Raw genomic sequence first — 57,671 nt, forward strand, 5'->3', positions numbered from 1 at the left:
GCTAAGTTGACAGGCGCAAAATTATTGTCGTTATTTCTTGTGAATTGCTGACTTCTACCGTCATTAAAAACACAAGAACACATGTTTTTTGCTGAAAATCCACTGATAATATTCAGTTTTGGATAGTTAAAGTAAACAACCGAAATAAATAATAAACATATAAGAATGATTGTAAAGAGTGCGAAGCGTTTAAAATTTCTCACAGATTAGGTGTTGTAGTTAATGTAGAATAAAGATAATATAAAAAGATTTAAGAGCTGAAGATAGAGCGCATGGTTTTCGATGTTTATTGATGTATTAGATTGGGATATACAAAGAATAAATAGATTATTAAATACTCATTTTTAACGTTTATAGTCAATTAAAAACAGATAAAGTATATCGAAATAATGGACTATTAAAACTTTCAACTTTATAACCTTTATACTTTACAAACTGTTGCCTACTTTTGTACAAAGATTAGTTATGATTGATATACAGAAAATACGTGAAGATTTCCCAATTTTAAAAAGGGAAATAAATGGATATCCTTTGGTTTATTTTGATAATGCTGCGACTTCGCAAACGCCAAAGCAGGTGATGGACTGTATTGTAGATTACTATTCTAATTACAATGCCAATATCCACCGTGGTGTACATACATTATCTCAAGAAGCTACAGATTTATATGAGGCTTCTCGTAAAAAGATCCAAGCACATTTTAATGCTAAAAAGGATTATGAGATTATCTTCACTTCTGGGACTACACATAGTATAAACTTGGTTGCAAATGGGTTTTCAGCGCTTTTAAAGGAAGGCGATGAGCTTATAGTTTCTGCTTTAGAACATCACTCTAATATTGTGCCTTGGCAAATGCTTTGTGAGCGCACAGGAGCTGTCTTAAAAGTTATTCCGATGGACGAAAACGGAGAACTTAAGATGGATGTGTATTCAGAATTGTTATCGGATAAGACAAAGCTTGTTTTCTGTAATCATATTTCTAATGCTCTTGGAGTTATAAATCCTATCGAAGAAATTATTACTAAAGCCCACGCTGTTGGCGCTGCGGTTTTAATAGATGGCGCGCAAGCTTGTCCGCATCTAAAGCCAGATGTACAGGCATTAGACGTTGATTTCTATGTGGCTTCTGCTCATAAAATGTGTGGGCCTACAGGTGTAGGAATGCTTTATGGAAAAGAGGAGTGGTTAAAAAAATTGCCGCCATACCAAGGAGGGGGAGAAATGATTGCGGAGGTTACTTTTGAAAAAACTACCTATGCAGATCTTCCTCATAAATTTGAAGCTGGAACTCCCAATATTTGTGGAGGAATTGCCTTTGGTGCCGCCATAGATTACATGAATAATATTGGTTTTGATGCTATTCTTGCTTATGAAAATGAGCTTTTAAAATACGGAACAGAAAAGCTTAGCGAAATTGAAGGATTAAAGATTTATGGGGTTTCTGATAAGAAGGCTTCTGTAATCTCTTTTAATATTGAAGGCATCCATCCTTATGATATCGGAACTATTGTAGATAAGCTTGGAGTAGCTGTAAGGACGGGGCATCATTGTGCACAACCGATAATGGATTTCTTTAAAATTCCGGGAACAGTGAGAGCTAGTTTTGCCTTTTATAATACCAAGGAAGAGATTGATGTTTTGGTAGCAGCTGTAAAGAAAGCTTCAATGATGCTTTCGTAGTTTTTTATTGAAAAAGTATATCAATTTTATTGCTGAAATATTTATTGTTTCAATCATAAACGAGTTGTTTTTTTAAATGAGCTAACGGCTGATGCATTTATTTGAAATCTTAATTCTATTGTTATTGCATTAGGGATTGAGTGGTCTGTTTGAGCTCTTATGGCAAGAGATTGCCATAAAGCGAGTAACGAAAGCCCGGACGCGAGTTTTCTTCGCGGAATGCCCAAAAAGAAGCCTACATGATAGGTTTTATATCTTTTTAATGTCTTTAGATGCTTTCTACTATCATTTTCCTTTATAATAACATATAGTAAAACAGTTGAATAGCATTTATTCTTGTTGTATTTTTGTTGAAAATTAAACCTATGACAATTCAAGAGATTCAAAATGATATTGTAGATGAATTTTCTATGTTCGACGACTGGTTGCAGCGTTATGAGTATATGATCGAGCTAGGGAAGTCATTGCCACTTATTGATGAAGATTATAAAACGGAAGATAATATAATTAAAGGATGCCAGAGTAAAGTATGGGTTCATGCGGAGCTTGAAGGTGATAAGTTGGTTTTTACTGCGGATAGTGATGCTATTATTACTAAAGGAATTATTGCTATTTTAGTAAGAGCTTTCTCTAATCAAAGTCCAAAGGATATTATAGAAGCGAATACAGATTTTATAGATGAAATTGGCTTAAAAGAGCATTTGTCACCAAATAGAGCTAATGGATTGGTGAGTATGATAAAACAATTAAAGTTATATGCAGTTGCATATCAGACACAATTAAATTAAAAGAATATGAGTGAAACAATAGATACAGCGGCATTAGGAGAAAAGATTGTAGTGGTTTTAAAAACTATTTATGATCCTGAGATTCCTGTAGACATCTATGAATTAGGACTTATTTATGATGTTTTTGTAAATGAAGATTATGAAGTTAAAGTTTTAATGACACTTACAACTCCAAACTGCCCAGTAGCAGAAACATTACCAGTGGAAGTAGAAGAAAGAATTAAAACTCTTGATGAGGTAAAAGATGCAGAGGTAGAAATTACTTTTGACCCGCCTTGGAGTCAAGAATTAATGAGTGAAGAAGCTAAATTGGAGTTAGGTTTATTGTAGGAATACCTAAATAGCGATACGTTAAAGTTGTAAGGCTTGATGTAAGAAGTAAAAGTGCTTATATATTAAACTTTAACGCTATTAAATACTCCAAAATCATAAATGCATGCAGGAAGAAATAATTAATAGAGTAGCGCAAAGTAAACTGGAGACTTTTAATCTTGAAGATTATTATCCAGCTGGTGAGCGTGTGCTTTTTGATATTAAAGATTGGCTTTTGGAAGGATTTTTGTTGAAAGAAAAAGATTTCCGAGAGCTAGCTAAAAATTATAATTGGGAGCAATATGAAGGTAGTTATGTAGCGTTAACATGCTCTACAGAAGCAATTATCCCTGCTTGGGCATTTATGTTGCTTACTACGTATTTAGCTCCTTACGCAAAAAAAGTTGTAGTTGGTTCTTTAGAGCAATTGGAGACATCTATATACCAAGATGTCATACCAAATATTGATCTTTTGGAGTATACAGATAAACCTGTTATTGTGAAAGGATGCTCTAGAAAACCAGTACCACAGAATGCTTATATAATGATTACGGAACGCCTTATCCCTGTAGCAAAAAGTGTTATGTACGGAGAAGCTTGTTCCGCTGTTCCTTTATATAAGAGAAAATAATTCATAATTTCCCTCAACATATCTACTTATTGTAGTAATATTGCACAAATTTTTTAAAAGGATAACTTAAAATTTAAATCAATGAGAAAATTATTAGTAATAGGGGCTCTTTTATTAGGGGTTACTTTTTCTTATGCTCAGGATGCGGATGCAGAAGATGCACCAAAACAAGGATGGACTAAAGGTGGAACATTTACCTTTTTATTAAATCAATCTGCTTTTAGTAATTGGGTTGCTGGGGGACAAAATAATATTTCTGGAACATTAGGAGTAAATTATGACTTTAATTATTTAAAAGAAGATTGGTCTTGGGATAATAAAGTGATTGCTTCTTATGGTCTTACAAATAACGAAGATCAAGGAACGCGTAAAACAGACGACCGTTTTGAATACAACTCTTTAGTTGGTAAAAAAGCTTTTGGAAATTGGAACTATTCATTCTTCTTAAACTTTAGAACTCAATTTACAGATGGTTATGATTATGATAACGATGAAGATGGTGATTTCCGTACTTCAGGATTATTTAAACCAGCTTATTTAACTTTTGGTCCAGGTATGGAATGGAAGAAAAATGAGAATCTTAAATTGAACTTAGCTCCAGCTACTTCTAAAATGACTTTTATTAGCGATGATCTTTACATTTATGATGATGATATAAGTGACTTCGTAGAACATTCAGGCCCTTCGAATATTAATGACTTGCAGGCTTATGGAATTGATCCAGGAGATAAGTTTCGTTATGAGTTAGGTTTCTATGCTTCAGGTTACTATAAATTTAGCTTGATGGAGAATGTAACTTTTGAAAACACATTAAACCTTTATTCTAACTATTTAGAAGATCCACAGAATGTAGATATCGACTATACGTTGAATGTTGTAATGAAAATAAACAACTACCTTTCTACAAATTTCACAGTACAAACTGTATATGATGATAATGCTGTTAATGCATTGCAATTGCGTGAAGTATTTGGTCTTGGAGTTAATTTCGGATTCTAAGAACACCTAAATAATATTTATTAAAAAATCCTCTTGTTATTTCAAGGGGATTTTTTAATTTAGACTATATTCTACAGTATAATTGTATAGTCTATGATTGATGAGGTTTTATTAGATGGTTCTCAAATTGAAAATTTAGAGGTAAGTAAAGTTTCTTCTAAAACCATAACTCGTCTTAAAAATCAAACAGAACTTACTACTTTTAATCCTGATTTTAGTTTAAAGCTTGTTTCTGTTCTAGGTGATATAAAAGCTCAAACAGTTGCTGTTTCTTTTCTTATTACTCATATATTAGGGAATCAATTATTATGTTTTTATCACAGAGACGTGCATACTTATGTGAAAGATGTTGCTGATAATAAATATTTTTCAGAACAGGCTTCTGTAGGTAATATGTCTGTAGGTTATTATTCCGTTTGTAACAGAATTTTAGCGAATATACCTATTGAAACAAAAGTAATTTTTAAGAATATTAATCCAGAGGTTGATGTGTTTAGCAACATTACTATAAAAGTAAGTAATGAAGATTTGTATGCCGACTATTCTGAATTTGGTTTTATTAAAGGAAAGAATTTAGTTATAGATTGGAAATAAAAAAAGCAAGCCTAAGGATTTAAATCCTTGGGCTTGCTTTTTAAACCTGAATATAAATATTCTAATTTACTCTTCAGTTTCTTCTGTATAATCCTCATAAAGGAAATTATTATAAGGGAAACGTTGTACATGGAGTTCTCTCACTGCATCGTACACTTTCTTTCTAAATTCCTCTAGGTTTTCTTTGTTAAGGGCAGATATAAATAGCACTTCGTTATCTCCAACTCTTCCCATCCATGTTTGTTTCCATTCATCGAGGGTAAAGTGTTTAGTAGTTTTTTCAGTTACTAAATCATCTTCTTCAATCGTTTCATGCTCGTAATTATCGATTTTATTAAAAACCATAATTGCAGGCTTATCAGAAGCTTTTATTTCATCTAATATCTGATTTACAGAAGCAATATGCTCCTCAAAATTAGGATGTGAGATGTCTACAACATGCAGTAGTAAATCGGCTTCTCTCACCTCGTCTAAAGTACTTTTAAAAGATTCTACTAATTGTGTAGGGAGCTTTCTTATGAATCCTACAGTATCAGTTAATAAAAAAGGAAGGTTTCCTATAACTACTTTTCTAACTGTTGTATCTAGCGTTGCAAATAGTTTATTCTCAGCAAAAACTTCACTTTTACTAATAACATTCATCAGCGTAGATTTACCAACATTGGTATATCCAATAAGGGCTACACGAATTAATGCGCCACGATTTCCACGTTGCGTTTCCATCTGGCGATCTATCTTCTCCAGTTTTTTCTTAAGAAGAGCAATACGATCTCTTACGATACGCCTATCTGTTTCAATCTCTGTTTCCCCAGGACCACGCATTCCAATTCCCCCACGTTGACGTTCCAAGTGAGTCCATAAACCTGTAAGTCTCGGTAATAAGTATTGGTATTGTGCCAATTCTACTTGTGTTCTAGCATTACTAGTTTGTGCACGTTGGGCAAAAATATCAAGAATAAGACTCGTTCTATCAAGAATTTTAGCCTTCAGAATTTTCTCTATATTACGTTGCTGACCAGGGGTTAGCTCATCATCAAAAATAACAGTCCCTATATCGTTCTCAGTAACAAATTGTTGAATTTCTTCCATTTTCCCAGTTCCAATAAAGGTTTTGGGATTCGGAATATCCACTTTCTGGGTGAACCTAGCAGCAACTTCACCACCGGCAGTATATGCCAAGAACTCTAATTCATCTAAATATTCTTTAGATGTTTCCTCATCTTGCTCTTGGTTAATAATTCCAACGAGCACTGTTTTCTCATATTCTAATGTTTTCTTTTCCAGCATAAAATAAAATGTAAAGTACAAAGGTACACAATTGATTTTTCTATTTTTACAGCATGAACGATAACAATTTGTACACCGTAGCTTTTTACAATTTAGAAAACTTATTTGACACTATTAACGATCCTAATATTTTAGATGATGATTTTACTGAAGATGGTCGTCTTGAGTGGGATGATGATCGTTATGAAAATAAAATATTCAAGCTAGGAAAAGCCATTTCTCATATAGGAACAAACGAATCTAATTTTCCACCCGTGATTTTAGGGGTTGCTGAAGTAGAGAATAAAGCCGTTTTAAATGATTTAATTGCTACTGAATCATTATCAGAAGCTAATTATAAATACATTCATTACAATTCTCCTGATGAAAGAGGAATAGATACAGCTCTTTTATATCAAGAAAAGCATTTTAAAATAATTCATAGTAAGGCAATTCCTTTATTAGTTTATAGTGAAGATGGAGTTCGTGATTTTACTAGAGATATTCTACATGTATATGGAGAGCTTCATGGGGAGCCAATTCATGTTTTTGTAAATCATTGGCCTTCTCGCCGTCAGGGAGATGGGGAAACCGCTTATAAACGTATAGCCGCCGCAAAATCACTTCACACCGTTATGGATCAGATTAAAGTACAAGAAAATGATCCTAAGTTTATTATTATGGGAGATTTTAATGACGATCCTAGTTCTCCAAGTGTAAAAGATAATTTGGTTACTAACGATCTGTATAATCCAATGGAAAAATTGCATATTCCTTCAGAAAGAGGAACACTAAATTTTAAATCTAATTGGAATATTTTTGACCAGATTATTATCTCCAATAATTTCTTTAATATTTCTGAAAGTAAACTACGTTTTATCAAAGCTGATATTCTTGATGATAAATTTCTCGCAGAATGGAAAGAAAGGTATAAAGGTTTTCCTTTTAGAACTTATGTAGGTAAAAAGTACTTAGGTGGTTATAGTGATCACTTTCCTGTGTTTATTCAATTAAAAGAGTCTTAACTATTCTTTTTTATAAGGTAATGTTATAAGATTATCTTAATATCCAGAGGCTATTATTCTATTCAATCTTATATCATTATCCTATTTATATATCCTGATCCCTCGCAACTTATTTCGAGGGATTTAGTTTTTTATAAATGAAAATGTTTCTTCTAATCTTGTTTTCATCATTTATCACCTAAAAAATCTATTAAAGGTAAATATCGTCGATGAAATGCATAATTAACTACAGAAAAATATTACAACAAAAGTAGTCCTAAGTTTATGTTTATTATGTTTTTATGTAGTTCGTCGAAAACACTAGTGCATTTCATCGAATAAATCGAGCATTTCATCGGATTGATTTTACTTAACTCCTACATTAGTTAAGCCAAATCACAATAATTATGAAATCAATCCTACAAAAAGCAATTTTGTCTATTACCGTTATGGTAGTTTTACTTCTTAATGTTCAAAAAGTAACTGCGCAGCATAAATTTCAAAAGGATACTCAAGTAGAACAATCACAAAGTACCAATCTTAAATCGATTTCAAAAAAATTTAGAAACAATACTTTATTGCAAAAAGAGCAAGCAAAACGTATGGCTGTTTCTAAAGGATGGAAGCTTACGGAAGAACTTCCAAATGGAGGTTTAATGGAGTTGGAAAGAATAGGGCCAGATGGCGCTCCTATTTATTATACAACTTTTAATGATAATGTGGTGCACGCTTCTAGATCAAATTCTTTGTATAACACAGGCGATTTACATTTAGATGTAGATGGAATTGGTATGCATGTAGGAGTTTGGGATAGCGGAAATGCATTGATGACTCATCAAGAATTTACTGGTCGTGTTCAATCTGGTGATAACTCTAGCAGAACAAGTGGGCATGCAACACATGTTTTAGGAACGATTATGGCAGCAGGAGTGGATCAAAAGGCAAAAGGCGTTGCATATAATGCGGAAGGAGTAACTTTCGATTGGTCGAATGATGAGGCAGAAGTTGCTGAAGCAGCTGCAAATGGATTGCTACTTTCTAATCATTCTTACGGAATTAGTGGTAAAACTATTCCAGATTGGTACTTCGGTGCTTATATCTATCAGGCGCAAGAATGGGATGAAATTATGTACAATGCTCCATATTATCTAATGGTTACTGCTGCTGGAAACACACAACAATATCAATATAATGAAGCTCCAAATGTTGGTACACCTGCAGATGCAAATGATCTTTTACTAGGATATGCAGTTTCAAAAAACGGATTGACAGTTGCTGCTGCAGACAATGTGGTTTTGGATGAAAATAATAATTTATTAAGTTCAGAGATTGCGTCTTTTAGTAATTTCGGACCTACAGATGATGGGAGAATCAAGCCGGATATTACTGGAGAAGGAGTGGATGTGTATTCTGCTTATGATAATAATGATACAAGTTATGTGAGTCAATCAGGAACTTCTATGGCAGCTCCAGGAGTAACAGGTGCTTTATTATTGTTGCAACAATATTATAGAGAAACACATGGGACTTTTATGAGAGCGGCAACTTTAAAAGGATTAACGCTACACACCGCTGATGAAGCAGGGAATTTTCCAGGTCCAGACTATAAGTTTGGATGGGGAATTATAAATACCCGTAAAGCAGCTCAAACAATTTCTAAAGCTGGGTTTGAATCTGAAATAATTGAAGAGTCATTAAATGATGGTCAAACATATAGTTTTACCGTTGATGCTGAAGAAGGACAAACATTAATGGCTTCTATATCATGGACAGATCTTCCAAATCCAGTTAAAAATGAAGGTGATTTAAATGATGATAGCGCCGTTTTGGTAAACGATCTTGATGTTGTAATTACAAAAGATGGTGAAGATGCTGTATATTATCCATGGAAATTATCTGTAGCTACTGCAAATGCTGGAGCACAACAAGGAATTAATAATGTAGACCCTTTTGAAAAGATTGAAATTCCAAATGCATCAGGAACTTATACAATTACAATTACCCATAAAGGTAAGCTAGCCAATAATAAGCAAGATTTTTCAGTTGTTTTAACTGGAATTAAAAGTAGTGCTTGTACGTTAGATACTCCTCAAAAACTTACATCAACAGAAATTACGGAGACATCGGCAAATTTAGAATGGGAAATGGTGGAAGATGCTATTTATGAAGTTGCTTATAGACCGCAAGCAAATAATAAAAGTTCGGAAACAACTTGGGAAACTATTTTAGTTACCGAAAATAATAATAAAGTAGAGTCTTTATCGCAAAATACCGTTTATGAGTGGAAAGTAAGAACTTTATGTTCTGAGCTAGCAGAATCTGATTATAGTACTGTAAAAGACTTTAAAACGAAGTTTATAGATACCGAAGCACCAAGCGTAGTTAAGAATTTATCAGCTTCTAGTATTTCTCAATCAAGTTTAAATCTTAATTGGGGGCAAGCAGCAGATAATGTAGCTACTGTTGCTTATGAGGTTTATATGGATGGAATTATGATTGATGTAGTTACTGAAAATAAGGTTACTGTAAATGGATTGCAAGCAGATACTAATTATATTTTTACAGTAATTGCTAAAGATGAAGCTAATAATATTTCTGAAAATAGCGATGAATATAATGTAAAAACATTGTCTGAAGAGCGTTTAACTGCCATAATAGCTTCTAATGATTTTGAAAAAGGAATAGGGCAGTGGACTGCAGCTGGTGTTTGGGGAGCTAGTAAAGGGAAGTATAGCCTAGATAATTCTATCGCAGCAAGTAGCAGAGAAACTGGACTGGCTTCGATTTATACTCCAAAAATGAATGTGCTGCCTTATGAGAAATTAACTTTTGACTTTTTTATTCTTGCAACTGCTATTAAAAATAATGACAAAGTAGTTGTGTCTATAAATAATGGTAATGGATGGAATGTATTAGATGAGTATTCAGTAAATGATGAATTGGAGAATGGATATTTTTATCAAGCTACTCTTTCCGTAACGAATAGTGAGTTTAAGTTTTCTGAAAACACACAGTTTAAAATTGAAACACAGATTTATAACGAAACAACAAGCGTATATATAGATAATGTTACGGTAAAAGGATATACAAATAGTGCAAGTAAAGAAAGTGTGCTAGATAGATTGGCAGCAATGGATGCGAGTGAATTATTAGAGACTGCTGAAGATATTACAAGAATAAGTGTATATCCGAATCCTACCGTAGATAATATTATGATTAACGGACTTTCTGAAACGAATGATGCATATCAGATTTATAATGCAACTGGTAACATTGTAGCAAGTGGAAATGGTTATAACAAAAGAATTAATGTTTCTAATTTCCCAACTGGATTATATGTAGTTAGAGTTCAAGAAAATGGTAAAATGACGGGAGCTAAATTTTTAAAAAATTAAGCTGATAGGTTTTGATATTTATATGACTAGAAAAAATTATACATGCATAATTTCAGAATCATCTAATATCTCGTTACCTCTAAGGCGTAGGAAGACTTGTGCAACAGCAATGACATCTTTCTCGCAATAAGTAACAATCTTATCAATGTCATTTTCCTTGTAAAAAACATGGCAAACCATACTTCCATCAATATCGTCTTTAGGCGATGGGATATTAAGTATGTTGGTTAATAGCTTTAAAGAAGTGTAGTGTTTGTAATCTCCAAACTTCCATAATTCCATAGTGTCAAGATGAGGTATTTCCCATGGTTTTTTCCCGAATAAATTTAATTTACTCGGAAGAGAGATACCGTGGATAATCATTCTTCGAGCTATGTAAGGGAAATCAAACTCCTTAGCATTATGGCCACAAAGTAATTTGTATGGGGATTCATAATGAGTTTCTAGAAGAATTTTGAACTCTTTAAGGATTTCTTTTTCCTCCCCATGAATGGAAGTTACTCTAAAAGTCCTATTATTTCCCTTAAAAGTAAAATAGCCAACAGATATACAGACTATAATTCCAAACTCAGCCCATATTCCTGCACGTTCATAAAATTCTTCAGGAGTATGTTCATCTTTTCTCTGATATTGCGTTTTATGAGCCCATAACTCTTTTTTGTCATCAGATAACTCGTTGTAGTCTGGAAATTCTGGCACCGTTTCTATATCTAGAAATAAGATATTTTCTAAAGTTACTTTATGAAGCATCTTTTAATGTTAATGGGTTATACTAAATATAAGACTTTTAAACTAACCTTTGGTTGGTTAGAACAGCGATTGCTGTATTGGTGGAGTTTCGTGCTCTAAAAGCCACTTTTTACGCCATAAACCTCCTGCGTAGCCAGTAAGAGAACCATCGCTGCCTATAACGCGGTGACAAGGAACAACAATCCAAAGCGGATTTTTTCCATTTGCTGCTGCTACCGCACGAATTGCTTTTACATCTCCAAGAGTTTTAGAAAGCTCTAAATAAGAAGTAGTTTTTCCATATGGAATTTCAAGTAATGCCTTCCATACTCTTTTTTGAAAATCGGTGCCTTTAGGGTTAGTTTTAAAATTAAACTGTTCTAAATCCCCTTTAAAATAAGCATTTAATTGTTCAACTGCTTCTGTGAGTTCAGTAGGAATTTCATCTGACGGTTTTACCTCATCATCTAAAACAGTAATTGCGGCAATTCCATTTTCGTCACCAATAATTTTTGTGCTTCCAAGTGGAGTTTTAATTATTGTCTGTTTCATCTTCATTTTCTATAGGCTTCTCGTAGATCCCCATTCGCTCTGCGCGCATCTGCCAATTCCTTCTGGCAAGTAATTGTAAATCTTCAACATTATCACTTTCGTCTACAATTTCTAAACCAAGCATCGTTTCTATAATATCTTCCATTGTTACCAATCCGCTGATGGAACCATACTCATCAACAACTAATGCGATATGATCTTGATTTCGGATGAATCTTTCAAATAATTCTGGAAGTGGAATATTACGTTTAGCAATAAGGATATCTCTACTCAAAGAACTTAGTTTCTCATTACCTTCTCCGTTAATAATAGCCTCCAATACTTGGTCTTTTAAAACAAAACCAGTAATGTTATCAGCATTATTTTTATAAACGGGAATCCTTGAAAAACGCAATTTTGGATTGCTTTTAAAGAAATCTTCAATTGTTATGTCTTCAGAGGCTGATTTCATAACCGTTCTTGGGGTCATAATATCTTTAGCTAGAATTTTATCAAAACGAACAAGGTTTTTAATCATAGTAGATTCCGATTCTTGGAAAACACCTTCTTCTTGTGCAATATCTGCCATAGCCGAAAAATCCTCTCTACTGAAAACAGATCCATGAGCACTTTTACCTCCTATTAATTTAGTAGTTAGTTTTAATAACCAAATAATACCTGTCCATTTTAATGGAAAAATCATAATAGTTAGTGCTTTGGCAGTAAAATTACCTAAGCGCCTCCAGTAAGTAGCTCCAATAGTTTTTGGGATAATTTCTGAAACAACAAGAATTAATATGGTCATAATAGCAGATACAACTCCCACAATATTAAAGCCTAAAATATCAACTTTATATGGTAATTTTTCAGCTTGAACACCAACTAAAATGGCACCAACAGTATGCGCAACAGTATTAATAGTTAAAATAGCAATAAGTGGAGCGTCCACGTTTTGCTTTAACTTCTCAAGTGTAAAAGCATAAGCTTTACCTTCTTGTTTTTTTACATTTATAAATGTTGGAGTAACGCTCAAAAAAACAGCTTCTAAAACCGAACATAAAAATGAAAAGAAAATAGAAACAAGGGCAAATAATATTAATAATCCCATATATATATGATTTATAGCGAATTTAAGTATATATCTAGTAAGAACCAAGATAGTTTTTTGTAATGCCTATGGATTACAAAAAACTGTTTAATAAGTTAAGTATAAATTGGGTTATTCCCCTAGACTTAATTAACTTATTAAACAGTTAGATTTTTATTTCTAATCACATGGTAGACATTACCAACCTACATATTTAGGAGGTTTAATATTGTTTAGGTTTAAGTAAACAATAAGTTGCCCACGGTGATGGGTAACATGGTCTTGGAGTAGATTTAGAATTTGAAGTTTTGATTTTTCACCTTTAAAGAAATCTACTTTTTCTTCTAGCTTATCATCTGGAACTTCTATTACTGCTATTTTAACAGCATCAAACGATTCTGTAATTGCTTTTATAAGCTCTTCTTTGTTGATACTCTCCGTTTCTACCTTTGTGATATCAGCATCAAAATAAGTTTTTCCTAGCCAGTCCATATTTTGTCTTATGTGGATTAATTGCTCTTTAAAACTCATTTCTCGTTCTGTAGGCTTGTAACTATAATTATCCTCAGGCATACTTTGGGCAATTTCTAATAAATAGTTTTTAGAATTTTCCCATTTTTCATTGAATGCTGCCACAGAACCCTGTTGAGCATTAATCGAATATGTAACAAAAGCGAAAACTATAAAAAAAATATTTTTCATCTTTTAGGAAATCAGTTTCACTACATCTTTTGCAAAATAACTAGCGATCATATCTGCACCGGCTCTTTTTATAGCAAGTGTTTGCTCTAAAACAACCGCATCGTGGTCTAGCCATCCTTTTTCGGAAGCCGCTTTAATCATAGCATATTCTCCACTCACTTGATATACTGCAACGGGAACTTCAAAAGTATTCTTTAAATCTCTAACGATATCTAAATAGCAAAGTCCTGGTTTCACCATTACAATATCTGCACCTTCATCAATATCCATTTGAGTTTCTTTTATCGCTTCTGTGCGATTTGCAGGATCCATTTGGTAGCTTCTTTTATCTTTTGGAATGTCTTTAGCATCAACAGGAGCAGAATCTAAAGCATCGCGAAACGGTCCGTAAAATGCAGATGCATATTTTGCGCTGTAACTCATAATTCCAGTGTTTGTAAAACCTTCATTTTCTAACGTTTCACGCATTTTTAAAATTCTTCCATCCATCATATCACTTGGTGCTACAAAATCAGCTCCAGCTTGTGCATGTGAAAGTGACATTTTTGCTAATACTTCCGTAGAAGCATCGTTTAAAATTTGTCCGTTTTCAACAATGCCATCATGTCCATACGCAGAATATGGATCCAATGCAACATCCGTCATGATTAACATTTCTGGAACTGCATTTTTTACTGTTTTAACGGCACGCTGCATTAATCCTTCTGGGTTTAAAGCTTCAGTCCCTCTATTGTCTTTTAAATTTTCAGGAACTTTTACAAATAGTAATACTGATTTTAACCCCATTTGCCACAATTCTTTTACTTCTTTCTCCAGTAAATCTAAACTGTAACGAAAGTAATTCGGCATAGAAGCAATTTCTTCTTTTATGTTTTTACCTTCCACCACAAATAAGGGCACTAAAAAATCGTTTGGGGTAATGATTGTTTCTTGAACGAGGCTTCTTATGGCTTCGTTAGATCTTAAACGTCTATTTCTTCTTAAAGGGAACATATAATTATTTTTAATTTCTATTAATCATTAAGCTCTTCTATTTTGAGCTTGTCATTTATTTTGTCTGTTGTTGTGGTTAAAATTTTTGGTGGTTTAAATCGATATCCAATATAGAAATCTACATAGGTGATATTATCGTCTAATTCGACATGATTTTTCCCGCTGTACCTCAATTTTGATAAGTCTGCATGAATACCACCGAAATAGCGATCTAAGGTGAAGCCAAATACTCCATTTGCAGAAATACTAAATAAAGATGTTACTATAGAATTGCCACCAAAATTATTATAATTTAATCCTACACCAACCGAAGCACCAGCAGATAAGAACATATGGTCGTTTATAACATAGCTGTATTGATATGCTGGAACTACAGAGATATTAAAAGAATTCGCATTATGGTCAAAACCGCTAGACTCCATTACAAAATTTGTGTAGTCGTATGCTATTTTAGGAATAAGACTTCCAGCGCTTTTTGCTTGCCATTCCCGCTGACCAATGGTTGCTCGATAAGAAAAGTTATCGTTTAAAGAGATGGCTGTAGAACCTTGAAATTTATTAGTCTCGAAATAAGGGGCGTTATAATTTTCAGCACTACTTTCAATGGTAAATCCACGTTGGTGGTAAAAACTAAGGGTTTGGATGACGCCTTTATAGAAAAATCTAAAATTCATATTATAGATTTCTGCATCTTCATTATCGTCAGTATCATTTCCTGGGAGGAAGTAAGGGGAAACTCCTAGTCCAAACTCTATAAACCGATATTGAAACCCTAATGAAAGGCGTTGTTTTAAGTTAGGAATTATATCATAAGTTGTTTTATTACCACTTTCATAGTAATTAAAACTATTGGAAACGTCAATAAAAGATAATTTTAATCCAACAAGGCTATTGAACTTTTTTATATAACCATCATCCGTTAAGCTATCTTCTTGAGCAAAGCAGCTTAAGGTGATAAAAAATATAATGCAACAAGCCTTTATTTTATCCATTCTTTAGGGTTTTCCAATACTTGGATTAGTTTTTCTTCATCACTTCCTTTTTCAGGGTGATGATCGTAAACCCATTGCACATGTGGAGGTAAACTCATTAAAATACTTTCAATACGACCATTGGTTTTTAATCCAAAGAGTGTTCCTTTATCATGTACAAGGTTAAATTCTACGTAACGTCCACGGCGAATTTCTTGCCAATTTCTGTTCGCTTTAGAATGGGGGATAGTTTTTCTTTTTTCAACAATAGGTACATAAGCTTCTAAAAAGTTATTACCTACTTCTGATACAAAGTTAAACCAATTTTCGATATCCATATCTTCTGAAGCTTTGCAGTAATCAAAAAATAAACCTCCAATTCCGCGGGCTTCATTTCTGTGTGCATTCCAGAAATACTCATCGCATTTCTTTTTATATTCTGGGTAGAATTTTTTGTTGTGCTTATCGCAGGCTGTTTTGCATGTTTGATGAAAATGAATCGCATCTTCATCAAATAAATAATAAGGAGTTAGGTCTTGGCCGCCACCAAACCAACTATCTATAATATTTCCTTGCTTGTCATACATTTCAAAATAGCGCCAATTGGCATGAACCGTAGGAACCATCGGACTTTTTGGATGTAATACTAAGCTTAATCCACAGGCAAAAAAGTCGCAATCTTCTACTTTAAAATATGCTTGCATTGCTTTTGGTAGCGGCCCATGAACAGCAGATATATTAACACCTCCTTTTTCAAAAACAGCTCCATTTTCAATTACTCGTGTATGACCGCCACCGCCTTCTGGGCGTTTCCATAAATCTTCTTGAAATTTAGCTTTACCATCTACTTCTTCTAATTTATTGGTGATTGTATCTTGAAGTTCTTGTATATATTGATAGAATTTTTCTTTCATGATTTATGCTTTATAAGATTCCGCTTTCTGTATTTTCTGAATTAATTCAAATGAAAAAATTTTGCTTTCCACTTGGGCATATTCGTAAATGGCAATTGCTTTGTCTGCTAGGTTGCGTTGGTTTTTATCTGCCTCAACTTCAATAATTTTCAGTAATAAATCTCCCAATTCCTCATAGTTCTCGAATGATAAATTCTGAGTATGAAGCTTTTCTAGCAGTATGTCAACATTTGTTTCTATAATAAACTTTAAAGATAGTAAGTATGCCTTCTCTAACTGTTCGTCTACTTTTGGTCTTTGTTCTTTTTCCCATAAACTAGGAACGAATTCTATCTTTAATAAGCTCTCCAAAATGCGACTTAAGCGCTCATTTTCTTCATCTTTTAATCCTTTACTAAGCATGATCTCTAAAGGTTATATTTTACTATTTATCAATAAAAACAAGTCTATTTGGCATTGATTTTATCTCTTCTAGGCTTGTTATGTGTATTGCTTTATCAACATTATTTAAAAGATATGAGACTATGGTGTCTCGACTTTTTAGAGGCTTACCTTCTTCATGTAAGTATATAAACCAATTTCTTCCGACTTGATTGTTATGTAAATCCATAGCCCTTTCTAAAGGGCTATTTTTAAATGCATCTTCATGCCAATCGGTTATATATTTAGCCCAATCAATAGACCTTTCAATAGATTTCCCAGCTTCTATGCTATATAATGTAATAAGCATATTCCATAATGCATGGCGGAAAGCATTGCCAACATTGTTTTTATGATGGTCGTTTCCAAAATGCTCTGTTGTTATCCTAATACAATCTTTAGTAGCCTTCATAAAGCAAAAGAAAAAGGTGAATTTCGTAATGGCAATACCGAAAAGCTTTATAAGTTGACTTATAGAAAGTGATCTTACAATGCCACGGAAATCCATTTACTTTTGCTCGTATTCTTTTACAGCTTCAATAAATGCCTTTGCATGATCTACAGGGATATGTGGTAAAATACCATGTCCTAAATTTACTACATATTTATCTTTTCCAAACTCGTCTATCATCTCATGAACCATTTTTTTGATGGTTGGGATAGGAGATAATAACCTTGTAGGGTCAAAATTACCTTGTAAAGTAATATTTCCGCCAGAAAGATAACGCGCATTTTTAGGAGAACATGTCCAATCTACACCAAGTGCCGAAGCTTTACTTTTTGCCATATCACCTAAAGCAAACCAACAACCTTTTCCAAAAACAATAACTTCTGTTTCGTCTGCAAGAGCTTCCACAATTTGATTCATATATTTCCAAGAAAATTCTTGGTAATCTACAGGAGAAAGCATTCCTCCCCAAGAGTCGAATATCTGTACAGCATTTACTCCATTTTTCACCTTTTCTTTAAGATAAAGAATGGTAGTGTCTGTAATTTTTTGAAGTAATGCATGTGCTGCTTCTGGTTGAGAGAAACAAAATCCTTTTGCGAGGTCAAAGTTTTTAGAACCTTGCCCTTGCACGGCATAACATAGAATAGTCCACGGAGAACCAGCAAAACCGATTAACGGAACTTCATCATTAAGCATTTCTTTGGTAAGCTTAATAGCATCCATTACATAACCTAATTCTTCATTAATATCTGGAACAATAACTTGCTCCACATCTTTAGCAGAACGAATAGGGTTTGGAAGCCACGGACCAACACCAGGTTTCATTTCTACGTCTATATTCATAGCTTGTGGAATTACTAGAATATCAGAAAATAGAATTGCAGCATCTGGCTTTACAATTCGGATTGGTTGCACTGTAATTTCTGCAGCCAATTCTGGAGTTCTACAACGTGTAAAGAAGTCGTATTTTTCTTTTAATGCCATAAATTCTGGCAAATATCTACCTGCTTGGCGCATCATCCATACTGGTGGTCTGCTTACAGTTTCTCCTTTTAATGCTTTTAAAAATAAATCGTTTTTTATCATGGTTTCAATGCTAAAGATGCTATTCTGTTACTTAAAATGTTTTATTACTTGTACAAGTACGTTTTCTACGGTTGTTCTATTGGCAGTAATAATATTATTGGTATGTTTTCTCGCTGCTGCTTCTGTTGTTTTTCCTAAGCAGAAAACAGTAGTGTCTTCAAATAAATTTCGCTGAGAATAACTTTCTACAGCGCTTGGACTAAAAAAGAGGACACCATCATAGGTGCGAAACATATTTTTAGAGGTTAATTGCGTTTCATAAACCTGAATTTCTTCTAGTTTAATATTGTTTTCTTTTAATAGTTTAGGTAATTCTTCTTTACGGATATTTCCGCAGAATAATGTAAAATCTTTTTCAGAATGATAAGCTACAATCCTTTCTGCTAATAGTTGTGCTTGATAGGCTTTTTCTACAACCGTAAACCCATGATGCTTAAGCAGGGCTTCCGTTTTATCGCCAACACAAAAACAGTTTTTAATAGTAATGTTATGATCTGCAACAGACTTTACTGCGTTCTGACTAGTGAAAATAGCATTTTCTATTACTTGGGGACATTTAAAATCTTGTGATTCGATTTTAATAAAGTCCTCCTCAATGCAATTTATTTCAGCTTCCTCTAAAATATTTCTTTGGGTTGTGGTAAGCTTTTTAGTGCTTAATATCTCTATCATATATCAAACTCATTTAGTCATTTCTTCTCCAAAACTAGAAATATCTTCGTTCCTACCAAAGACAATAAGGAGGTCGTCTTTCTGAATTTTGGTATTGTTATCTGGCAATCCGATTACTTCTTTTTTCTTCAACTGATTTCCTAAAAAATTCTTTTTATTGCAAGGTCTTATGATTGTAACAATCGTTAAATTATATTTTTTTCTGAACTCTAACTCTTGCAGTGTTTTATTTTGAAATGAATCGTTAACTTTTACTTCAGAAATAGAATATTCATCATCTAAATTGAAATTATCGAGTACATTTTTCAGGTTGATTTTTCCTGTGAGATTTGCTGCTGCTTCTTGCTCCGGATGAATTATATTTTCAATTCCCATTGCTTTTAAAACAGTATCGTGCACAGGAGATAGCGATCTACTGATAATTTTAGCTGATGTCTTATCTTTTAAAATTGCAGTAGTAATAATTGCTGCACCTTCATGTTCTCCGATGGCAACAATAGCTATATGGGCATCTTTAAGCGGAAGAGCGTCGTAAGCAAGCTCGTTGGTAGCATCCAAACAGATGGCGTGGGCAATTTTATCTTTTAAGATATTTACCTTTTCCATTTTTAAGTCCACTCCAATAACTTCGTTACCAGACTCTGTGAGCTTTAAAGCTAGCGAGCTTCCAAAGTTTCCTAAACCAAAGATGATGATTTTCATATTAACATAAATTAGTTAATTAGTATATTTTCTTTTGGATATTCGTAGAACTGATTATTCATTTGCCTCAATACGCCGATAAGAATATTTAACATTCCTATTCTTCCAATAAACATCACTACTATTATAACAATTTTACTGGGCACACTTAGTGTAGGCGTTAAGTTTAAACTTAATCCTACCGTACTGTATGCAGAAAAAGACTCAAAAGCTATTGAAATAAGATCTCTCTCTGGCTCAAAGAACAGCAAAAGTAAAATAGCAGTTCCAATGGTAATTAGAGATATGGAAAGAATAGCAAATGCACGGTTTAATGTAGCATTATCTATGCTTCGGGTGCCAATCTCAATTTGTCTTTTGTTTGTTGCAACTGCAAATATATTTAGTGTTGCCAATGCAAAAGTTGTTGTTTTTATACCTCCAGCAGTAGAAGCTGGCGATCCTCCAATCCACATCAATAAAATTACAAAAAGTATAGAAGGCAGCGTTAAGTCGGCATAATTAATAGTATTAAATCCTGCTGTTCTAGGTGTAACCGATTGAAATGCCGTAGCAGTTATTTTACCAAATGTTGTATTGTGTTCAGCTAAAGTATTGGAGTTTTCATTAAAATAGAAAAACACAAACCCTGCGAGTAGCAATATAAGGGTAGTGCTGATTACAATTTTTGAATTTAATGTAATTACCCGTACTAAATTTGCTTTATTATTCCTGCTGATTAAATTTTTAAAATATGTTTTTATATAATTATAAATGTTGAAAACTATATTGTACCCCAATCCTCCGAAGATTATTAATAGCATAATTACCCATTGAAAAGGATAATCGAAACGCAGGGTTTCATTAAATAATCCATCTGAAGCGTTTGAAAAACCAGCATTACAAAATGCTGAAATAGAATGGAAAATACTAAAGAATATAGGGTGGTCTATATTCGTAAAATCTTCAATAGAGGTGTAAATAAAAATAGCTCCTAAACCCTCTAAAGCGAAAGTAAAGAGCACGATATTCATTGCAAACTTTAAGGTATCTTTTAATGTTTCCGAAGCAACAAAATCTTTAACATAAAGGGTTTCCTTAAAAGAAGAACCTCCTTTAAAGAAATATGCAAAAAATGAGGTAAAAGTTAAAATACCCAAACCTCCTAATTGGATTAAAAACAAAATAACACCCTGCCCAAACACGGTAAAATCTGTTGAGGTATCCATAACTGCCAAGCCTGTAACGCAGACTGCACTCGTGGAAGTAAAGAAAGCATCTATAAAGTTTAATTCGCCTACGGTAGTTGCCTTTGGGAGCATTAATAGGAACGCTCCTATTAGGTCAAATATAAAAAAGCTACCTACAAATAAGATAGCTGGATTAAAATATAAGCTGTATAAATACCGTATTAATATGGTCAACCTCAAAGTGAGGTAGAGTAATAGGGCGCCTTCCAGAAATGGCTTTATTTTAAAAAGATATTGCTCCAAAACGTGTTCTGAAGCTACCACATAAACGCCTATACTTAAAAGCACTACAGAAGCAAAAATAGCAACGTATGTAAGGCTAATAAGTTTACGGGTTTTATCTTTCTGACTAAAATAGCGGTATAAATTGGTTGCTAGCAGCGTTAAAATTAGTACGCTAACAATAATTAGCTTGTGAGTTCTAAATTTCTCGTACACGAAAAAGCCAAAATCAAATATGAGAAAACTAATGACGATAAAGTCAATAATTAAAAAAAATAGCCTTTGTGGACTTACTTTTTTCACAAGCTCAATTCTTTTTTAAGTTTTTTCATTATTTCTTCCCCTCCTTTACTTAAAATCTCCTTAGCGCAAATAACGCCAAGATCATCGCAGTGTTCAATTAGGATTCTTTTTTCAATAGTAACTTTTTGTTTACCATCCAAAGAAAACAATCCACCAGTAAAGGTAAGGTAATCAATATCTATTTCTGCAATTGCTCCAATTGGAGCTGTACAGCCACCCTCTAAAGTACTTAAAAATTCTCTTTCAATTGTGGTGCAGATGTCCGTTTCATAATGATTGAGCCTTTTTAAGGCTTCACGACAGAAGTTGTCTTTCTTTAAGGCAACAACCAACATCGCTCCTTGTGCAGGAGCAGGAATCATCCAATCTAAAACCGTGTGATTTTTAGGCTTGAGATTTATTCTCTCTAAGCCAGCAGCAGCAAATACTGCTCCATCCCAATCGTTATTTTTTAATTTCTCTAAGCGCGTGTTTACATTCCCACGAAGATCAACAACGTTATGTTTTGGGTATTTATTAAGCCATTGGGCTTTTCTGCGTAAACTCCCAGTTGCAATGGTTGCATTTTTATCTAGTTCTTTTGGAGTGTCTTTGTGTAATAATAAATCACGATTATTAGCACGCTCCAAAACAGCAGCTTTTACAATGCCTTGAGGTAATTTTGTAGGCACATCTTTCATGCTGTGTACAGCAATATCTACAGTACCGTTAAGCATAGCAACATCTAGCGTTTTTGTGAAAACACCAGTAATTCCTAATTCATGTAGTGGCTTGTCTAGGATAAGGTCGCCATCAGATTTTACAGGAATAATAATTGCTTCGAAACCATTTTTTTCTAAAAGGTCTTTTACGTGGTTAGCCTGCCATAGTGCCAATTCACTATCGCGAGTTCCAATTCTAATTACGTTGTTCATTTTGAAGTTTCTAATTGAAACACTTTTTTAATTAGTTCTATACTTTCGTCTGAGGTGTTCGAACTATCTTTTAAATGATTGGCGAAGTGTGTTGTTATCTTTTGAATGATACGATTACTGATGATTTCTGCCTGCTCGTCATTAAAATCATTAATTTTCTTACGTTGAAAATCAATTTCAGCATCTTTCATCGTTCTTAACTTCTTCTTCAAAGCTTTAATTGTGGGGGCAAATTTCCTTGTTTCTAACCAATGTTTAAAATCAGTCTCGACCTCTTTGATGATTACTTCAGCCTTAGGGATATATAATTCTCTCTTTTTAAGCGTATCATCAGTCATTTTTGATAACTGATCTAAATGTACTAAAGTTACATTTTTGTGGTCTTGCACATTAGAATCTACATTTTTGGGGATTGATAAGTCCAAAATTAGTAAATCTTTTGATGTATGGATAAGATCTTTTGTAATAGTTGGATTTTGTGCTCCAGTTCCTACAATTAGAATATCACTTTTTCGAATCTCTTCCTGTAAATCGCTATAATCTTTAACGATAAGGTTGAACTTTCCAGCGATCTTCTCTGCTTTATTTTTTGTTCTGTTGATTAAAACAATATGTTCATTTTTGGTGTGCTTCACTAAATTCTCACAAGTATTCCTTCCAATTTTACCTGTTCCAAATAATAAAATATTCTTATTTGATACATTCGGCACTTTGGCTAGAATATATTGAACAGAAGCAAAAGCTACAGAAGTAGCACCAGAAGAAATTTCAGTTTCATTTTTAATTCGTTTACTAGCCTGAATTACACAGTTACATAAACGCTCTAAAAAATGATTGGTAATTCCTTTTGCCTTCGAAGCAGCAAAACTTTGTTTAATCTGACTTATTATTTCGAAATCTCCGAGAATCTGACTGTCAAGACCTGTTCCTACTCTAAATAAATGCGAAATAGCATCGTTGTTTTTATAAACGTATCCTATTTTTTGAAACTCTTCAACGGTACCGTTAGAGTTTCCACAAAGTAATTGTATGAGTTGAAATGGGTGTTGAGCAAATCCGTAAATTTCTGTTCTATTACATGTAGAAGTTACGAGGATGCCGTCGATACCTGCTGATTTCGCCTGATCTAACAGTGCGTTCTTTGCAGTTTCATCTAAGCTAAATTTACCTCTTAATGCAGCATCAGCCTTTTTATAGCTAATACCAATGATGTAAAATGAACTATGTTTTGAAATGTTATAAGCTTCCATTCAGTTTTTTCTGATGTCGGGACAAATTTATATTTATTACTTTTATAAAAATAACGCTAGAAGAACTTTTTATGTCGCTTTAGGAAAAATACTCTGTTTTGATGAAACATCTCACAAAATGTCTTATTTTCGCAGTGTATTAGGGTGTTGTGAAGATGTCTGTTTAGAACTGTTCTAAATAAAGAACGTAAATATGAGTTTCATTTAACGTTGAAAAAATAACGCTATAAGTGCTATGGAAGAAATAATTATTGAAGAAGGATTTACAGTATTGAAAATTCAAAATGAAGGAAATGACATTCAGCATATTACAAAAAATATTGACAGTAGTTTTCTTCAATTTCATTTTTGCTTGAAGGGAAGTTCTATTTTTAATTTTAATGAAGGGAGTTATGCTTTAGACTTAAAAGAGGAAGAAGCTTTAATACTTTATAATCCACAGCGAGATCTGCCGATTAACTTAGAATTAAACTCCAAAACGTGGCTTATTTCTATATTGATCCCTATTAAAAAGTTTCATTCTCTATTTTCTACGGAAGCAAATTACATTCACTTTTTAGATGAAGATAATATAGATAAGAAGTATTATAATACGACACAAATCACACCGATTATGTCTGTTGTACTTAGTCAGATAATGAATTATAACCTTCATAAGTCCATAAAAAAATTATATCTCAAAGGAAAAGTATATGAGTTACTTGGACTTTATTTTAACAGGCCTGAAGATGCAGATACAGAGCAATGTCCTTTTTTAGTTGATGAAGATAATGTAAGACGCATCAGAAGAGCAAAAGATATTGTAATTGCAAGAATGGCAGAGCCACCATCTTTACAAGAGCTTTCTGATGAAATTGGATTAAATTTAAAGCGTTTAAAAGAAGGCTTTAAACAAGTATATGGAGATTCTGTGTATAGTTTTTTATTCGATTATAAGATGGAGTGTTCAAGAAAAATGCTTGAAACAGGCGAGCTAAACGTTAATGAAGTCGGATTAAAAGTTGGGTACAGCACCGCAAGTCATTTTATTGCTGCTTTTAAAAAGAAGTATGGCACTACTCCAAAAAAATATATAATGGCATTAAATCAATAAACCTTAAAAACCAATAACCAACAATGAAAAACCTATTATTTACAGTTGTTTTAATTTCCCTTTTTGGATGTAAAGAGAATAATTCAGAAAAAGAAACAGTTACATTATCAGAATCATCACAAAGTGAAGAAGTTGTAGCTCAAGATCAAGTATTAGTATTTACAAAAACTGCTGGATTTCGTCATAAATCTATTGAGACAGGAGTAGCTTTAATTGAAAAATTAGGAGCTGAAAATGATTTTGAAGTAACACATACAGAAGATTCATTACAGTTTAATCTTGATAATTTAAAGAAATATAAGATGGTGATGTTTCTTTCCACTACAGAAGATGTTTTGGGGGAGGAACAACAAGAAGCTTTTAAAAAATATATCCAAGGAGGAGGAAACTTTATGGGGATTCATGCTGCCACAGATACTGAATTTGAATGGCCTTGGTATGGAAAACTAGTAGGAGCTTATTTTGTAAATCACCCAAGTGGAACTAGAGATGCAGCTATCAATGTTATAGATAGAAATCATATTTCTACAAAAGGATTGCCAGCGGTATGGAATAGAAAAGACGAATGGTATAATTTTAAAAATATAAATCCTGAGATGAATGTGCTGATGAAGCTCGACGAGTCTTCTTATGAAGGAGGAACAAATGGAGACAACCATCCAATAGCATGGTATCATGAGTTTGATGGTGGACGTGCTTTTTACACTGGTGGCGGGCACTCAATCGAGTCGTTCTCTGAGCCGCTATTCGTGGAGCATATTTTAGGAGGGATTTTTTATTGCCTAGAAAGAGAGTAGCATTAGATTTCTTTATACTACTATTGAAAGGTTAACGTTCAAAATGAAAAAGATTAGTAATCAAAATAGTAATTTTGCTAAATAATTTATTAAAGAATAATTAATGAAGGGAGTTTTATTGGTGAATTTAGGTTCTCCAGATTCTACAGATCCTAAGGATGTAAAGCGATATTTAGGTGAGTTCTTAATGGACGAGCGCGTTATAGATATGCCATTATGGTTGCGTACTTTTATCGTAAAAGGTATCATATTAAATACACGACCTAAGAAATCGGCTGCAGCATACGAGAAAATTTGGTGGGAAGAAGGTTCTCCATTAATAGTACTTTCTGAACGTTTACAAGATAAAGTAGATGCACTTACCAGTGTGCCGGTTGCATTAGCTATGCGTTATGGAAATCCTTCTATAAAAAGCGGATTAGAAGCTTTAAAAAATGAAGGTGTAGATGAGGTTTTGTTAATTCCATTATATCCGCAATTTGCAATGGCAACTACAGAAACTATTTTGGTTTTAGCGGAGGAGATTCGTAAGAAACATTTCCCAGAAATGCAGTTTACAAATGTACCTGCCTTTTATAACCACCCAGATTATATTCGAGTTTTAGCGGAGTCTATTCAAGATGAATTAAAAGATAAAGATTGGGAGCATGTATTGTTTTCATATCATGGAGTTCCAGAAAGACATATCAAAAAATCGGACATCACGAAGTCACATTGTAAAATAGACGGACAATGTTGTAAAACTGCGTCTCCGGCTCATCAATTTTGTTACCGTCATCAATGTTATGAAACCACAAGGCAGGTAGCAGAATATTTAGATTTAAAAGAAGGTACATTTACAACTTCCTTTCAGTCGCGTTTAGGGATAGATCCTTGGTTAAAGCCATCTACGGATGCTACTATTAACAGTTTTCCTGAACAGGGAATTAAGAAATTAGCTGTTATTACTCCTGCTTTTGTTTCTGATTGCTTAGAAACATTAGAGGAGATAGGAATGGAAGCTCGCCATGAGTTTAAAGAAAATGGAGGAGAACAGTTTCATTTAGTTCCTTGCTTAAATGATGATGAGGCGTGGGTAAAAGTGCTAGCGAGATGGGTTGATGAATGGGCAAAAAGTCCTGTACTGAAATAAACATATGTCGAAAGCATCTTCTAAAGAATTAGGAACAGATCCTATTGGGAAGCTTCTGGTAAAACAAGCAGTTCCTGCATCTATCGGAATTTTAGTAATGTCGCTGAATATTCTGGTAGATACTATTTTTGTGGGGAATTGGATTGGTTCTATAGCAATCGCCGCAATAAATGTGGTATTGCCTGTTTCCTTTTTTATTGCCGCTTTAGGGATGGCAATAGGGATAGGAGGATCTTCGATTATCTCAAGAGCTTTAGGTGCCGAAAACAGACCAAAAGCTTTAAAAGTTTTTGGGAATCAAATAACGCTTACATTATTACTAACCTCCATTTTTGTAATTGGAGGTTTGTATTTTATAGACACTATTATTCCTAGTTTTGGAGGGAAAGGGGAGATTTTTGAGCCTGCAAAAATCTATTATAAAATAGTATTGTATGGAGTCCCTTTTCTGGCACTTTCTATGCTTGGTAATAATGTAATTAGAGCAGAAGGGAAACCCAAGTTTGCAATGGTAGCAATGATTATCCCTTCCCTTGGGAATCTAATTTTCGATTACCTTTTTATCAATGTTTTGGACTATGGGATGGAAGGTGCTGCATGGGCAACATCTGGGTCTTATATCTGTTGTTTTGTTTATATTGTTTGGTTTTTCTTATCTAAAAACTCCGAGTTGAAGATTAATTTTTCTCACTTCGGTTTAAATAAAAGTATTGTCAGTGAAATAGCTTCTTTAGGAGGGGTTACTTTGGCTAGACAAGCGGTGGTTAGTGTTACTTATTTATTTCTGAATAATATTTTGTTCGATCTTGGAGGAGCGTCATCGGTTACGGTTTATGCTATCATTGGGCGAATGTTAATGTTTGCATTGTTTCCTGTATTAGGAATTACCCAAGGTTTCTTACCGATTGCAGGTTATAATTATGGAGCAAAGAAATACCAACGTGTTCGAGAATCTATTAATACTGCTATCAAGTATGCTATGATTTTGGGTTTCATGATCTTTATATTAATCATGATTTTCCCAGAAGAGATTGCTAGTATTTTTACAAAAGATGGTGATGAAGCCCTCTCAAAAGCTCCAGGTGCCATGCGTTGGGTTTTTGCGGCAACACCAATTGTAGTAATTCAATTAATAGGCTCTGCTTACTTTCAAGCGATAGGGAATGCAATACCAGCATTATTATTAACTTTAACACGACAGGGGTTTTTCTTTATTCCACTGATATTAATCCTTCCTAAATTTTATGGTGAATTGGGGGTTTGGATTTCATTTCCTATTGCAGATGTGTTATCAACCATTGTAACAGGGTATTTTTTAAACAGAGAAATAAAAGCGACTATAAAGAAGCCCGAAATAGCGAAAGTATAAGGGTATATTTAAATAAGATCTAAAATGGAATACTATAATTTTATAAAGGCATTACATCTAATCTTTGTAATCACTTGGTTTGCGGGGTTGTTTTATATACCGCGTTTGTTTGTATATCAAATTGAAGCTTCTGCTAAGCCTTCACCAGAAAAAGAAATTCTAGGGAAACAGTTAGGGTTAATGGCAAAGCGATTATGGTATATTATTACATGGCCATCGGCAATATTGGCTACTATTTTTGCAGTTTGGTTGCTAGTTTTATCTCCAGCTTGGTTACAGCAAGGTTGGATGCATGTAAAATTATTGTTTGTATTCTTACTTATTCTATATCATTTAAAAACGCATAAAATCTTCAAGCAATTACAAAATGGGGAGGTAAATTATACCTCCAAATTTATGCGTATTTGGAATGAAGGAGCTACAATCATTTTATTCTCTGTAGTCTTTTTGGTAATTCTTAAAGATAGCGTTAATTGGATTTATGGCTTGGTAGGAATCTTTGCCCTTGGAATCTTATTAATGCTAGGAATTAAACTTTATAAACGAATTCAAGATAAAAACCCTGACGCTTAGTTGTTTTCTTCTTCTGTAGTGATAGCTTCTATTTGATTCTCTTTAGCATCTTCTTCCACATCATCAATATGGATTAAAGCTTGTAGCATTAAATCGCTATCTTTTAATATCTGCTGATGTGCATTCTCGCCATATAATTGATCGGCTAGGGTGGCTTTTATGTATAGCTTTAGATTCTCTCTGTATGGGTTAAGGTCTATATTCAATCCATTATCATCAGCATAATACATAAATTCATCTACCATTTCTTCATCAATAACAACAGTATTAATAAAGTCGTCTTCAGAGATGTTTTTATACTTATTTCTGTGAGTATCTAAGTATTCAAAAGTATAAAAAGACATAAATCCAGAATCGAGCATTGTATTTACCCAAGCTTCCTCTTGCGTCCCTTCTATAGGAACAAAAACATCAGGAATAATTCCTCCGCCGCCATAAACAATCTTACCTTTTGGAGTTTTAAAAACTAAAGAATCGGCTACTTTTATGCTGTCTGCAGAGCGTAACTCTCCATTTTCAAACCTTTTATAAAACTGTTGGTAGTAATCTTTAGTTCCATTTTCATAAGAACGCTGTATAGATCTTCCGGTTGGAGTGTAGTAACGAGAAACGGTAAGTCTTACTGAAGACCCATCTCCAAGGCTCATTTCACGTTGTACAAGTCCTTTTCCAAACGATCTCCTTCCAACTATTGTTCCGCGATCATTATCTTGAATTGCTCCTGCTACAATTTCGCTGGCAGAAGCAGACTTTTCATTAATTAAGATATAGATTTCACCATCTTCAAAGTCTCCTTTTCTAGAAGCGAATGCCTTTTGAATAGCACCACTTTTATTTTTGGTGAAAAGTATCAGTTTGTCGTCTTCCAAAAATTCATCAGCAATTTCTTCAGCAATACTTAGATATCCTCCAGGGTTGTTTCTTAAATCTAAAGCCAATTTGGTGATTCCTTTTTCCTGAAGTTCATCTAAAGCACTTTTAAATTCACGATAAGTACTTTCAGCAAAACGATTTACTTTTATATATCCAAAGTCGTCCTCTATCATATAATAAGCATCCACACTTTTAAGAGGTACTTCTGCTCTTTTAATATTAAATGAAAGGATTTTATCTTCTGAAGGTCTGTAAACGGTAAGCTTTACATTTGTTTTATTATCTCCTTTTAAGGTGTTTACCACCTGCTCACTGCTAATATTCTTACCGTATAAAGTATCATTATCAGCCATAAGAATTCTATCTCCAGCAAGTATTCCAGCCTTTATGCTTGGACCTCCGGCAACGGGTCTTATAACGGCAAGGCTATCTTTATACATATAAAAGTTAACTCCAATCCCTACAAAATCACCCTTCATTGTTTCTGCAACCTTTGCAACTTGCTCTTTTGGAATGTATACAGAGTGTGGATCTAATTTATCTAAGATATTATTTACGGTAACGTCTACAATGCTATCGGTATTTACATCGTCTACATATTCGTAATCTATATAATCTATGAGCCTATTAAGTTTGTCTTTTTTAGAATTAGTAGAGAAAAGTAATTCCGGACTGTCATTAAAATTTAATTTTCCACCAATAAAAATACCAACAGCAAGAACTGAGGCAATAATTATAGGCCATAAATAATTTTTATTTTTGAGCATTTATTGTTCTTCTAAATTTTCAAGATGTAGCAATTCTACGCCTGCTTTTTGTAAAAACTCCAATCCTTCGCAATCTTTATAAGCACGACTGTAAACAACTCTTGTGATTCCTGCTTGGTGCACTAATTTGCTACACTCTTTACAGGGGGATAAGGTAATGTATAAGGTAGCGCCTTTACAGGATTGAGTAGAAGAAGCCACTTTTAAAATAGCATTTGCTTCAGCATGTAAAACATACCATTTTGTAAAATGCTCTTCATTTTCACATTCATTTTCAAATCCTGTTGGAGTACCATTATACCCATCAGAGATAATCATTCTATCTTTTACAATAATAGCACCTACTTGTTTTCTTTTGCAATGAGATAATTTACCCCATTCTTGTGCCATTCTTAAATATGCCCTATCGTATCTTGCTTGCTTTTTTCCAGCCATAATATTATTGGAGTACAATGCCTTTTAGATACCTCCAAAAGGTATTTTTATTTGAAACAATTACCATAACCGATTCCTTAATTTGATTCAGAAAACTGATAATTGAGTAAAAAAATAAACCCTTATGTACTATTTAAGGGTGTTATATTATAAAAACGAAGATAACGGCTTTACTGCGTAATTACAACATGCAAGAAGTTAATTTTAATCTAATTAAATACGCATGAGCTCTTTAGCATTGGGATTACAAATCCTACAACAATAGAGGAGATGACCATTACCCAATCTCGTTTGTTAAATCTAAATACCGATTGGCAGATAAATCCTAAAATTAAAAAAATAAGGACTACAATAATCTGTGAGGCTTCTATTCCTAATGCAAATTCTAGTAACGGGAGTATCTTGTTGGAAGAACTGGCTACTACCTGCTTAAAGTATGTTGAGAATCCTAATCCGTGAATCAGTCCGAAAAATAAAGTAGTAAAAAATGTTAAACCGAATGTTTCTTTTTTCGCTCCCTTTCCAGCGGTGAAAATATTAAATACAGCAGTCACAAAAATAGTTACAGGAATTAAGCATTCTATAATACTCGAACTTATAGACACTACGCCATAGGTAGCTAGAATTAGCGATAGCGTATGTCCAACTGTAAACATGGTTACTAGCCACAGTATTTTTTTCCAGTTAGAAAAAGTATAAGGCACTGTTAGCGCTATAAAAAATAGGATATGATCGTATGCATTAATATCTAATACATGCTCAAGTCCCAACTTAAAGTAGAACCAAAATTGATCCATTGCGATTGGTTTAAGGGTTTTTTCAAATTTACAACTATTTTAAAAAGAGGAATCCTTTTTATAAAATCCTTACCTAATTTAAATGATAAAATTCAGCAATTATAAGATCAAATTATTGCTTTTCAGCTAAATAAGTTAATTTATTTAAAATTAGTCTAAATTAATTTTGAAGTTTATATTCGATAAAATATATTTGACTTTTCAAACAAACAGGCTATTACTAAGTATTTACGCTAAAATAGCACAAGATTTTATGATTCAACTAGCAAACATATGACCAAAAAGAAGAAGAAATACGGAATTAGGAAGTTTATAAACGATATTCACCTATGGTTAGGAATAGGAAGTGGGATCATATTATTTTTAGTTTGTTTGAGTGGAACTTTTCTGACATTTGAGCATGAGATAAAAGATATTTTTACTGAAAAAATGGTTGTTACTCCTAGCGGAGAGGCAAAATCTGTTTCAGAACTTACTGCTTTGATAAATGAAAGTGTAGAAGGAGAACTTACTCGTGTTACGTTGCCTGCTGAAGCAAATCAACCTTATGAGTTTACGGTAAAAACTAACCCGAAAGATCGAAGAGGGAGTGCTTTTTATGTGAATCCATATACCGCAGAAATTCTAAAAGCGCCAAAATCGAGTGCAGATGGGTTTATGATGTTTATGTTTCGTATGCATCGTTGGATTATGTTAGAAGTTCCTGTGGGAAGACCTATTGTTGGTATTGCTACTATTATATTTTTAATTCTTTCCGTTTCTGGTATTGTACTTTGGTTCCCTAAAAAGGTGAAATGGAAGAATATGAAGAGCGGTTTTAAAATTAAAACCAATGCTAACTGGAAACGTGTTAATCACGATTTACATAATACATTAGGTTTCTATGCTTGTATTTTTATTGTCATTATGGGACTTACAGGGCTTTGCTGGTCTTTTGAAGGTTATAGAGACGGACTTAGCGCTGTAATAGGAACTAAGGTTTTTGGAAACCGTGGCGGAGGTCCTGCTATAGAAGTAAAAGCACAAGATTCTAAAACAATTACTTTAGAGGAAGCTGTAGCTATTACCAATAAGGAGTTTGATTTTGAAGGAGATACTAGAGTTTCTTTTCCAAGTAAAAAGAATAAATTTTATAGCATTAGTAAATACAATAAAAGCTCATTTTCTCCTGTAACAGCAGATGCTTTAACACTAGATATTTACGGGAATGTACTTAAAAAAGAATACTTTAACGACAAGCCTCTTAATGTTAGAATTGCAAGTCTTATAAAACCAATTCATACAGGACAGATTTTTGGTTTGTTCTCACAGATACTATACTTTTTGGCTTGTTTAATTGCTACTAGTCTGCCAATAACAGGAACACTTATTTGGCTTAATAAAATGAAGAAAAAGAAAAAATAAACCACTTATATACAGTACCAGCCAGTGTATGGCATTTAATTGAAAGTGAAAAAGCGTGAGGAATTTCCTCACGCTTTTTGTATATATAAGGTTTGTTTTTGAAGTTGAATAAACACCAATCACCTCTATTAGAAATACAAAGAGGGTATAATGTATCTTTGCTGAAAATATTTTCAAAATGGATAAACCAACACGAATATTAAATGCTGCCTTAAATGTTATAATAGAAGAGGGTTTGGAGCGTACTCCAATATCTAAAATTGCAGATAAGGCTGAAGTAGGAATAGGAACCATTTATAAGTATTTTAAAAACAAAGATGATATTATAAACGGAATTTATGTGAGGATTAAAGAGGAGGAGGCCGAAATGATATTTGTTAATAATGGTCATAACCCATCCGTAAAGGAAACGTTTTATGATTATTATGGTAGGATGATCGATTACTTCTTGCAGCACCCTATGAAGTTTAATTTTATTAGTCAATATGCTTTCTCTCCAATTGTAAATTCTGACACTCAGAAAAAGGCAATGTCAAGGTTCCATTATTTCGATGCGCTCTATGAAAAAGGACATGCAGAAGGCTTGTTTAAAGAAATAGAAGCATCGCATCTTACTTTTTTTGTTTTTACATCCATTGCATATTGGTTAAAAGCAGCTAAAGAAATGAAGATTATTATCGATGATAAATACAAAAATGTATTGCTTCAAATGGCGTGGGATTCTATAAAAAAATAATTATTTTTTATTTAACAATTACTGAATGAATATTCAGTCCTATAAGGGTAGTTTTGTTTAAAATATAAACAAACAGATAGTTATGGGTAAGATTGAATTAAATAACAAAGTAGTTGTTGTTGCTGGTGGAGCTAAAAATCTTGGCGGATTAATAAGTCGAGAAATGGCAAAGGAGGGAGCGAAAATAGTCGTTCATTATCATAGTAATAAATCAAAATCTGATGCTGAAAATACTGTTAAAGATATAGTAGATAATGGGGGAGAGGCTTTTAGTATTCAAAGTGACCTAACAAAGGTTGAAAATGTAAAGCAGCTTTTTAAAGCGGCAAAAGATAAGTATGGTGGGGTAGATGTAGCTGTAAATACAGCGGGAATGGTATTAAAGAAACCATTTGTAGATACTACCGAAAGCGAATATGATACCATGTTCGATGTAAATTCCAAAGCAGCTTATTTCTTTATTCAAGAGGCAGGAAAAAGCGTTGAAGACAACGGTAAGATTATCACAATTCTAACATCATTATTAGGAGCATATACAGGCTTGTACTCTACTTATGCTGGAGCAAAAGCACCAGTGGAGCACTTTACAAGAGCAGCTTCCAAAGAGTTTGGAGGGCGTGGAATCTCTGTATCGGCAGTAGCACCTGGACCAATGGATACTCCTTTTTTCTACGGACAAGAAGGCGAAGATGCTGTAGCATATCATAAGTCTGCATCTGCACTGGGAGGATTAACACAGATAGAAGACATCGTTCCTATAGTTACATTTTTAGCTACTGATGGGTGGTGGATTACCGGACAAACCATTTTGGCAAACGGTGGTTATACAACAAAATAGTCATTAATATATTTTTAATTTATTAAAGGGGCAGCGATTTAATCCTGCCTCTTTTTGCGTTATAGTAATTATTAAGGAGTGTGATGCTTTATACCGATAAATACAAAAGGCTTTAAGCTTTAGGCATTATGCTGGAAAATTAGCAGTAAGGGAATAGATATTAGCAGTTTCACTAATTAGTAAATTAAAGCTAGAATGTATCTCGATACGTTCCAAATAGCTACTGATACATGGTTTGACGTATCCAGATACGTCTTTAATCTATATTTATACGTAGCATAACGTATCCCGATACGTTCCGAACCTCAAACTATACGTAGTACTACCTCTCCTGATACGTTCAGGACGTATAATTATACGTGGTATAACGTATCTAGATAGGTCCCATACCCCTCCGTATCCGTTGCTATACGTATCCAAATACATTCGGAAGCCCTATAAATAGGTGTATTGACGTGTTCGGAGGTGTTTTTCACCCCTACAGATGGGTTTTATACGTATGGAAGGGGGTCTAGAACGTATATTTTGGGGTTGTTTGGTGCTTTTATGGGGAGAAATATCTAAAAATGGTGACATACTCAGGGTGATTGTGATGAAAATATGCATAGAGAAACTGGACAAGTGTTTTTGTAGGATGTTGGGCTTTTAATCTTTTCCATACTTTCTAAATGCAGAAATAGTTTGATAAACTCCATAACTTACAAACACTCTAGATAGCCATATTACTAAACTAACATTCCAAAGTTTATTCAATTCACTATATTTCTCTAGTTGCAATTTTGGAAATGAACTTATGAACGATATGTAATCTTTATAATGTTCATTGATATTAATTGGCACTCCTAAATTATTTAAGTATAGGAGAAAGAATAAAAAAGCAACAATTAAAGTAAATAATACTCCACGAAACCAACTTTGTCCATTATTATTAGAAACCCAGTTTAACAGTAGCAGGATTGAATCAAAACTTATTCTCTTCGTTTTGTTTAGTTTCCTAAGTTCAAGTGATTTATACTTATTCATTGGGTCAATATCTCCATTAGATTTTGCAATTTGCTTTAACTGATTATAGACATTCTTTAAGTTTTGATTGTTTTTTGACTTATTCTTTATTCCATATCCAATTTTTGGATTAGAGCTAAATGAACGGATTTTTTTAGGATATATACTTATTTCTATTCCTTTTAGATTACTATTAGCAATTATAAGTTCATTAAACATGTTCAAATCCTCATTTAGTAGATTAAAATTACCCATGATTGAGTCTTGGATTACAAGATAAATGCCTGAATGTATATTAGTAAAAGAGATATTTCCTTTATTGTGAAATTGATTAATATATAAAGTATGTAAATCAATATTTTTAAAATAAATATTACCAAAATTAAAATCTGATATTGTTATATCAGCAAATATGTTTTCAATAATAATATTGCCCAGATTTGAACCAGTTAAACTAATTATTTTTGCATGCGAATATTGTAGGTTGTTGTCATTACTATTATGATTGTTAATATTAAGTATTTGCTTGAAATTATTATTTGAAAGGTTAAGAGAATTAATTTTTAAAACTGAAACTCTTACATCTTTTTCAAAATATGAGGAATGTATTGTTAAGTTTTTGATAGAAATATCTTTTTCTAAATTATCTAAGTAGTTAAACCCATTGAACATTACTAATCCGTGAAAACTACTTCTGTAGAGATTTATATATTTAAATTTCCCTTCATTAAAATCAATTCTACTTTTAAAAATCGCAGACTCAAAAAATAAATATTCATTTTTAATTTTTTTGTCAAAGCTAATACTGTTATTAAAAGTACCATAGAAGTATATAGATTCATATTCTCCACCTTTAAAAATGATATTTGAAAAATTAGAATGAGATTTGATCTCTAATTCTTTTAATTTATTCCCAACCAAAAATTCTATTTTTGAATTTCTTTCAGAATATTCACTATTCACATGTATTAACCTCAATCTTTCAATTTTAGAAGTTACTACTTGAAAATTTTGATAGCTGCCACTTATTTCTAATTTTCCTCCAATCAAACTTCGAAAAATAGCATATGAGCTACAAATATTAGATTTGAAACTCGAATCTTCCATAAGTTTACAGTTAGAAAATCCAAAGGTAAAAAATGAAGATTTTGATATGCTTAAGACGTTTTCAAATGTACATTCTATGAAACTTACCTCTCTTGCATTAATATTTTCAAATGAAGCTATTCCTTTAAATATACAATTGATAAATGATATATCATTATCAGTTTCAAAATCAATTTCAAAAATATTCTTTTCAAAAGTTTGATTCTTGAAAGCTTGTTTTTCACTTAATAAATTTGTGTATTTTGGTTTACTCATTAAACTATTAATGATTTATGAAAGTTTCTTTGCCTTTTGTTTGCAACGGTTGCCTGTAATCGTAAGTTATGAGTTAAAGTAGTAAATATTTTAAGATTAAACACTAGTCTTAGCAATTTCGAGTGAATTAGGACGTAGCCGAATCCACCTTAATCGAGGTTATACATTGTCAGGTATATGTATTTTTTCTATAATCTTATCGTATTGTTTAACAAGTTTTAATTTATACTTTTCATTTAAAAAACAAATTTGACAAGTTCCAAAAGTTATTATAGGAAGAGCTAGCTGATTTAATTTCAACAAAGTCATTTCAACATTACTATTTTTAAATACCAATATTCCAAAAGAAATAGTAGATAAGACAAATAATCCCCCCCATAAAGACATTCTTTTTTTATAGTCTCTTATTACCTTTTTGCTCCCTATCAGTGAAGGCGATTCAAATTCTGTAATATGTTTAGATATTTTTCTAAAATCCCTCCAACTTATTTCATTTTCAAGTTTTTTGTAATGAAGAATTAATTTTTCATTTTTTTTGGTATACGTAAGTCCTGTTGCATTGCTAAAATTTATTTTTTGAATTTCATTATCTAAGAATTCATCTAGATTCTTAGACCTCTGGTTAGATACTTCTTTAGATTTCAGAAGTTTTTCAAGTAATTTTTCATTATTAGGAAGAAGAAAAGATAATTTTTCTTTATTCATTATAATTAGAATAACTAATAATATAAAAAAGAGTGTTGGGAAATTTATTAAGTATTCAAAGTATTTCATTAGTTTTTCTTTTTCAACTTGTGTCTAACCATCATAACAAACGCAATTGCGTTTATTTTTCATAAATATAGTCATTCAAATAATAAACCGTTTACGGTAATCCACATTAAGAAGAATTAAAGTTTTTTAAGCATAAAGCATAAAGCATAAAGCATACGGCATAAAGCTTAAGGCCTTAGGCTTTATGCAATAGGCCAAAACCTACATCCCGCGTTCCTTCTGGATCTGTTCGTAGGCGCGTTGTACTTCTTTAAACTTTTCTTCGGCTCCTTTTTTAATAGCCTCATCGTTGGTACGGACTTTATCGGGGTGGTATTTTTTTACCATTTGTCGGTATGCAGCTTTTACATCGGCATTACTTGCCTCTTTCCTTACCTCAAGAATTTTATAAGCATTATCGGCAGACTCAATAAACATAGCCATAATACTTTCAAAATCTCTGTAATGCACTTTTAGGTATCCTGCAATTTCTCGGATCTTTAAAGTCTCCGATTCTGTAACAGCACCATCTGCTTTTGCTATTCCGAAGAGAAAATGTAGCAATTGTACACGTACTTCATAACGGGTACGCTGGTTTAAATAGGTGCAAATCCGCTCTGTAGAAATCTCTCTCTTTTTAATAACTTCATTAAAAGTTCTAAAAATAGCATTTGCCTTTTCTTTACCATAAGTAGACACAAAATAGGCACGTACATATTGGAGCTCGTTATCGTTTACCTTTCCATCTGCTTTAATAACAATAGAACATAGCGAGAGTAAATTAAGTTCGAAATCTGCAGGAGATACTTCTCTGCGGTCATTAAAAACGGTATCTACACTAATTCCGCCTCTTCTAAAGCTATCAATTACATTTCCTACTATAAAACCAATAATAGCCCCTGGGAACCTTAAAAAAAAGTATCCGGCAAAGGCAAGAATCCATTTAAACATAGTTTATTTTTTTCCCAATAGGGGTTGTTTATAACGCAGTGCGTTTAAAAAAGTTTATTTATCTGTTTGTATACTTTTTGGGTTTTATATCCGCACAAGTATTTAAAATAGAGTTCAAATATAAGTTTAATTTGTTTTTGAGTAAAGGAGATGCGCTTCATTGTTTATATTTAAAAGGAATCTTATTATTTTAGAGGATTGCTTTTTAATGAGATAGTCTAAAAAGTGTATGTTTTTCTTTACCTTTGCGACTTAGTATTATAACTGAAATAAAAACCTTAAAATATAGCGATATGTATCCAGCAGAATTAGTAAAGCCAATGAAAGAAGACCTTGTTGTTGCAGGTTTTCAAGAGTTACATACAATTGAAGATGTAGATGCTGCCATGAAAAAAGGAGGAACTACTCTTGTAGTAGTAAACTCTGTTTGTGGTTGTGCAGCTGCAAATGCAAGACCAGGAGCTAAAATGAGCTTAAAAAATGCAAAGACACCAGATAATTTATTTACTGTTTTTGCAGGTTTCGATAAAGAGGCTACAGATAAAGCAAGAGAGTATATGCTTCCATTTCCTCCATCTTCACCATGTATGGCGTTGTTTAAAGATGGTGAATTAGTGCATATGTTAGAAAGACACCATATTGAAGGTCGTCCTGCAGAGATTATAGCAGACAATCTTACAGAAGCTTATAACGAGAATTGCTAAGAATTAATAATTGTTTGATGCAATTTAAGAGTAAAAAGACCACGTTTATACGTGGTTTTTTTATTTTTGCTGAAGACTATTAAATCATAATTTTGGAAGAACGAATATTATTTATTTGTACTGGAAATTATTACCGAAGTAGATTTGCAGAAATACTATTTGATCACTTAGTAGAAAAGGAAGGCTTGCCGTATAATTCATATTCTAAGGGATTGCGATTATCAAAACGGAATAAAGGACCGCTTTCTGTGTATACAACAGCGTATTTAAAAGATCATAATATAGATTCTTCTTATTTACTTAGAATGCCGATTCCAGTGTCTAGGCAAGACTTTGATTATTATGATCGTATCATTGCAATGGATGAAAAGGAGCATCGCCAATTGATGAAACAGTTTTTTCCGGAGCAAGAAAATAATATAGAATACTGGTCTTTTGCAGATGATTATATTGAGGATCCTAAACTTGTATTACCAAAACTAGAAACCAAGGTTCGTGATTTTGTAAACCAATTAAAAAAATAATTTATTTCTATAACTTAAGATGAGAAAGATTCTTGCATACCCACTTACGGTAATATATTTACTCGTTTTCGGACTTTTCTTAGTGATTTTTCACCCTATTCAATGGATTTGCTTTAATGTATTTGGGTATCAAGCCCATAAAAAGAGTGTGGATGCGCTCAACTTCTTTTTAACATACTCTCTTTTATTATTGGGAGATAATGTAATCTTTAGAAATCCTCATAAAATAGCTACAGATAGACCTTGTATTATCGTTGCGAATCATCAAAGTATGTATGATATCTCTCCGATTATTTGGCATATGCGTAAACACCACCCTAAGTTTATTAGTAAAAAAGAATTAGGAAAGGGGATTCCAAGTATTTCATATAATTTGAGACATGGAGGTTCTGCTTTAATAGATAGAAAAGATAGAGAGCAGGCTTTAAAAGCAATTATAAATCTTGCTAATTATGCTAAAGATAATAACCGATCGGTAGTTATTTTTCCTGAAGGTACTCGTAGTAGAGACGGAAAACCAAAGCCTTTTCAAACGGGAGGATTAAAGATTCTACTTAAGAAAATGCCAGATGCGCAAGTAGTTCCTATCTCTATTAATAACTCGTGGAAAACACTACGCTATGGTAAATTTCCAATGGGAATCGGTTCTAATATTACTTTTGATGTGCATGAGCCATTGGGAGCTAGAGATCTTCCTGCTGAAGAACTGATTGCCAAAATTGAAACTACCATAAGTAGCAGCATAAAATACTAAGTATGAATAATCCAGCTATTATTGAGCAGACTATTGCTTTTGTAAAGGAAACGCTAACAGATGCTGAAGGCGGTCACGATTGGTTTCATATCCAACGGGTTTTTAAGAATTCTCTTTTAATAGCCAAAGATGAGCCTAAATCGGATCCTCTGGTGGTAGCATTGGGAGCTTTATTGCATGATATTGCCGATGCTAAGTTTTATGACGGCGATGAAACTGTAGGCCCTAAAATGGCACAGGCTTTTTTGGAAAGTATAGATGTAGAGTCTTCCGTTATAGAGCATGTTGTAAATATTATTGAAAACATCTCTTTTAAAGGAGGTAATTTTAATCAGAAGTTTAAATCTTTAGAGCTCGATATTGTTCAAGATGCCGACCGATTAGATGCTATTGGTGCCATTGGTATCGCTAGATGCTTTAATTATGGAGGTTTTAAAAACAGAAAGTTATGCGATCCTGAGATTGCTCCTAAAATGAATATGACTAAGGAGGAATATAAAAAAAGCAATTCTCCAACGATTAATCATTTTTATGAAAAACTTTTATTGCTGAAGGATAAAATGAATACCAAATCTGGAAAGGCAATTGCCAAAAAGAGACACGCATACATGGAGACTTTCTTAAAACAATTTCATGATGAAATCAACGGAATCGTTTAAATACTTTACAGTAAAAGGCAAGCTTTCTGATGCCTTAATAACATCGATCTTAGATATTAATAGCGCTGTTTTTGGAGCGTATCAATTGGAAGCTTTTGTTGAAAAAGTAACTGCTGCCAATAATTTATTTTGTGCTTTTGCTGAAAATGAAGGTGTTCTTATTGGTTTTAAAATAGGATATGAGCTCTCGGATGGTGTTTTCTATAGTTGGGTTGGCGGAGTAAGAGAATCATACCGCCAAATGGGAATTGCTAAGAAACTACAAGAAATGCAAGAAGAATATCTTGTTGCACATAACTATAAGATACTCCGTACAAAGTCTACAAATAACTTTAAACCCATGGTGATCTTTAACCTTAAGAATGGTTTTGATATTGTAGGTGTTGAGAATAGCGAACACGGTTTAAAAATTATGTTCGAAAAGGAATTGCCTTAGTTCAATTCCTTTAAAAACTCATGTAAGTTCTCTTCTGTCTCCAGATTTAGCTTTTTCCGTAGTCTATATCGCAATGTTTCTACTCCTCTAATAGAAATATTTAATAATGGAGAAATCTCTTTATTAGTAAGATCCATTTTTATAAATGCACATAAACGCAAGTCTTTTTTAGATAACTTCGGATTTATTTTATTTAGCTTTTCAAAAAACTGATGGTGTACATTTTCAAAATTTACATCAAAGACTTCCATGTATTCTTCTCCAATCTTATGTTGTTGTAGTTTTCGGAAGATGTCTGATATTTTATCTTTAGAAAGTTGTGTTTTTACAAGCTGTCTCAATTCTTTTAAATCTCCTTGGAGCTCTTGTACAATGTCCTTTTTATTGACCAATTGCATGGTATAATTGGCAAGTTCTTTACTCTTCGTAATAACGTCTTTTTCTAATATCTTTTTATCTTCTTCAACTTTTTCTTTATCGTGCTTTAATTTTAAACGCTCTATTTCTAGTTCGAGGAGCTTCTTTGCTTTTAAATTTTCAGCTTGAATCTTGCTATTCTCTTTTTCTAAGCTTCTCCTAATTAGCAAGTATCCAATCCATAAAGAAAAAAGGAAGATTAAGATTAATAACACCTTGAATAATGTTGTTTGATACCATTTTGGAGTTACTGTAAATGTGTAAGAGGCAATGTTTCCTTTTCCTCCTTTTAAATCTCTACTTCTTACATTAAAAGTATAATCTCCTGGTTGCAGATGTGAATATTCTTTAAAGTTTGTCTCCGTCCATTCAGACCAGCCTAAATTAAGCCCTTCGAGTTGGTATTGGAACTCTATTTCGCTTCCTGAGATTAAATTTGGAGTTGCAAAATCTATTCTCAGTACATCGGTGTCGTTTGGAAGTTTATGAGAGCTCTCTTCTTTTATGGGGACCAAGGTTTTGTTCTGACCTTGAAACATAGTAACTTTTGTGATGTTCGTTCCTACATTTTTATCCTTGTTTGCGTTGAGGTTAAATAGGTATACTCCATCTGTAGTTCCTATTAAGACTCTGTTTTCTGGTAATGGAAGGATGCTTTCCATCCCGCGGTTTAGTTGTCCTTTTGCTTTTAAAAATGGACGTGTATTTAGTTTGTGTAAAGAATCGCTTTCAGTAAAAAAAGTAATCTCATCATCTTGAACAGCCCATGTAGTATCCCTCTTTTGAAGAATTTTACGTGTGTTTTTTGAAGCATCAAAAATGGAATTTAGTTCCTCGTAAGGTTCAAAAGTATTATTGCTATTATTGTATTCAAAGATTCCAGTGTTACTGGTAAAAACTATATCTCCATCCCATCGGAAAACATTAATATTAAACGGAGATTCAAAGCCATTGGTGTCTGTATAATGGTCTATCGAGTACACGTGGTTGTAGGCATTGTTGATTTTAATTTTAAAAACTCCCTTGTAACCATGGCAGATCCAGTAAGTATTCGCTTGATCTGCAGCAATAATATCTCTCGTAGACTCTTCAAAACCAATAATTTTATTTACTAGTTTAAAGCTGTCACCTTCTTTTTTTATTAATTGTAATCCGGTGTAACCACAGGCTAGTAATTCGTCTTCTTTATTAGGGATTACTATAGTTTTCCATGTTCCAGAAGTGGTAATTCTTTCTGCCTTATCGTCTATTATATGGTACAATCCTTTATGATGGCCTATTAATAGTTGCCCTTTGTATTCATCGAATGTCCATGCTTGCCCTTGAAGATCTTCTATTAATTTAAATGATACCTTTTTAGGGTTTTCTGCTTCAAAAGTGGATATATATACGCCTTTATTTGTGGCTACATAGAGTTTATTGTTGAATAATTTAAGGTCATAGATTTTAGAAGACTCAAAGAATTTAAATGAAGAAGTGTCATAATTTATAAAATCTAGTCCATTGTATTGCATTACCCAAAGACCATTCTCAGTAGTCATAAAATTTAATACCGAGGGATTCTGAATCTCATTAAATGCTTCTGGGTGCAAGGTAAGTTTACCGTTAGCATCAAGCATTTTTATTCGAGAACCTAATGTTCCAATTAAATAGTTATCGCCTTTTTTTATGGTGCTAACTACAAGGTCTTTTTGCAGGTCAGGGAATATATCTTCCCATAAAGTAAGTTTCTTAGTTTTTAAATTTCCTTTATATATTCTTCCATTTTCTAAGATTATTAAGAGCTCATTAATGTTGTTTGTAGGGAGGATTCCTTTTACTGAAACATTTTTTAAGTCTTCGTTTTCTAATACTAAAGAGAGTTCATTTTTATTTGGGGCAAAGCTTAATATTCCAACGGTCATATCTTGCACATAGTAAGTATTATTCACTATAGAGGCGTGCATGAAATCTGTTGTGGAAGGAATAATGGTTTTTCTATTTTCACTCATCACGATGAGTTCTTTATAGAACCTAAAGATAATATTGTTGTCTATTTCGTGTGCTTGTTCTAAATTTTCTAACTCTTGTCCTTCTAATCTAAGCTTTTTTATGAGGGAAGAGTAGTGGTAATTTCCTAAACTATCTCTTGATAATGTTCCGAATTCATTAAACCCTCCCGCATATATGGTACCGTCTGTAGTAGTAAGTAATGAGCGTACGGAAGAGCTGTTTGGAAGCTTTATTTTTTGCCAATCTTCACCGTTGTAAATGAGTATTCCGTCATTGTTTCCGAAGTAAAGTACCCCATCATTACCTATACAAGAGGACCAAAATTCGGTATCACCTTTAAAGTCGTTTCTATAGTAGTGGATAACTTCCGGCTGTGTCGAGATTTCATTAAACATTTCTGAAAAATTCGACTGTGAATGCGCCTCATACGCAAAAATGGATAGTAATAAATGAAAATATAGTAGGCTTAACTTCATCTTAACATTAAATAAACGCCAAAATAACGCTAATAATTTTTAAAATGCCAACGAAAAGTTAAAAAATGTTCTTTTTTAAATACTTATAAATCAATTAAATATTCTATTTGACGTAGTAAATGAGTAGCTGTTTTTCTACTTGACGTAATTAAAGTGTATGGCTATGTTTATGCAGTAGATTGTTAAATTCTAATTTAGAACCACTAGAATTTATGTCGAAATCGTTTTCGCCTACGGCTAATTTATCAATATGATAATTATAGTCTTAAAAAATGCGATTTTGACAACAAGCAAACTAACTCATTTAATTCTAACTATTTATGAAGATTAACAAGTATTTATGGTTGTTCTTTATGTTTACAGTAACCTTAGCGGTTGCCCAAACGAAAGAAATAACTGGAACTGTATCAGAAGAAGGTGGAGTCCCTCTACCTGGAGCTAACGTAATTGTAGAAAATTCATCTAAGGTTACTATTACAGATTTTGATGGAAATTATACTATTGAAGCTCAAGAAGGAGATGTATTGAAATTCTCTTACATCGGATTTACTCCTAAAACGGTAACTGTTGGTGCTGAGGCAACAATTAATGTGTCTTTATCTACAGATACTCAAGCACTAGATGAAGTTGTAGTAGTTGGGTATGGTACACAAAAGAAAAGTGTGGTTACTGGAGCAATATCAAGTGTAAAGTCGGAAGATTTAGAAGATTTACCAATTACAAGAGTAGAACAATCTCTACAAGGTAGAACTTCAGGTTTAACTATTGCTGCCAATTCTGGTCAGCCAGGATCTGCTTCTACAGTTCGTGTTCGTGGAATAACGACTTTTGGAAATAACGATCCGTTATGGGTTGTAGATGGTGTTGTTGTAGATGCAGGTGGTATAGGTTACTTAAACCAATCTGACATTGAGTCTATTGAGGTTTTAAAAGATGCTGCTTCACAAGCAATTTATGGTGCTCGTGCTGCAACTGGGGTAATTTTAATTACTACTAAGAAAGGTAAATCAGGGAAATTATCTGTTAATTATAACGGTTATACTGGTTTTTCAGGTCCAGCAAGAGAACTTGATTTATTAAATGCTGAAGAGTATGCAACTTTAATGAATGAATCTTCTGTTAACGGAGGAGGAAGTATTTTATATCCAGATCCTTCAGCTTTAGGAGAAGGAACAGATTGGCAAGATGTTATATTTAATAACAGTGCTAAGCGTATCGGTCAAGAAGTAAGCTTGAGTGGAGGTAATGATGTATCTACTTTTTATGCTTCTTTTGGATTGTTAGAGCAAGAAGGGATTGTAATGCCTGAAATCTCTCAGTATAACAGAAAAAATATCCGCTTAAATTCTTCTCATAAAATAACTAAGGCCATTACATTTGGTCAAACAGTTGGTTATTCTCATGAGAAAAATATTGGTATCGGAAATACAAATAGTGAGTTTGGAGGGCCTTTAAGTTCTGCAATAAACTTAGATCCTTTAACTCCAGTTGTAGAAACAGATCCAAATGTAATTAATAGAACTCCATATACAAATGAAGGGGTGATGAGAAATAGTGAGGGGTATCCATACGGAATATCATCTCTTGTTGGTCAAGAAATGACAAACCCGCTAGCTTATCAGCAGACAAGAATAGGAAACTATGGTTGGTCTGATAATTTTGTTGGGAATGCATATATTCAAGTAGAGTTTTTACCAGGATTAAAGTTTAAAAGTACTTTAGGTGGTAAGTTGGCTTATTGGGGTGGTTATAGTTATACTCCAGTTTCTTACCTTAATGCTTCTAATATTAATGCACAAAACAATGTTTCGAAAAACAGCAATAGAGGTTTTGGATGGAATATTGAAAATACATTAATGTATGATAAGAAGTTTGGAAAACATAATTTAAGCGTTCTTTTAGGTCAAGGTACTTATGTAGATAATGATACTAATGGATCTGGAGTTACTTATTATGATATTCCTGCAGATAATTTTTATGATTCTTCTTTTAATTTTGATGTTCCTACAGATCAAATCGATGCTTATGGATATGAAAATCCAGAGCACAGAGTGACATCATTATTCTCAAGAGTAAATTATGATTACGATGAGAAATATATTTTCACAGGAATTATAAGAAGAGATGGTTCTTCAAGATTTGGATCAAATAACAAATATGGTATTTTCCCTTCTTTCTCTTTAGGATGGGTGCTTACAAAAGAAGATTTTTGGAATCCTAGTGAAGTAATCAATCAGTTGAAAATCCGTGGAGGTTATGGTGTAACTGGTAGTGATGCTATTGGAGATTTTAGATATTTATCTACTGTTGGTGGTGGTAGAAATTATACCATCGGAACTTCAAGCTCTGTTACAATTGGTAACAGTCCGGATGCACCAGCAAATCCAGATTTAAAATGGGAAGAAACAAGTCAAACAAACATTGGTTTAGAGGCTCGTTTATTTAGTAATTTCAGCTTGGTTTTCGATATGTATGAGAAAACTACAAAAGGTATTTTACAGAGTGTGCCAATTCCAGGTTACGTAGGTGCGCCAGGATTGCCAGTTGGAAACGTTGCAGACATGCAAAACAGAGGTTTTGATATCGAATTAGGATATGATAGAACTTTTGGAGACTTTGGAATGTCTGTAAATGCAAACCTTTCTTATCTTGAAAATGAAGTTACAAACTTAGGTAATGGAATCGATTTCCTTTCAGGAGGAGAGACAGTTCAAGCAAGTACATACCCTATTACAAGAACTGCTGTTGGGGAAGCTTATAATTCTTTCTACGGATTTAAAACAAATGGAATTTTTCAAACACAAGCAGAAGTTGATGCTTATACAAACGCAGATGGTGATTTAATTCAGCCAAATGCAGTGCCTGGAGATTTCAGATGGACAGATACTAATGGAGATGGTACTATTACTGAAGACGATAGAGATTTCTTAGGAAGTTCAATTCCTAAATATACTTTTGGTTTTACAGTAAACTTAAATTATAAGAACTTCGACTTAATGGTATTTGCTCAAGGAGCTGCTGGAAACGAGATTTTCCAGGGGTTAAGACGTTTGGATATCCAGAATGCAAACTACCAAACTACAGCATTAAATCGTTGGGTAGGAGAAGGAAGCTCTAATAGTTATCCAAGGCTTACTACAAACGATACTAACAAAAACTTCAATAATCCATCAGATTTTTACTTAGAAGATGGTGATTATTTAAGATTTAAAACAATTCAATTCGGATACACATTCCCTTCTGATGTTATTAAAAACATAGGACTTCAAAGAGTTAGACTTTATGTAACAGGAGAGAACTTGTTCACATTTACAGAATACACAGGATATGATCCAGAAATTGGTGGTGGTGTATTTGGTATCGACCGTGGTTTCTACCCGCAAGCAAGAACTGGAATGTTAGGAATTAATGTTCAATTTTAAAATTTAGATTATGACATTTATCAATAGAAAACATAAAATATTAGCACTAGTATTGGTGGCTGCTTTGAGTTCTTGTTCTAAAGATTACTTAGAAGTAGATCCAAAAGGTACTGCTTTAGAAGAGAATTATTATTCTAACGAAACAGAGGCATATTCAGGTTTAGTTGCTGTTTATGATGTGCTCGGAAAGCAATCTAAAGGATTTGAAAACATGGTAACCATGATGAATGCAGGATCAGATGATCATTATGCAGGAGGTGGTGGTGCTACCGATGGAACTGGAATCCAATCTTTTTCTAACTATTCAATCGATGCATCTACTATTCCAGCAAGTTTTTGGAATGATTTTTATCAAGGTGTTTTTCGTGCGAACGTTTTATTACAAAAACTTCCAGATGTTCCAATGGATGAGAGTCTGAAAAAGAGATTTACTGCGGAAGCAAAAACGCTTAGAGCTTATTATTATTTTGAATTAGTAAGATTGTTTAGAAATGTTCCTTTATTAACGGAGCCTCTTGCTACTAGTGAAACTTATAACGTGGTTCAAGCAACTCCAGAAGAAGTATATGCTCAGATCGAAACAGATTTACAGGAAGCAATTTCAGATCTTCCAATGCAAATTACGGATCTTGAAAATGAAGCAGCTCGTTTTTCTGAGGGAACTGCAAAGGCTCTTTTAGGGAAAGTATATTTATACCAAGGTAAAAATGACCAAGCAGCAAATATATTAGCTGAAGTGAATGGTACTCCAGGGGGAAGTAATCCTTATGGATATAAATTACTTGATAACTACGCAGATCTATGGGTTATTAGTAATAAATTTAATTCAGAATCAATCCTTGAGGTAGCTCATACAGATAAAAGTAATGCCGACTGGGGTAACTGGGGTGCAGGAGACGATGAAGGAAACTCTGTTAATATTATGGTTGGCCCTAGAAACTACTCTAATTCTGGAGGTCCAGATTATGTTTCTGGATGGAGCTTTAATCCAATAACACAGAATCTATATGATGCTTTAAAGAATGACCCTAGATTTGATGCTACCATTGCAGATATTAAGGCATTAAAAGCACAAGGATTAGCAGATTACTCGCCAGGATATTTAGATACAGGATATTTCTTAAAGAAATTCATGCCTCTTAATTCAGATACTTCTACTGGTGGTGGTGCTTCAGCATTAAACTACAAGCAGAATGTATATGTAATCCGTTTAGCAGATACTTATTTAATGGAGGCCGAAGCATTAGGCGCTCAAGGAGCGAGAGCACAAGCTTTATTAGATGCAGTAAGGGCTAGAGTAGGATTGCCTTCTGTGCCAGTTTCTCAAAATGCAATTATGCTTGAAAGAAGATTGGAGCTTGCAGGAGAAGGACATAGATGGTTTGACCTAGTGAGAACAGGGCGTGCTTCAACTGTATTGGCAGATAGAGGTTTTACTGCTGGTAAAAATGAAATTTTCCCTATTCCTTTAAAAGAGATGGAAAACACGCTGATTGAACAAAATCCTAACTACTAAAAAGTAACGAAAATGGTATTTAATAATATATTTAATAGAAAGACACTTGTAGCGGCTATTGCTGTAAGTGCTATTATTTCCAGCTGCCAGCCTGAGGAAATTAATGAAGGTAACGGGCTTTCAGACCCAAATGTAGATGCTTCTTTTATGATTACAGAAATTGAAGGGGAGTCTAATGTGTTTTTGTTTGAAGCACAAACAGAGAATGTAATTTCTTCTAAATGGGATTTTGGAGCAGGATTACTTCCTGGTAAAATGACAGAAGAAGTATTTTTTCCAGATGCTGGAACTTATGAAATAGTTCACCAAGCTATTGGTAGAGGAGGTTTAACAGGAACTGTAACTCAAGAGCTTGTTGTAGAAACTTCAGACCCTGTTGCAGGGAATATAGTTTTGGGAGGAACGTTTGAAACTTCAGAAGATCACTCAAATTGGAATACTTTGAAAATAAGCGATTCTGGTTCAGAATGGGTCTTTAACGAAGGTAGTGCTACAATTTTTTCTACAGAACAATGGAGCCAAACAGGAATTTATCAGGCTATTGAGGTAGAGAAAGATAAAGAATATTCTATCGATATGTTAGTCTCTGGTGAAGCGAATGGCGATACTTGGTTAGAAGTATATGCTGGAACTTCAGTACCTGTAGAAGGACAAGCATACGAGGACACCAAGATTATGGGAATAAGTACTTGGGACGGATGCGGTACAGCAAAATTCTCTGGAAAACTCTCTAATGTTGGCTGTATAGAAAACACACAAACAAAAACAGTATCTAATAAAGTGACTTTTGCTGAAAGTGGAACTATCTATCTTCTAATAAGAAGTGGAGGTGGATCTATGAATCCTGCTGGAATTACAATCTCAAATGTAGAAATGAGAGGTTCATAATGATATAATTTAATGTTAGCGTTAAGGCCCGTGTTTATCACGGGCTTTTATTTAACTCTTTAGTATGTTGTTAATTAAGTCAAATAGTATATGATCAAAGCAATAAAATATAACCACATAAATATAATGGCGCGAGGCTTACTATTCTTATTAGTTACTTTCTGCCTTATTAATTGCTCGTCATCTTCAGAAGAAGATCCAATAACTCCAGATCCCGATCCTGATCCAAACCCTCCGACTGAAATAACGAATGAAGTTGATTTTTGGTTAACTACAGGAGATAAACAAAACTTATTAAAAAAGCAATCTGATATTATTGCCTTTGAATCAAAAGCGAATAATTTCCAGACTATAGAAGTTAATAATCAAGAATCTTATCAAACAATTGATGGTTTTGGTTTCACATTAACTGGTGGAAGCGCTAAGGCTATAAATTCTCTTCCTACTGCAAATAAAGATGCATTGTTAAAGGAACTTTTTGGATTTAATGAGAATTCTATTTCCATAAGTTATTTAAGAATTAGTATAGGTGCTTCTGATTTAAATGTTTACCCATTTACTTACAATGATATCTCTTTAGGAGAAACAGACGAATCGTTAAGTAAATTCTCATTAGAAGAAGATTTAGACGGTGTTATTGCTATACTTCAAGATATTATTGCAATAAATCCGAACATAAAAATATTAGGAACTCCTTGGACCGCTCCAATCTGGATGAAAGATAACAAGAGTTTTATTGGAGGGAGCCTATTGCCCGAATATTACGATGTATATGCGCAATATTTTGTGAAATACATCCAAGAGATGAAAAATTTAGGAATTACAATCGATGCGATAACTATTCAAAATGAACCGTTACATGATGGTAATAATCCGAGTATGTATATGACGGCCGAAGCACAAACTGAATTTATAAAAAATAGTTTAGGTCTTGCTTTTGAGGCTGCTAATCTACAAACTAAAATCATTGCTTGGGATCATAATTGCGATAATCCAGAATATCCTATTTCTGTTTTAAAAGACAATTTAGCATATCAATATACAGATGGTTCAGCTTTTCATTTGTACTCAGGAGATATTAGTGCGCTAACTAAAATTCATAATGCTTTTCCAGAGAAAAACGTATACTTTACCGAGCAATACACATCTTCAGACGGAAGCTTTAGTGGGGATTTAAATTGGCATTTAAAAAATGTGATTATCGGTTCTATGCGTAATTGGAGTAAGAATGCTTTAGAATGGAATCTTGCCAATGATCAGAACTTCCAGCCCCATACCGATGGTGGTTGTACCGTATGCAAAGGTGGTTTAACTATTAATTCTTCTGGGAATATTACAAGAAATGTAGGTTATTATATCGTTTCTCATGCGTCTAAATTTGTTCCACAAGGTTCTATAAGAGTAGGAAGTAACATTTCTGGGTCTCTAATAAATGTGGCTTTTAAAACACCTAATGGAGATACTGTTTTACTTGTTTTAAATGAAGGAAGTGTAGATGAGCAATTTAACGTAAAGCAAGGAGAAGAATGGTTTACTACATACTTGAAAGCTGGTGCGGTTGGAACTTTTATATGGGATAAATAAAATATTACAGATGAAAAAAATACTTTTTATAGCAATCCTTTTCGTAATTAATAATACCTATTCTCAAGGGTTTTTACATACGGAAGGGCAAAAAATAGTAAATGCTGAAGGGCAAAATGTTCTACTGAAAGGTGTAGGACTTGGGGGACATATGTTGCAAGAAGGATATATGATGAAGGTTCCCTTTTCGGGTCAGCAATATATTTTTAAACAACATATGGTAGATTTGATTGGAGAAGAGGCTACGGCAGAATTTTACGAAAAATGGCTTTCCAATCATACCCAAAAGGCAGATATCGATTCTCTAAAAAGTTGGGGCTTTAATTCGGTTCGCTTACCGATGCATTATAATCTTTATACCCTTCCTGTAGATCAAGAGCCTGTAAAAGGGGCACAAACTTGGTTGGAGAAAGGATTTCAGATGACAGATTCTCTACTAAAGTGGTGTGAGCAGAATAAAATGTATCTCATTCTTGATATGCATGCAACGCCAGGAGGACAAGGACATGATGTAAATATTTCTGATAGAGACCCTTCAAAGCCTTCTTTGTGGGAAAGTGAAGCAAATCAAGAAAAACTAATAGCATTATGGGAAAAGTTAGCAGAAAGATATGTTGATGAAGAGTGGATTGGAGCTTATGATATTATAAATGAACCTAATTGGGCTTTTACGGGAGAAAATAAAAACGGAATTGACGAGCAAGAGAATAAGCCTCTAAAAGAATTAATGGTTTCTATTACAGAAGCGATTAGAAAAATAGATAACAATCATATTATAATCATTGAAGGAAATGGATGGGGAAACAACTATAATGGAGTTTTGCCACCTTGGGACGATAATATGGTTATAAGTTTCCATAAATACTGGAACAATAATACTAAGGCTGATATACAAGGATTCTTAGACTTTAGAGAGAAATATAACACTCCTATTTGGCTTGGAGAATCGGGTGAGAATTCTAATGTTTGGTTTCGAGACGCTATAAGATTAATGCAGGAGAATAACATCGGATGGTGTTGGTGGCCGCTAAAAAAGCTTGGTTTTAATAATCCGTTAGAAATAAAAGTTAATGATGGGTATAAACAAATCTTGAAATATTGGAAAGGGGAAGCTGAAAAGCCTTCTAAAGATGCTGCTTATAATGCTTTTATGCAGCTTGCTGAAGACGCTAAGATTGAAAATAATATTTTTCATAAAGGGGTTGTCGATGCCATGATTCGTCAAACTACTTCAGAAGCAATAAAACCTTATGCCAATGTAACTATAAGTAAAAAAGGAACTCTACAAGCTGCAGATTACGATATGGGTCCTATTGGGAAAGCTTATTTTGATATGGGAGCTGGAAATTATTATATCTCTGTTGGCGGAGATAGAACTAGTTGGAACGATGGCTATATGTACCGTAACGATGGGGTAGACATATTTAAAGAAGACGATACAGAACATTTGTATGTAGGAGCTACAGAAGAGGGGGAGTGGCTTCATTATACTTTTAATGTTGCTAAAAAAGGAGATTATAATGTCTCTTTAATTTCTAAATCTACTTCCGAGGGGAACGTGAAAATCACACTTAATAATAAGGAAGTAACATTAGAAATACCTTCATCCGATGTTTGGAAAGCAACAGGTGAAAAATTTGAACTTCAGGAAGGAGAAAACAAACTAAAGGTTGAATTTCTAACAAAAGGAATTCAGTTAAAAGAGATAAAATTTAAAAGATTATAATTGATGTTGAGCTTAAAGAATACCCTTCTTTTGGGGTTTGCTATTACCGCTATTGCTTGTCAGCAGAAAAAAGAAGAGAAAAATAATGCTTCATTATATATTACAACTTTAGATCAGCAAAAGTTGTTGGAGCAAACGGTAATTCAAGATGATGAAGCTGAAAAAAGTAACTATACAATTACGATTGATACTGCTAAGACTTACCAAGAAATAGATGGTTTTGGTTATAGTTTAACAGGTGGTAGCGCCATGTTGTTGCATAAAATGTCTTCAGAAAAAAGAGGAGCTATTCTTCAGGAGCTTTTTGGAGATCGAGAAGAAGATATCAATGTTAGTTATTTACGAGTAAGCATTGGAGCTTCCGATTTAGATGAGCATACATGGTCTTATAACGATTTAAAAGAAGGGGAAACAGATGAGGATTTGAAGCATTTTTCACTTGCTTACGATACACTTTATTTAGTTCCTGTTTTAAAAGAAATTTTAAAGATCAATCCGCAAATAAAAATTATGGGATCTCCATGGTCACCGCCAACATGGATGAAAACAAATAATGATACGCGTGGAGGGAGTTTAAAGGAAGAATATCACCAAGTATATGCCGATTATTTTGTGAAATATATCCAAGCTATGAAATCTCATGGGATTAATATCGATGCGGTAACGATTCAAAATGAGCCTTTACACCCAGGAAATAATCCTAGTTTATTAATGTTGGCAGAACAACAGAAAGAGTTTGTTAAGAATAACTTAGGGCCAACTTTTGAAGCAAATGGGATTCAGACCAAAATTATTGTTTATGACCATAATGCAGATAGACCAGATTATCCGATTTCTATTTTAGACGATCCTGAAGCTGCGAAATATATAGATGGTTCTGCCTTTCATTTATATGGAGGAGAAATTAATGCTTTATCTGAAGTTCATGAAAAGCATCCAAGCAAGAATTTATATTTTACAGAGCAATGGGTAGGAGCTCCTGGTGATTTTTCTCAAGAAATGGAATGGCATACCGAGAACTTAATTATTGGGGCAACTCGTAATTGGTGTAAAACTGTTTTAGAATGGAACCTTGCAGCAGATGAAAACCAAGATCCGCATACCGATAGAGGAGGTTGTGACCGTTGTTTGGGGGCAATTACAATTGAAGGAGATGAAATAACAAGGAATCCTGCTTATTATATTATCGCTCAAGCTTCAAAATTTATAGCACCAGGAGCCATTCGTATAGCTTCAAATACTAGCAAATCACTTCCTAATGTAGCCTTTAAGACATCAGAAGAGATTGTTTCTGTTATTCAGAATAAAACGGAAAAGACACAGCATATTTCCGTTAAAATTGGAGAGGAGAATCTAACAATAGAATTGCCTGCAAAATCTGTTGGAACATTAATTCAACCTACTGCCATTAGATAAATTTCAATTAGCAAATAAGAAAATGAAACTAAAAAATATATCAACAGCCATATTAGCTAGCCTTTTAGGAGTTGTAGCAATGGCTCAGGAGAAAAAAAATAACCACGATCAAGAAATCAACGCGCTTATAAAGAAAATGACCGTTGAGGAGAAAGTGGGACAAATGGCGCAAATCACGCTAGATGTTATAGGAAAAGGAAACGACCGTTATACTAGTTTCGAACCTTTGCAGCTCGATCAAGAAGAGATGAAAAAAGCATTGGGAGATTACCATATCGGGTCGGTTTTAAATACGGCAAATAACCGAGCATTATCTAAAGAAAAATGGTTTGATATTATTAAGGAGATTCAAGACTTTTCTATTGATAAAACTAGACTCGGGATTCCAAACATCTATGGGGTAGATGAAATTCATGGAGCTACTTATACAGCTGGAGCAACAATGTTTCCGCAGCAAATAGCGCAAGGAGCAGCTAGAAACCCTGAATTAACAAAAAGAGGAGCGGAGATTACTGCTTACGAAACTCGTGCTAGTAATATTCCGTGGTCTTTTTCTCCAGTTTTAGATTTAGGTATGGACCCAAGGTTTTCGAGAATGTGGGAGTCTTTTGGTGAGGATCCATATTTATGTACAGTACTTGGAGTAGCTGCTATTGATGGATATGAAGGAGAGGATAATGATATTTCGGACCCTACAAAAGTGGCGGTAAGCTTAAAGCATTTTCTTGGATATCACGCTACTATTTCTGGGAAGGATAGAACGCCGTCTTATATTCCTGAAGATGCATTAAGAGAATATCATTTACCTGCTTTTAAGGCTGCTATTGAGGCTGGAGCACACACTATTATGATTAATTCTGGAATTATAAATGGAGTTCCTGTACATGCTAATTATGAGTTGCTAACGAAGCTTCTTAAAGAAGAATTAGGTTTTGAAGGTTTGGTAGTTACCGATTGGGCAGATATTGAAAATTTGCATAGAAGAGATCGTATTGCTGCAACAGATAAAGAAGCTATCATGTTGGCTATAAATGCTGGGATAGATATGTCTATGATTCCTTATAATTATGAGGTTTTCTGTGATGGATTGATAGCATTAGTGAAAGAAGGAAAGGTCAAAGAAGCGCGTTTAGATGATGCTGTAAGGAGAATTTTAAAAGTAAAATATGCTCTTGGTCTTTTTGAAAACCCAAATACTAATCACAAAAATTATCCAGAGTTTGGGAGTAAAAAACATGAGCAGGCTTCTTATGATATGGCAGCTGAAGCAATTACATTGCTAAAAAATGAGAATAATATTCTTCCATTGAAAAAAGGGACTAAGGTATTGGTAACAGGACCAAATGCTAATTCTATGCGTACACTTAATGGGGCATGGACATACTCTTGGCAAGGAGAGAAAACTCCTGAGTTTGCAGAGCAGTATAACACTATTTTAGAAGCAGTACAGCAAATTAATGGAGAAGAAAATACTGTTTTTGTTGAAGGTGTTTCTTATAAAATGGACGGCAGTTATTATGAAGAGGAGAAAAATGATTTTGATAAAGCTATAGAAGCTGCTAAAGGTGTAGACGTTATTTTTCTTTGTTTAGGAGAGAATACCTATACAGAAAAGCCAGGAGATTTAAACGATTTATATATTTCTGATGATCAAACAGCGCTAGCATTGAAATTAGCGGAAACAGGAAAGCCTGTTGTCTTGATTTTAAATGAAGGACGTCCGCGAATAATTAGTAAGTTCGAAAGACAGACAAGTGCAATTGTACAGACGTATTTACCTGGGAATTTTGGTGGTGACGCACTGGCTGACATACTTTTTGGAGAGGTAAATCCTTCTGGGAAGTTACCATATACATATCCAAGATATCCTAATGCTACAATTCCATATATCCATAAACCTTCTGAAGAGCAAAAGAAAGCTGAAGGCGTTTATAACTATGAAGCAGATTACAATCCGCAGTTTCGATTTGGTTTTGGTTTGAGTTATACCACTTTTGAGTATAGTAATCTTAAGTTAAGTGCTGAAACTATTAAAAAGGGAGCTGACGTTGAGGTTTCGGTTGAGGTAGAAAATACAGGTAAAAGAACAGGAAAAGAAGTTGTAGAATTATACACTTCTGATAAATATGCGAGTAGCGTTACTCCAGATGTAAAGAGACTCCGTAGATTCCAAAAAATAGAGTTGAAACCTGGAGAGCGTAAAACAGTGAAATTCGTTTTACATCCAAAAGACATGAGCTATTTTGGACAGAATGGAAAAGAAATTCTTGAAGCTGGTGCTTTTGAAGTTATAATTAACGACTTGGTAAAAGAATTTAACGTAACCCAATAACCTGACCTACTGGTTAATTTTCCCCTCAAAAAGATCTTAGATTGAATATAGTTAAGGTCAAAAAAAAAGAGGCTTCGCAGAAGCCTCTTTTTGTATTT

The 57,671-nt window shown here is 33.5% G+C and carries 52 protein-coding genes (1 of these 52 cut by a window edge); 28 read left to right on the forward strand and 24 right to left on the reverse strand.

The window, feature by feature from the left end; genetic code table 11:
• Positions 1-83, reverse strand: partial view of a serine hydrolase domain-containing protein gene (locus ACN0TY_RS03525; protein WP_417443375.1) — the 5' end (the start) only. It extends 1,150 nt beyond the left edge of the window; 83 of the gene's 1,233 nt are visible here — the first part of the coding sequence; the start codon lies at positions 81-83; the stop codon falls past the left edge of the window.
• Between the two features lie 382 nt (positions 84-465).
• Here ACN0TY_RS03525 and ACN0TY_RS03530 point away from each other — a divergent pair, with 382 nt between their 5' ends.
• The 6 genes from ACN0TY_RS03530 to ACN0TY_RS03555 all read left to right on the forward strand — a co-directional run bounded on the left by ACN0TY_RS03530 (position 466) and on the right by ACN0TY_RS03555 (position 5,004).
• A complete protein-coding gene (locus ACN0TY_RS03530) occupies positions 466-1,680 on the forward strand; it encodes an aminotransferase class V-fold PLP-dependent enzyme (protein WP_417443376.1) in 1,215 nt (404 codons plus the stop codon).
• Positions 1,681-2,045: 365 nt separating this feature from the next.
• The gene (locus ACN0TY_RS03535) at positions 2,046-2,468 is read left to right on the forward strand and encodes a SufE family protein (protein ID WP_417443377.1); all 423 of its coding nucleotides are present in this window, start codon (positions 2,046-2,048) and stop codon (positions 2,466-2,468) included.
• A gap of 6 nt (positions 2,469-2,474) precedes the next feature.
• Positions 2,475-2,798, forward strand: a complete 324-nt coding sequence (locus tag ACN0TY_RS03540) for an iron-sulfur cluster assembly protein (RefSeq protein WP_236957668.1) — start codon at positions 2,475-2,477, stop codon at positions 2,796-2,798.
• A gap of 106 nt (positions 2,799-2,904) precedes the next feature.
• Positions 2,905-3,411 carry a DUF2480 family protein gene (locus ACN0TY_RS03545; protein WP_236957669.1) on the forward strand — a complete coding sequence of 169 codons (507 nt, stop codon included), beginning with the start codon at positions 2,905-2,907 and terminating at the stop codon, positions 3,409-3,411.
• A gap of 81 nt (positions 3,412-3,492) precedes the next feature.
• Positions 3,493-4,410, forward strand: a complete 918-nt coding sequence (locus tag ACN0TY_RS03550; RefSeq protein ID WP_417443378.1) for a DUF3078 domain-containing protein — start codon at positions 3,493-3,495, stop codon at positions 4,408-4,410.
• Between the two features lie 93 nt (positions 4,411-4,503).
• Complete coding sequence (locus ACN0TY_RS03555) at positions 4,504-5,004, forward strand: hypothetical protein (RefSeq protein WP_417443379.1); 501 nt, start codon at positions 4,504-4,506, stop codon at positions 5,002-5,004.
• A gap of 66 nt (positions 5,005-5,070) precedes the next feature.
• Here ACN0TY_RS03555 and hflX read toward each other — a convergent pair whose 3' ends face one another.
• Positions 5,071-6,291: a GTPase HflX gene (hflX, locus tag ACN0TY_RS03560; protein WP_236957672.1), complete on the reverse strand. Its 1,221-nt coding sequence runs from the start codon at positions 6,289-6,291 to the stop codon at positions 5,071-5,073.
• 53 nt (positions 6,292-6,344) lie between these two features.
• On the opposite strand from hflX, the gene ACN0TY_RS03565 reads away from it, so the two are divergent.
• Positions 6,345-7,295, forward strand: coding sequence for an endonuclease (locus ACN0TY_RS03565; RefSeq protein WP_417443380.1), 951 nt, complete (start codon positions 6,345-6,347; stop codon positions 7,293-7,295).
• A 386-nt stretch (positions 7,296-7,681) separates the two neighbouring features.
• Positions 7,682-10,669, forward strand: a complete 2,988-nt coding sequence (locus ACN0TY_RS03570; RefSeq protein ID WP_417443381.1) for a S8 family serine peptidase — start codon at positions 7,682-7,684, stop codon at positions 10,667-10,669.
• A 36-nt stretch (positions 10,670-10,705) separates the two neighbouring features.
• On the opposite strand, the gene ACN0TY_RS03575 is transcribed toward ACN0TY_RS03570, so the two are convergent.
• The 15 genes from ACN0TY_RS03575 to hemA all read right to left on the reverse strand — a co-directional run bounded on the left by ACN0TY_RS03575 (position 10,706) and on the right by hemA (position 23,845).
• Positions 10,706-11,419, reverse strand: coding sequence for a 3'-5' exonuclease (locus ACN0TY_RS03575; protein ID WP_417443382.1), 714 nt, complete (start codon positions 11,417-11,419; stop codon positions 10,706-10,708).
• A 57-nt stretch (positions 11,420-11,476) separates the two neighbouring features.
• Positions 11,477-11,950 carry a methylated-DNA--[protein]-cysteine S-methyltransferase gene (locus ACN0TY_RS03580; protein WP_417443383.1) on the reverse strand — a complete coding sequence of 158 codons (474 nt, stop codon included), beginning with the start codon at positions 11,948-11,950 and terminating at the stop codon, positions 11,477-11,479.
• Positions 11,931-13,037 carry a CNNM domain-containing protein gene (locus tag ACN0TY_RS03585; RefSeq protein WP_236957677.1) on the reverse strand — a complete coding sequence of 369 codons (1,107 nt, stop codon included), beginning with the start codon at positions 13,035-13,037 and terminating at the stop codon, positions 11,931-11,933. Before ACN0TY_RS03585 ends, ACN0TY_RS03580 begins: the two co-directional genes overlap by 20 nt.
• A 177-nt stretch (positions 13,038-13,214) precedes the next feature.
• Complete coding sequence (locus ACN0TY_RS03590; RefSeq protein WP_417443384.1) at positions 13,215-13,718, reverse strand: DinB family protein; 504 nt, start codon at positions 13,716-13,718, stop codon at positions 13,215-13,217.
• A 3-nt stretch (positions 13,719-13,721) separates the two neighbouring features.
• Positions 13,722-14,711 carry a porphobilinogen synthase gene (hemB, locus tag ACN0TY_RS03595; RefSeq protein WP_417443385.1) on the reverse strand — a complete coding sequence of 330 codons (990 nt, stop codon included), beginning with the start codon at positions 14,709-14,711 and terminating at the stop codon, positions 13,722-13,724.
• A gap of 20 nt (positions 14,712-14,731) precedes the next feature.
• Entirely contained in the window at positions 14,732-15,703 is a 972-nt protein-coding gene (locus ACN0TY_RS03600) for a DUF4421 family protein (protein WP_417443386.1), read from the reverse strand.
• The gene (gene hemF, locus ACN0TY_RS03605) at positions 15,691-16,596 is read right to left on the reverse strand and encodes an oxygen-dependent coproporphyrinogen oxidase (protein ID WP_417443387.1); all 906 of its coding nucleotides are present in this window, start codon (positions 16,594-16,596) and stop codon (positions 15,691-15,693) included. Before hemF ends, ACN0TY_RS03600 begins: the two co-directional genes overlap by 13 nt.
• Before the next feature lie 3 nt (positions 16,597-16,599).
• Positions 16,600-16,998, reverse strand: coding sequence for a hypothetical protein (locus ACN0TY_RS03610; protein ID WP_417443388.1), 399 nt, complete (start codon positions 16,996-16,998; stop codon positions 16,600-16,602).
• 22 nt (positions 16,999-17,020) lie between these two features.
• Positions 17,021-17,524, reverse strand: a complete 504-nt coding sequence (locus ACN0TY_RS03615) for a DUF6973 domain-containing protein (protein WP_417443389.1) — start codon at positions 17,522-17,524, stop codon at positions 17,021-17,023.
• Positions 17,525-18,553: a uroporphyrinogen decarboxylase gene (hemE, locus tag ACN0TY_RS03620; protein WP_236957684.1), complete on the reverse strand. Its 1,029-nt coding sequence runs from the start codon at positions 18,551-18,553 to the stop codon at positions 17,525-17,527. It lies immediately after the preceding gene.
• A 27-nt stretch (positions 18,554-18,580) separates the two neighbouring features.
• A complete protein-coding gene (locus tag ACN0TY_RS03625) occupies positions 18,581-19,225 on the reverse strand; it encodes a uroporphyrinogen-III synthase (RefSeq protein ID WP_417443390.1) in 645 nt (214 codons plus the stop codon).
• Between the two features lie 9 nt (positions 19,226-19,234).
• Positions 19,235-19,927 (reverse strand): potassium channel family protein, encoded by a 693-nt coding sequence (locus ACN0TY_RS03630; RefSeq protein ID WP_236957686.1) that lies wholly within the window; start codon positions 19,925-19,927, stop codon positions 19,235-19,237.
• Positions 19,928-19,938: 11 nt separating this feature from the next.
• The gene (locus ACN0TY_RS03635) at positions 19,939-21,681 is read right to left on the reverse strand and encodes a TrkH family potassium uptake protein (protein ID WP_417443391.1); all 1,743 of its coding nucleotides are present in this window, start codon (positions 21,679-21,681) and stop codon (positions 19,939-19,941) included.
• Positions 21,678-22,595, reverse strand: a complete 918-nt coding sequence (hemC, locus tag ACN0TY_RS03640; RefSeq protein WP_417443392.1) for a hydroxymethylbilane synthase — start codon at positions 22,593-22,595, stop codon at positions 21,678-21,680. Before hemC ends, ACN0TY_RS03635 begins: the two co-directional genes overlap by 4 nt.
• A complete protein-coding gene (gene hemA / locus ACN0TY_RS03645; protein WP_236957689.1) occupies positions 22,592-23,845 on the reverse strand; it encodes a glutamyl-tRNA reductase in 1,254 nt (417 codons plus the stop codon). Before hemA ends, hemC begins: the two co-directional genes overlap by 4 nt.
• Positions 23,846-24,080: 235 nt before the next feature.
• Between hemA and ACN0TY_RS03650 the strand changes: the two genes are divergently transcribed.
• The 5 genes from ACN0TY_RS03650 (at position 24,081) to ACN0TY_RS03670 (ending at position 28,809) form a co-directional block, all read left to right on the forward strand.
• Positions 24,081-24,938: an AraC family transcriptional regulator gene (locus ACN0TY_RS03650; RefSeq protein ID WP_236957690.1), complete on the forward strand. Its 858-nt coding sequence runs from the start codon at positions 24,081-24,083 to the stop codon at positions 24,936-24,938.
• Positions 24,939-24,961: 23 nt separating this feature from the next.
• Positions 24,962-25,735 carry a ThuA domain-containing protein gene (locus ACN0TY_RS03655; protein ID WP_236957691.1) on the forward strand — a complete coding sequence of 258 codons (774 nt, stop codon included), beginning with the start codon at positions 24,962-24,964 and terminating at the stop codon, positions 25,733-25,735.
• A gap of 103 nt (positions 25,736-25,838) precedes the next feature.
• Positions 25,839-26,867, forward strand: coding sequence for a ferrochelatase (gene hemH / locus ACN0TY_RS03660; protein ID WP_417443393.1), 1,029 nt, complete (start codon positions 25,839-25,841; stop codon positions 26,865-26,867).
• 4 nt (positions 26,868-26,871) lie between these two features.
• Entirely contained in the window at positions 26,872-28,236 is a 1,365-nt protein-coding gene (locus ACN0TY_RS03665; protein ID WP_417443394.1) for an MATE family efflux transporter, read from the forward strand.
• 24 nt (positions 28,237-28,260) lie between these two features.
• Positions 28,261-28,809 carry a CopD family protein gene (locus tag ACN0TY_RS03670; RefSeq protein ID WP_417443395.1) on the forward strand — a complete coding sequence of 183 codons (549 nt, stop codon included), beginning with the start codon at positions 28,261-28,263 and terminating at the stop codon, positions 28,807-28,809.
• Here the strand turns inward: ACN0TY_RS03670 and ACN0TY_RS03675 are convergent.
• The 3 genes from ACN0TY_RS03675 to ACN0TY_RS03685 all read right to left on the reverse strand — a co-directional run bounded on the left by ACN0TY_RS03675 (position 28,806) and on the right by ACN0TY_RS03685 (position 31,681).
• Positions 28,806-30,449, reverse strand: a complete 1,644-nt coding sequence (locus ACN0TY_RS03675) for a S41 family peptidase (protein ID WP_417443396.1) — start codon at positions 30,447-30,449, stop codon at positions 28,806-28,808. The genes ACN0TY_RS03670 and ACN0TY_RS03675 overlap by 4 nt on opposite strands.
• Entirely contained in the window at positions 30,450-30,884 is a 435-nt protein-coding gene (locus tag ACN0TY_RS03680; protein WP_417443397.1) for a deoxycytidylate deaminase, read from the reverse strand. It abuts the gene before it with no gap.
• Positions 30,885-31,093: 209 nt separating this feature from the next.
• Positions 31,094-31,681, reverse strand: coding sequence for a HupE/UreJ family protein (locus ACN0TY_RS03685; RefSeq protein ID WP_417443398.1), 588 nt, complete (start codon positions 31,679-31,681; stop codon positions 31,094-31,096).
• A 273-nt stretch (positions 31,682-31,954) separates the two neighbouring features.
• Between ACN0TY_RS03685 and ACN0TY_RS03690 the strand changes: the two genes are divergently transcribed.
• The 3 genes from ACN0TY_RS03690 (at position 31,955) to ACN0TY_RS03700 (ending at position 34,659) form a co-directional block, all read left to right on the forward strand.
• Positions 31,955-33,085, forward strand: coding sequence for a PepSY-associated TM helix domain-containing protein (locus ACN0TY_RS03690; protein WP_417443399.1), 1,131 nt, complete (start codon positions 31,955-31,957; stop codon positions 33,083-33,085).
• Between the two features lie 178 nt (positions 33,086-33,263).
• Positions 33,264-33,821 carry a TetR/AcrR family transcriptional regulator gene (locus ACN0TY_RS03695; RefSeq protein ID WP_417443400.1) on the forward strand — a complete coding sequence of 186 codons (558 nt, stop codon included), beginning with the start codon at positions 33,264-33,266 and terminating at the stop codon, positions 33,819-33,821.
• A gap of 82 nt (positions 33,822-33,903) precedes the next feature.
• A complete protein-coding gene (locus ACN0TY_RS03700) occupies positions 33,904-34,659 on the forward strand; it encodes an SDR family oxidoreductase (protein ID WP_417443401.1) in 756 nt (251 codons plus the stop codon).
• A gap of 645 nt (positions 34,660-35,304) precedes the next feature.
• Here the strand turns inward: ACN0TY_RS03700 and ACN0TY_RS03705 are convergent.
• From ACN0TY_RS03705 to ACN0TY_RS03715, 3 genes are all read right to left on the reverse strand, one after another.
• Positions 35,305-37,023 carry a hypothetical protein gene (locus ACN0TY_RS03705; RefSeq protein WP_417443402.1) on the reverse strand — a complete coding sequence of 573 codons (1,719 nt, stop codon included), beginning with the start codon at positions 37,021-37,023 and terminating at the stop codon, positions 35,305-35,307.
• A gap of 159 nt (positions 37,024-37,182) precedes the next feature.
• Positions 37,183-37,797, reverse strand: a complete 615-nt coding sequence (locus ACN0TY_RS03710; protein ID WP_417443403.1) for a hypothetical protein — start codon at positions 37,795-37,797, stop codon at positions 37,183-37,185.
• A gap of 201 nt (positions 37,798-37,998) precedes the next feature.
• On the reverse strand, positions 37,999-38,727 hold the full coding sequence (locus tag ACN0TY_RS03715) for a TerB family tellurite resistance protein (RefSeq protein ID WP_236957704.1): 729 nt from the start codon (positions 38,725-38,727) through the stop codon (positions 37,999-38,001).
• Positions 38,728-39,020: 293 nt separating this feature from the next.
• On the opposite strand from ACN0TY_RS03715, the gene ACN0TY_RS03720 reads away from it, so the two are divergent.
• The 5 genes from ACN0TY_RS03720 (at position 39,021) to ACN0TY_RS03740 (ending at position 41,804) form a co-directional block, all read left to right on the forward strand.
• A complete protein-coding gene (locus ACN0TY_RS03720; RefSeq protein ID WP_236957705.1) occupies positions 39,021-39,431 on the forward strand; it encodes a BrxA/BrxB family bacilliredoxin in 411 nt (136 codons plus the stop codon).
• Between the two features lie 92 nt (positions 39,432-39,523).
• Positions 39,524-39,955, forward strand: a complete 432-nt coding sequence (locus ACN0TY_RS03725; protein WP_417443404.1) for a low molecular weight phosphatase family protein — start codon at positions 39,524-39,526, stop codon at positions 39,953-39,955.
• A gap of 19 nt (positions 39,956-39,974) precedes the next feature.
• The gene (locus ACN0TY_RS03730) at positions 39,975-40,709 is read left to right on the forward strand and encodes a lysophospholipid acyltransferase family protein (RefSeq protein WP_417443405.1); all 735 of its coding nucleotides are present in this window, start codon (positions 39,975-39,977) and stop codon (positions 40,707-40,709) included.
• A 2-nt stretch (positions 40,710-40,711) separates the two neighbouring features.
• Positions 40,712-41,368 (forward strand): HD domain-containing protein, encoded by a 657-nt coding sequence (locus tag ACN0TY_RS03735; RefSeq protein ID WP_417443406.1) that lies wholly within the window; start codon positions 40,712-40,714, stop codon positions 41,366-41,368.
• Positions 41,343-41,804 (forward strand): GNAT family N-acetyltransferase, encoded by a 462-nt coding sequence (locus tag ACN0TY_RS03740; RefSeq protein ID WP_417443407.1) that lies wholly within the window; start codon positions 41,343-41,345, stop codon positions 41,802-41,804. Before ACN0TY_RS03735 ends, ACN0TY_RS03740 begins: the two co-directional genes overlap by 26 nt.
• On the opposite strand, the gene ACN0TY_RS03745 is transcribed toward ACN0TY_RS03740, so the two are convergent.
• On the reverse strand, positions 41,801-44,689 hold the full coding sequence (locus tag ACN0TY_RS03745; protein ID WP_417443408.1) for a triple tyrosine motif-containing protein: 2,889 nt from the start codon (positions 44,687-44,689) through the stop codon (positions 41,801-41,803). The two genes, ACN0TY_RS03740 and ACN0TY_RS03745, sit on opposite strands and share 4 nt — an antisense overlap.
• A gap of 320 nt (positions 44,690-45,009) precedes the next feature.
• On the opposite strand from ACN0TY_RS03745, the gene ACN0TY_RS03750 reads away from it, so the two are divergent.
• The 7 genes from ACN0TY_RS03750 to ACN0TY_RS03780 all read left to right on the forward strand — a co-directional run bounded on the left by ACN0TY_RS03750 (position 45,010) and on the right by ACN0TY_RS03780 (position 57,573).
• Positions 45,010-48,111 carry a SusC/RagA family TonB-linked outer membrane protein gene (locus ACN0TY_RS03750; protein ID WP_236957711.1) on the forward strand — a complete coding sequence of 1,034 codons (3,102 nt, stop codon included), beginning with the start codon at positions 45,010-45,012 and terminating at the stop codon, positions 48,109-48,111.
• Positions 48,112-48,121: 10 nt separating this feature from the next.
• The gene (locus ACN0TY_RS03755) at positions 48,122-49,627 is read left to right on the forward strand and encodes a RagB/SusD family nutrient uptake outer membrane protein (RefSeq protein WP_236957712.1); all 1,506 of its coding nucleotides are present in this window, start codon (positions 48,122-48,124) and stop codon (positions 49,625-49,627) included.
• 12 nt (positions 49,628-49,639) lie between these two features.
• Positions 49,640-50,515 carry a hypothetical protein gene (locus tag ACN0TY_RS03760; RefSeq protein WP_417443409.1) on the forward strand — a complete coding sequence of 292 codons (876 nt, stop codon included), beginning with the start codon at positions 49,640-49,642 and terminating at the stop codon, positions 50,513-50,515.
• 126 nt (positions 50,516-50,641) lie between these two features.
• Entirely contained in the window at positions 50,642-52,099 is a 1,458-nt protein-coding gene (locus ACN0TY_RS03765) for a glycoside hydrolase family 30 protein (protein ID WP_417443410.1), read from the forward strand.
• Between the two features lie 10 nt (positions 52,100-52,109).
• A complete protein-coding gene (locus ACN0TY_RS03770; RefSeq protein WP_417443411.1) occupies positions 52,110-53,825 on the forward strand; it encodes a cellulase family glycosylhydrolase in 1,716 nt (571 codons plus the stop codon).
• 3 nt (positions 53,826-53,828) lie between these two features.
• The gene (locus ACN0TY_RS03775; protein WP_417443412.1) at positions 53,829-55,241 is read left to right on the forward strand and encodes a glycoside hydrolase family 30 protein; all 1,413 of its coding nucleotides are present in this window, start codon (positions 53,829-53,831) and stop codon (positions 55,239-55,241) included.
• A 22-nt stretch (positions 55,242-55,263) separates the two neighbouring features.
• On the forward strand, positions 55,264-57,573 hold the full coding sequence (locus tag ACN0TY_RS03780; protein ID WP_417443413.1) for a glycoside hydrolase family 3 N-terminal domain-containing protein: 2,310 nt from the start codon (positions 55,264-55,266) through the stop codon (positions 57,571-57,573).
• The last annotated feature ends 98 nt before the right edge of the window (positions 57,574-57,671 follow it).

It is taken from the genome of Joostella sp., assembly GCF_048266025.1.
In the GTDB taxonomy this organism is placed as follows: Bacteria; Bacteroidota; Bacteroidia; order Flavobacteriales; family Flavobacteriaceae; genus Galbibacter; species Galbibacter atrarenae.

Excerpts from the sequence above, each read along its gene's own strand:
- ACN0TY_RS03530 (WP_417443376.1), top strand. The coding sequence starts at position 466 with ATGATTGATATACAGAAAATACGTGAAGATTTCCCAATTTTAAAAAGG.
- ACN0TY_RS03535 (WP_417443377.1), top strand. The coding sequence starts at position 2,046 with ATGACAATTCAAGAGATTCAAAATGATATTGTAGATGAATTTTCTATG.
- ACN0TY_RS03540 (WP_236957668.1), top strand. The coding sequence starts at position 2,475 with ATGAGTGAAACAATAGATACAGCGGCATTAGGAGAAAAGATTGTAGTG.
- ACN0TY_RS03545 (WP_236957669.1), top strand. The coding sequence starts at position 2,905 with ATGCAGGAAGAAATAATTAATAGAGTAGCGCAAAGTAAACTGGAGACT.
- ACN0TY_RS03550 (WP_417443378.1), top strand. The coding sequence starts at position 3,493 with ATGAGAAAATTATTAGTAATAGGGGCTCTTTTATTAGGGGTTACTTTT.
- ACN0TY_RS03555 (WP_417443379.1), top strand. The coding sequence starts at position 4,504 with ATGATTGATGAGGTTTTATTAGATGGTTCTCAAATTGAAAATTTAGAG.
- hflX (WP_236957672.1), bottom strand. The coding sequence starts at position 6,291 with ATGCTGGAAAAGAAAACATTAGAATATGAGAAAACAGTGCTCGTTGGA.
- ACN0TY_RS03565 (WP_417443380.1), top strand. The coding sequence starts at position 6,345 with ATGAACGATAACAATTTGTACACCGTAGCTTTTTACAATTTAGAAAAC.
- ACN0TY_RS03570 (WP_417443381.1), top strand. The coding sequence starts at position 7,682 with ATGAAATCAATCCTACAAAAAGCAATTTTGTCTATTACCGTTATGGTA.
- ACN0TY_RS03575 (WP_417443382.1), bottom strand. The coding sequence starts at position 11,419 with ATGCTTCATAAAGTAACTTTAGAAAATATCTTATTTCTAGATATAGAA.
- ACN0TY_RS03580 (WP_417443383.1), bottom strand. The coding sequence starts at position 11,950 with ATGAAACAGACAATAATTAAAACTCCACTTGGAAGCACAAAAATTATT.
- ACN0TY_RS03585 (WP_236957677.1), bottom strand. The coding sequence starts at position 13,037 with ATGGGATTATTAATATTATTTGCCCTTGTTTCTATTTTCTTTTCATTT.
- ACN0TY_RS03590 (WP_417443384.1), bottom strand. The coding sequence starts at position 13,718 with ATGAAAAATATTTTTTTTATAGTTTTCGCTTTTGTTACATATTCGATT.
- hemB (WP_417443385.1), bottom strand. The coding sequence starts at position 14,711 with ATGTTCCCTTTAAGAAGAAATAGACGTTTAAGATCTAACGAAGCCATA.
- ACN0TY_RS03600 (WP_417443386.1), bottom strand. The coding sequence starts at position 15,703 with ATGGATAAAATAAAGGCTTGTTGCATTATATTTTTTATCACCTTAAGC.
- hemF (WP_417443387.1), bottom strand. The coding sequence starts at position 16,596 with ATGAAAGAAAAATTCTATCAATATATACAAGAACTTCAAGATACAATC.
- ACN0TY_RS03610 (WP_417443388.1), bottom strand. The coding sequence starts at position 16,998 with ATGCTTAGTAAAGGATTAAAAGATGAAGAAAATGAGCGCTTAAGTCGC.
- ACN0TY_RS03615 (WP_417443389.1), bottom strand. The coding sequence starts at position 17,524 with ATGGATTTCCGTGGCATTGTAAGATCACTTTCTATAAGTCAACTTATA.
- hemE (WP_236957684.1), bottom strand. The coding sequence starts at position 18,553 with ATGATAAAAAACGATTTATTTTTAAAAGCATTAAAAGGAGAAACTGTA.
- ACN0TY_RS03625 (WP_417443390.1), bottom strand. The coding sequence starts at position 19,225 with ATGATAGAGATATTAAGCACTAAAAAGCTTACCACAACCCAAAGAAAT.
- ACN0TY_RS03630 (WP_236957686.1), bottom strand. The coding sequence starts at position 19,927 with ATGAAAATCATCATCTTTGGTTTAGGAAACTTTGGAAGCTCGCTAGCT.
- hemC (WP_417443392.1), bottom strand. The coding sequence starts at position 22,595 with ATGAACAACGTAATTAGAATTGGAACTCGCGATAGTGAATTGGCACTA.
- hemA (WP_236957689.1), bottom strand. The coding sequence starts at position 23,845 with ATGGAAGCTTATAACATTTCAAAACATAGTTCATTTTACATCATTGGT.
- ACN0TY_RS03650 (WP_236957690.1), top strand. The coding sequence starts at position 24,081 with ATGGAAGAAATAATTATTGAAGAAGGATTTACAGTATTGAAAATTCAA.
- ACN0TY_RS03655 (WP_236957691.1), top strand. The coding sequence starts at position 24,962 with ATGAAAAACCTATTATTTACAGTTGTTTTAATTTCCCTTTTTGGATGT.
- hemH (WP_417443393.1), top strand. The coding sequence starts at position 25,839 with ATGAAGGGAGTTTTATTGGTGAATTTAGGTTCTCCAGATTCTACAGAT.
- ACN0TY_RS03665 (WP_417443394.1), top strand. The coding sequence starts at position 26,872 with ATGTCGAAAGCATCTTCTAAAGAATTAGGAACAGATCCTATTGGGAAG.
- ACN0TY_RS03670 (WP_417443395.1), top strand. The coding sequence starts at position 28,261 with ATGGAATACTATAATTTTATAAAGGCATTACATCTAATCTTTGTAATC.
- ACN0TY_RS03675 (WP_417443396.1), bottom strand. The coding sequence starts at position 30,449 with ATGCTCAAAAATAAAAATTATTTATGGCCTATAATTATTGCCTCAGTT.
- ACN0TY_RS03680 (WP_417443397.1), bottom strand. The coding sequence starts at position 30,884 with ATGGCTGGAAAAAAGCAAGCAAGATACGATAGGGCATATTTAAGAATG.
- ACN0TY_RS03685 (WP_417443398.1), bottom strand. The coding sequence starts at position 31,681 with ATGGATCAATTTTGGTTCTACTTTAAGTTGGGACTTGAGCATGTATTA.
- ACN0TY_RS03690 (WP_417443399.1), top strand. The coding sequence starts at position 31,955 with ATGACCAAAAAGAAGAAGAAATACGGAATTAGGAAGTTTATAAACGAT.
- ACN0TY_RS03695 (WP_417443400.1), top strand. The coding sequence starts at position 33,264 with ATGGATAAACCAACACGAATATTAAATGCTGCCTTAAATGTTATAATA.
- ACN0TY_RS03700 (WP_417443401.1), top strand. The coding sequence starts at position 33,904 with ATGGGTAAGATTGAATTAAATAACAAAGTAGTTGTTGTTGCTGGTGGA.
- ACN0TY_RS03705 (WP_417443402.1), bottom strand. The coding sequence starts at position 37,023 with ATGAGTAAACCAAAATACACAAATTTATTAAGTGAAAAACAAGCTTTC.
- ACN0TY_RS03710 (WP_417443403.1), bottom strand. The coding sequence starts at position 37,797 with ATGAAATACTTTGAATACTTAATAAATTTCCCAACACTCTTTTTTATA.
- ACN0TY_RS03715 (WP_236957704.1), bottom strand. The coding sequence starts at position 38,727 with ATGTTTAAATGGATTCTTGCCTTTGCCGGATACTTTTTTTTAAGGTTC.
- ACN0TY_RS03720 (WP_236957705.1), top strand. The coding sequence starts at position 39,021 with ATGTATCCAGCAGAATTAGTAAAGCCAATGAAAGAAGACCTTGTTGTT.
- ACN0TY_RS03730 (WP_417443405.1), top strand. The coding sequence starts at position 39,975 with ATGAGAAAGATTCTTGCATACCCACTTACGGTAATATATTTACTCGTT.
- ACN0TY_RS03735 (WP_417443406.1), top strand. The coding sequence starts at position 40,712 with ATGAATAATCCAGCTATTATTGAGCAGACTATTGCTTTTGTAAAGGAA.
- ACN0TY_RS03740 (WP_417443407.1), top strand. The coding sequence starts at position 41,343 with ATGATGAAATCAACGGAATCGTTTAAATACTTTACAGTAAAAGGCAAG.
- ACN0TY_RS03745 (WP_417443408.1), bottom strand. The coding sequence starts at position 44,689 with ATGAAGTTAAGCCTACTATATTTTCATTTATTACTATCCATTTTTGCG.
- ACN0TY_RS03750 (WP_236957711.1), top strand. The coding sequence starts at position 45,010 with ATGAAGATTAACAAGTATTTATGGTTGTTCTTTATGTTTACAGTAACC.
- ACN0TY_RS03755 (WP_236957712.1), top strand. The coding sequence starts at position 48,122 with ATGACATTTATCAATAGAAAACATAAAATATTAGCACTAGTATTGGTG.
- ACN0TY_RS03760 (WP_417443409.1), top strand. The coding sequence starts at position 49,640 with ATGGTATTTAATAATATATTTAATAGAAAGACACTTGTAGCGGCTATT.
- ACN0TY_RS03765 (WP_417443410.1), top strand. The coding sequence starts at position 50,642 with ATGGCGCGAGGCTTACTATTCTTATTAGTTACTTTCTGCCTTATTAAT.
- ACN0TY_RS03770 (WP_417443411.1), top strand. The coding sequence starts at position 52,110 with ATGAAAAAAATACTTTTTATAGCAATCCTTTTCGTAATTAATAATACC.
- ACN0TY_RS03775 (WP_417443412.1), top strand. The coding sequence starts at position 53,829 with ATGTTGAGCTTAAAGAATACCCTTCTTTTGGGGTTTGCTATTACCGCT.
- ACN0TY_RS03780 (WP_417443413.1), top strand. The coding sequence starts at position 55,264 with ATGAAACTAAAAAATATATCAACAGCCATATTAGCTAGCCTTTTAGGA.